Source organism: Candidatus Zixiibacteriota bacterium (genome assembly GCA_036480375.1).
Taxonomy (GTDB): domain Bacteria; phylum Zixibacteria; class MSB-5A5; order GN15; family JAAZOE01; genus JAZGGI01.
The window spans coordinates 115,344-165,162 of the sequence record JAZGGI010000026.1 but is presented as its reverse complement, the minus strand read 5'-3'; the positions used below and the strand labels follow the sequence as shown (position 1 = coordinate 165,162).

47 protein-coding genes and 1 riboswitch (1 of these 48 running past the window's edge) are annotated in these 49,819 nt (G+C 43.6%); of the genes, 21 read left to right on the top strand and 26 right to left on the bottom strand.

The features are described from left to right. The 7 genes from tcmP to V3V99_08005 form a co-directional block, all read left to right on the top strand. On the top strand, positions 1-941 hold a 941-nt coding region (tcmP, locus tag V3V99_08035; GenBank protein MEE9442603.1), incomplete at its 5' end, for a three-Cys-motif partner protein TcmP. Between the two features lie 10 nt (positions 942-951). After that, the gene (locus V3V99_08030) at positions 952-1,680 is read left to right on the top strand and encodes a phage Gp37/Gp68 family protein (GenBank protein ID MEE9442602.1); all 729 of its coding nucleotides are present in this window, start codon (positions 952-954) and stop codon (positions 1,678-1,680) included. 60 nt (positions 1,681-1,740) lie between these two features. Then, complete coding sequence (hflX, locus tag V3V99_08025; protein ID MEE9442601.1) at positions 1,741-2,823, top strand: GTPase HflX; 1,083 nt, start codon at positions 1,741-1,743, stop codon at positions 2,821-2,823. 70 nt (positions 2,824-2,893) lie between these two features. Next, positions 2,894-3,253: a response regulator gene (locus V3V99_08020; protein ID MEE9442600.1), complete on the top strand. Its 360-nt coding sequence runs from the start codon at positions 2,894-2,896 to the stop codon at positions 3,251-3,253. 60 nt (positions 3,254-3,313) lie between these two features. After that, positions 3,314-3,994 (top strand): Crp/Fnr family transcriptional regulator, encoded by a 681-nt coding sequence (locus tag V3V99_08015; protein MEE9442599.1) that lies wholly within the window; start codon positions 3,314-3,316, stop codon positions 3,992-3,994. An 84-nt stretch (positions 3,995-4,078) separates the two neighbouring features. After that, positions 4,079-4,921, top strand: coding sequence for a 4Fe-4S binding protein (locus V3V99_08010; GenBank protein ID MEE9442598.1), 843 nt, complete (start codon positions 4,079-4,081; stop codon positions 4,919-4,921). Positions 4,922-5,166: 245 nt separating this feature from the next. Next, positions 5,167-8,622, top strand: coding sequence for a PAS domain S-box protein (locus V3V99_08005; protein MEE9442597.1), 3,456 nt, complete (start codon positions 5,167-5,169; stop codon positions 8,620-8,622). 11 nt (positions 8,623-8,633) lie between these two features. Here V3V99_08005 and V3V99_08000 read toward each other — a convergent pair whose 3' ends face one another. From V3V99_08000 to V3V99_07985, 4 genes are all read right to left on the bottom strand, one after another. Further along, positions 8,634-9,407, bottom strand: coding sequence for a response regulator (locus tag V3V99_08000; GenBank protein ID MEE9442596.1), 774 nt, complete (start codon positions 9,405-9,407; stop codon positions 8,634-8,636). A gap of 38 nt (positions 9,408-9,445) precedes the next feature. Continuing rightward, positions 9,446-11,266: a PAS domain-containing protein gene (locus V3V99_07995; protein ID MEE9442595.1), complete on the bottom strand. Its 1,821-nt coding sequence runs from the start codon at positions 11,264-11,266 to the stop codon at positions 9,446-9,448. Between the two features lie 17 nt (positions 11,267-11,283). Beyond that, complete coding sequence (locus V3V99_07990) at positions 11,284-12,204, bottom strand: hypothetical protein (protein MEE9442594.1); 921 nt, start codon at positions 12,202-12,204, stop codon at positions 11,284-11,286. Positions 12,205-12,352: 148 nt separating this feature from the next. Then, positions 12,353-13,534 carry a diaminopropionate ammonia-lyase gene (locus V3V99_07985; protein ID MEE9442593.1) on the bottom strand — a complete coding sequence of 394 codons (1,182 nt, stop codon included), beginning with the start codon at positions 13,532-13,534 and terminating at the stop codon, positions 12,353-12,355. Between the two features lie 160 nt (positions 13,535-13,694). Between V3V99_07985 and V3V99_07980 the strand changes: the two genes are divergently transcribed. Next, a complete protein-coding gene (locus tag V3V99_07980; protein MEE9442592.1) occupies positions 13,695-14,282 on the top strand; it encodes a YceI family protein in 588 nt (195 codons plus the stop codon). A 55-nt stretch (positions 14,283-14,337) separates the two neighbouring features. Here the strand turns inward: V3V99_07980 and V3V99_07975 are convergent, their stop codons facing one another. Then, complete coding sequence (locus V3V99_07975) at positions 14,338-15,999, bottom strand: hypothetical protein (GenBank protein ID MEE9442591.1); 1,662 nt, start codon at positions 15,997-15,999, stop codon at positions 14,338-14,340. 499 nt (positions 16,000-16,498) lie between these two features. Here V3V99_07975 and V3V99_07970 point away from each other — a divergent pair, with 499 nt between their 5' ends. Beyond that, entirely contained in the window at positions 16,499-16,978 is a 480-nt protein-coding gene (locus V3V99_07970; GenBank protein ID MEE9442590.1) for a DUF2914 domain-containing protein, read from the top strand. Positions 16,979-17,005: 27 nt separating this feature from the next. On the opposite strand, the gene V3V99_07965 is transcribed toward V3V99_07970, so the two are convergent. Beyond that, positions 17,006-17,536, bottom strand: coding sequence for a hypothetical protein (locus V3V99_07965; GenBank protein ID MEE9442589.1), 531 nt, complete (start codon positions 17,534-17,536; stop codon positions 17,006-17,008). Positions 17,537-17,671: 135 nt separating this feature from the next. On the opposite strand from V3V99_07965, the gene V3V99_07960 reads away from it, so the two are divergent. Further along, complete coding sequence (locus tag V3V99_07960; protein ID MEE9442588.1) at positions 17,672-18,457, top strand: SDR family oxidoreductase; 786 nt, start codon at positions 17,672-17,674, stop codon at positions 18,455-18,457. On the opposite strand, the gene V3V99_07955 is transcribed toward V3V99_07960, so the two are convergent. The 4 genes from V3V99_07955 to V3V99_07940 all read right to left on the bottom strand — a co-directional run bounded on the left by V3V99_07955 (position 18,458) and on the right by V3V99_07940 (position 23,677). Further along, a complete protein-coding gene (locus tag V3V99_07955) occupies positions 18,458-19,315 on the bottom strand; it encodes a hypothetical protein (protein MEE9442587.1) in 858 nt (285 codons plus the stop codon). A 492-nt stretch (positions 19,316-19,807) separates the two neighbouring features. Continuing rightward, positions 19,808-21,808 carry a hypothetical protein gene (locus V3V99_07950; protein ID MEE9442586.1) on the bottom strand — a complete coding sequence of 667 codons (2,001 nt, stop codon included), beginning with the start codon at positions 21,806-21,808 and terminating at the stop codon, positions 19,808-19,810. A gap of 125 nt (positions 21,809-21,933) precedes the next feature. After that, positions 21,934-22,695: a nitroreductase family protein gene (locus V3V99_07945; GenBank protein ID MEE9442585.1), complete on the bottom strand. Its 762-nt coding sequence runs from the start codon at positions 22,693-22,695 to the stop codon at positions 21,934-21,936. 25 nt (positions 22,696-22,720) lie between these two features. Next, the gene (locus V3V99_07940) at positions 22,721-23,677 is read right to left on the bottom strand and encodes an NAD(P)-dependent oxidoreductase (GenBank protein ID MEE9442584.1); all 957 of its coding nucleotides are present in this window, start codon (positions 23,675-23,677) and stop codon (positions 22,721-22,723) included. An 85-nt stretch (positions 23,678-23,762) separates the two neighbouring features. Here V3V99_07940 and V3V99_07935 point away from each other — a divergent pair, with 85 nt between their 5' ends. The 5 genes from V3V99_07935 to V3V99_07915 all read left to right on the top strand — a co-directional run bounded on the left by V3V99_07935 (position 23,763) and on the right by V3V99_07915 (position 26,900). Beyond that, positions 23,763-24,866, top strand: coding sequence for a DNA replication/repair protein RecF (locus tag V3V99_07935; GenBank protein MEE9442583.1), 1,104 nt, complete (start codon positions 23,763-23,765; stop codon positions 24,864-24,866). Position 24,867: 1 nt separating this feature from the next. Further along, positions 24,868-25,893: an ABC transporter ATP-binding protein gene (locus V3V99_07930; GenBank protein MEE9442582.1), complete on the top strand. Its 1,026-nt coding sequence runs from the start codon at positions 24,868-24,870 to the stop codon at positions 25,891-25,893. A 71-nt stretch (positions 25,894-25,964) separates the two neighbouring features. Further along, positions 25,965-26,096: a hypothetical protein gene (locus tag V3V99_07925; protein ID MEE9442581.1), complete on the top strand. Its 132-nt coding sequence runs from the start codon at positions 25,965-25,967 to the stop codon at positions 26,094-26,096. Further along, complete coding sequence (locus tag V3V99_07920) at positions 26,097-26,246, top strand: hypothetical protein (GenBank protein ID MEE9442580.1); 150 nt, start codon at positions 26,097-26,099, stop codon at positions 26,244-26,246. A gap of 39 nt (positions 26,247-26,285) precedes the next feature. Then, positions 26,286-26,900 (top strand): LysE family translocator, encoded by a 615-nt coding sequence (locus tag V3V99_07915; protein ID MEE9442579.1) that lies wholly within the window; start codon positions 26,286-26,288, stop codon positions 26,898-26,900. A 160-nt stretch (positions 26,901-27,060) separates the two neighbouring features. Here the strand turns inward: V3V99_07915 and V3V99_07910 are convergent, their stop codons facing one another. The 8 genes from V3V99_07910 to V3V99_07875 form a co-directional block, all read right to left on the bottom strand. Further along, positions 27,061-28,170, bottom strand: a complete 1,110-nt coding sequence (locus V3V99_07910; GenBank protein MEE9442578.1) for a hypothetical protein — start codon at positions 28,168-28,170, stop codon at positions 27,061-27,063. A 2-nt stretch (positions 28,171-28,172) separates the two neighbouring features. Beyond that, positions 28,173-29,342 carry a Fic family protein gene (locus V3V99_07905; protein MEE9442577.1) on the bottom strand — a complete coding sequence of 390 codons (1,170 nt, stop codon included), beginning with the start codon at positions 29,340-29,342 and terminating at the stop codon, positions 28,173-28,175. A gap of 545 nt (positions 29,343-29,887) precedes the next feature. Continuing rightward, positions 29,888-31,264 carry a sodium:solute symporter family protein gene (locus V3V99_07900; protein ID MEE9442576.1) on the bottom strand — a complete coding sequence of 459 codons (1,377 nt, stop codon included), beginning with the start codon at positions 31,262-31,264 and terminating at the stop codon, positions 29,888-29,890. A gap of 6 nt (positions 31,265-31,270) precedes the next feature. Beyond that, the gene (locus V3V99_07895; GenBank protein MEE9442575.1) at positions 31,271-33,715 is read right to left on the bottom strand and encodes a TonB-dependent receptor; all 2,445 of its coding nucleotides are present in this window, start codon (positions 33,713-33,715) and stop codon (positions 31,271-31,273) included. 188 nt (positions 33,716-33,903) lie between these two features. After that, a riboswitch (TPP riboswitch) is annotated at positions 33,904-33,995 on the bottom strand. Positions 33,996-34,073: 78 nt separating this feature from the next. Next, positions 34,074-34,940: an HDOD domain-containing protein gene (locus tag V3V99_07890; protein MEE9442574.1), complete on the bottom strand. Its 867-nt coding sequence runs from the start codon at positions 34,938-34,940 to the stop codon at positions 34,074-34,076. A 124-nt stretch (positions 34,941-35,064) separates the two neighbouring features. Further along, positions 35,065-36,051: a hypothetical protein gene (locus V3V99_07885; GenBank protein MEE9442573.1), complete on the bottom strand. Its 987-nt coding sequence runs from the start codon at positions 36,049-36,051 to the stop codon at positions 35,065-35,067. 96 nt (positions 36,052-36,147) lie between these two features. Beyond that, entirely contained in the window at positions 36,148-36,966 is an 819-nt protein-coding gene (locus tag V3V99_07880) for a zf-HC2 domain-containing protein (GenBank protein MEE9442572.1), read from the bottom strand. Next, entirely contained in the window at positions 36,963-37,544 is a 582-nt protein-coding gene (locus V3V99_07875; protein ID MEE9442571.1) for a sigma-70 family RNA polymerase sigma factor, read from the bottom strand. The genes V3V99_07880 and V3V99_07875 overlap by 4 nt, the downstream gene beginning before the upstream one ends. 377 nt (positions 37,545-37,921) lie before the next feature. Here V3V99_07875 and selD point away from each other — a divergent pair, with 377 nt between their 5' ends. Beyond that, positions 37,922-38,977, top strand: coding sequence for a selenide, water dikinase SelD (selD, locus tag V3V99_07870; GenBank protein MEE9442570.1), 1,056 nt, complete (start codon positions 37,922-37,924; stop codon positions 38,975-38,977). A gap of 16 nt (positions 38,978-38,993) precedes the next feature. Here the strand turns inward: selD and V3V99_07865 are convergent, their stop codons facing one another. Beyond that, complete coding sequence (locus V3V99_07865) at positions 38,994-39,872, bottom strand: hypothetical protein (protein MEE9442569.1); 879 nt, start codon at positions 39,870-39,872, stop codon at positions 38,994-38,996. A 128-nt stretch (positions 39,873-40,000) separates the two neighbouring features. Between V3V99_07865 and V3V99_07860 the strand changes: the two genes are divergently transcribed. Next, positions 40,001-41,536, top strand: a complete 1,536-nt coding sequence (locus V3V99_07860; protein ID MEE9442568.1) for an SLC13 family permease — start codon at positions 40,001-40,003, stop codon at positions 41,534-41,536. A gap of 100 nt (positions 41,537-41,636) precedes the next feature. Here the strand turns inward: V3V99_07860 and V3V99_07855 are convergent, their stop codons facing one another. Genes V3V99_07855 through pth form a run of 6 tightly spaced genes read right to left on the bottom strand, consistent with a single transcriptional unit; the run spans position 41,637 to position 44,915 of the window. Beyond that, entirely contained in the window at positions 41,637-42,140 is a 504-nt protein-coding gene (locus V3V99_07855; protein MEE9442567.1) for a bifunctional nuclease family protein, read from the bottom strand. A gap of 3 nt (positions 42,141-42,143) precedes the next feature. Further along, a complete protein-coding gene (rplI, locus tag V3V99_07850; GenBank protein ID MEE9442566.1) occupies positions 42,144-42,590 on the bottom strand; it encodes a 50S ribosomal protein L9 in 447 nt (148 codons plus the stop codon). 29 nt (positions 42,591-42,619) lie between these two features. Beyond that, positions 42,620-43,555: a DUF2232 domain-containing protein gene (locus V3V99_07845; GenBank protein ID MEE9442565.1), complete on the bottom strand. Its 936-nt coding sequence runs from the start codon at positions 43,553-43,555 to the stop codon at positions 42,620-42,622. A gap of 17 nt (positions 43,556-43,572) precedes the next feature. Beyond that, positions 43,573-43,827: a 30S ribosomal protein S18 gene (gene rpsR / locus V3V99_07840; protein ID MEE9442564.1), complete on the bottom strand. Its 255-nt coding sequence runs from the start codon at positions 43,825-43,827 to the stop codon at positions 43,573-43,575. Between the two features lie 26 nt (positions 43,828-43,853). Further along, the gene (rpsF, locus tag V3V99_07835) at positions 43,854-44,282 is read right to left on the bottom strand and encodes a 30S ribosomal protein S6 (GenBank protein MEE9442563.1); all 429 of its coding nucleotides are present in this window, start codon (positions 44,280-44,282) and stop codon (positions 43,854-43,856) included. 36 nt (positions 44,283-44,318) lie between these two features. Beyond that, positions 44,319-44,915 (bottom strand): aminoacyl-tRNA hydrolase, encoded by a 597-nt coding sequence (gene pth / locus V3V99_07830; protein ID MEE9442562.1) that lies wholly within the window; start codon positions 44,913-44,915, stop codon positions 44,319-44,321. Positions 44,916-45,257: 342 nt separating this feature from the next. Here pth and V3V99_07825 point away from each other — a divergent pair, with 342 nt between their 5' ends. From V3V99_07825 to V3V99_07810, 4 genes are all read left to right on the top strand, one after another. Continuing rightward, positions 45,258-45,662 carry an Rrf2 family transcriptional regulator gene (locus V3V99_07825; protein ID MEE9442561.1) on the top strand — a complete coding sequence of 135 codons (405 nt, stop codon included), beginning with the start codon at positions 45,258-45,260 and terminating at the stop codon, positions 45,660-45,662. 622 nt (positions 45,663-46,284) lie between these two features. Next, on the top strand, positions 46,285-47,667 hold the full coding sequence (dnaA, locus tag V3V99_07820; GenBank protein MEE9442560.1) for a chromosomal replication initiator protein DnaA: 1,383 nt from the start codon (positions 46,285-46,287) through the stop codon (positions 47,665-47,667). Positions 47,668-47,952: 285 nt separating this feature from the next. Next, positions 47,953-49,065, top strand: coding sequence for a DNA polymerase III subunit beta (gene dnaN, locus V3V99_07815; GenBank protein ID MEE9442559.1), 1,113 nt, complete (start codon positions 47,953-47,955; stop codon positions 49,063-49,065). 119 nt (positions 49,066-49,184) lie between these two features. Continuing rightward, positions 49,185-49,532 carry a cupin domain-containing protein gene (locus V3V99_07810; GenBank protein ID MEE9442558.1) on the top strand — a complete coding sequence of 116 codons (348 nt, stop codon included), beginning with the start codon at positions 49,185-49,187 and terminating at the stop codon, positions 49,530-49,532. Between the two features lie 61 nt (positions 49,533-49,593). Here the strand turns inward: V3V99_07810 and V3V99_07805 are convergent, their stop codons facing one another. After that, positions 49,594-49,819, bottom strand: the end of a protein-coding gene (locus V3V99_07805) for a serpin family protein (GenBank protein MEE9442557.1). 1,082 nt of this gene lie beyond the right edge of the window; the window shows 226 of its 1,308 coding nt (coding positions 1,083-1,308); the start codon falls outside the window, past its right edge — the gene reads right to left on this strand; the stop codon is at positions 49,594-49,596.

The following is a 49,819-nucleotide window of genomic DNA, read 5'->3' as shown; positions in this document are numbered from 1 at the left end:
ACCGCATTCCTTTTTTGATGACAAAACACCGATGGAGGTATATCTTGACAACATGGCGGCATAATCAACCAAACCGAATACACCTTAAATCAGCCGTCAAACTGTCCAACAAACCAGGACCACCTCTGTGGTCGGAAGACAAATTAAATATTTTAAAAGAATATACAGAGCCATATTCAAAAATCATGAGTAATCAGCCAAGGCTATCATTCTGTTATATTGATGCATTTTCTGACAAGGGAAAACATATTTCGAGGGAAACAAACAAAATAATCCCCGGAAGTCCGCTTCAAGCACTAAGCACTTCTCCCCTCTTTCCCAAATATTATTTTATAGATATTGACCCGAAAAAGATCAAAACTCTAAAGAAAATTATAGCCTCTGAGTTACAATTTCCAAAAGACAAAAAGCCTGAAATTATTTTTAAGGAAGGTGATTGTAACGAAATTCTCCTAAACGATATTTTCCCCGATTTGACCTATGGTTCTTATAATCGAGCTTTATGCTTTTTAGATCCTTATGGAATGCACCTTAGCTGGCAGGTGTTGGAGATGGCAGGAAAATTGGAAACCATTGACATATTTTTAAATTTCTCCATTTATGACATGAATTTAAACGCACTTCATCATAATGTGGGAACCGTTAAATCTCGGGAAATTAAGAGAATAAATCGTATGTGGGGTGACGATTCCTGGAAGGATGTTGGATATATATCCCAACCTACGTTGTTTGGAGATGAAGATAAGATTAAGCGAGCAAATAAGGAAATCGTTATTGCTTTTCAAAAGCGATTACGGCACATAGCAGGATTTAAGTACGTCCCTGAACCAATCGCTATGAAAAATTCAAAGAACACGGTCGTATATTATTTGTTTTTTGCTTCCGCGAAAAAGGTTGCGGCAAAAATTGCAACCGATATATTTATGAAGTACCGCAGATAGGCAGTAAATTATGGCCATAAAAACAACCATAGAGTGGACGGAATCGACGTGGAATCCGGTGACGGGTTGTACCAAAATCAGCGCCGGGTGTCGGTATTGTTATGCCGAGCGAATGGCTAAGCGCCTTCGGGCTATGGGCTCCCCTAATTATAAAGACGGATTCAAAGTTTCTTTGCATCCGCGAGTATTGAATCTGCCTCTCGGGTGGAAAAAGCCACAGATGATATTCGTCAATTCTATGAGTGATTTGTTTCATAAAGACGTCCCGCTTGATTATATTCTCAAAGTATTTGCCGTAATGAAAAAATGCCCGCAACATCAATTTCAAATCCTGACGAAACGGTCCGGGAGAATGCTGCAACTTGATAAAAATCTGCCATGGCGGGAAAATACATGGATGGGGGTAACGGTCGAAAATCAAAAATGTATTCCTCGCATTGACCAATTGCGACAAATCGGAGCCAAAACCAAATTCCTGTCTTTAGAGCCATTACTTGGGCCATTGCCAAATCTTATTCTGAAAGGTATCGACTGGGTAATCGTCGGCGGTGAATCCGGACCGGGAGCGCGTCCGATGAAACCAGAATGGGTACTTGATATTCGCGATCAATGTCTTGAGGCACAAGTCCCGTTTTTCTTCAAACAATGGGGTGGGGTTAATAAAAAGAAAGCCGGACGGCTTCTTGATAATCGAACCTGGGATCAGATGCCCGATAGTCTTGTAAAGCTATCCGCTTAAATTTACTATTCACCAAATTTTTTCATCTTATAATTTCCAATTGCGTATTATATTCTTTGTATGTACGAGACGGATAAAAATAATCAGGCGGAGAGGGCTGTATTGGTCGGGGTCGCGGCGGGGCGAACGCCCAAACGGGAAATCGAGTATTCAATCGATGAACTGTCACGTCTCATATCAACTGCTGGCGGAATTGAGGTCGCCCGGTATATCCAAAAACGGGGTAAGCCGGACGGAACTTATTATATCGGCAAAGGCATCGTGCAGGAAATAATCGATTTTATCGATGAGAGCGACGCGGACCTGGTTGTTTTTGACGAGCCGCTTTCCCCTAATCAATTGCGCAATCTTTCAAAAAAGCTCGACATCAAAGTCATCGACCGGCCGATGCTGATATTGGATATTTTCGCTCTGCATGCCCGCACCTCAGAATCGCGCCTTCAGGTTGAACTGGCTCAAATGGAATATCTCCTGCCTCGTCTGGCCGGACTATGGGTTCACTTTTCCCGCCAGCGCGGTGGGATCGGGGCAAAAGGCCCCGGAGAAACTCAGCTTGAAGTTGATCGCCGCCGGGTCGGCAAAAAAATATCAGTCCTCAAACAAAAATTAAAAAAGATCGACCAACAGCGGGCAACGCAGAGGAAAGGCCGGGATAAATTCTTCAAGATCGCTTTAGTGGGCTATACCAATGCCGGGAAATCGACATTGTTTACCTGCCTGACCCGCGCTGATGTTTTGCGGGAAGATAAATTGTTTTCGACTCTGGATTCAACCACCCGTGTCATATCGGTGGAATATCCGCAGGATATTGTCATCACCGATACGGTCGGGTTTATTGAAAAACTCCCGCATCAACTGGTCGCTTCTTTCAAATCGACCCTCGAAGAGGTAAATCTTGCCGATTTAATTCTTCTTGTGGTTGACTCCTCCGACGCATACAAAGACAGAAAAATCAGCGTTGTTCGGAAAGTACTGAAAGAAATCGGCGTCAATAATGTGCCGATTATTGAAATTTATAATAAGATCGACCTTCTCGAAGAAAGCGAAATTCCTCCCTGGGGAAACGGATATATACCGATTTCTGCGCTGAAAAAGTCGGGATTAAACAGACTGAGAACTGAAATCATGGTTCGATTTGGGTGATATTTTGCTCTGAATATTTAATATTCCAGCGGTTTCTGCCGATATTTAACCGGTAAGGATAAATATTATAATGGGCAAAAGAATACTCATAGTCGATGATAATCCCAATATGTCCTCGCTTTTAAGCGAGATGCTTGAAATATTCGATTATGATTCCATCCGTGCCGCCGACGGAGTGGAAGCCATCGAAAAAGTTGAAAACGAGGATTTCAGCCTCGTTATTACCGACATGAGAATGCCTAAAATGTCTGGGCTCGACCTCCTGCAAAAAATCAAAAGAGAAAGACCAAACCTCCCGGTTGTTGTTATCTCCGGTTATGCCATTGACGATGAAGGTAGTAATCTTTTAACCAGTCTCGCCGACGGATTTCTGAATAAACCTTTCAAAATGTCGGATATAGAACAGCTCCTCGCGCAAGTCCTGAAATAATCCACGATACTACTCACTAATTTAATTTCCCTCAACGAGTGATTATTATATATTTCGCTCATGCAGAAAGCGCTCAAAGATTCTATCCTGTTTTCCGGAATTGACGCCGAAGAGCTAAAACTGGTCGAGGAAACCGGAGTAAAAATAAAAGCTGCCAAAGGGACATTTTTATTTTTTCAGGGAGATCCCGGGAAGAAATTTTATCTGGTTCTTTCCGGAAAAATCAAAGTCCACAAAAATTCACCCGACGGCAAAGAACAGATTCTGTTGATGGCTTCTCCCGGCGACACATTTGGGGAAGCGGCCCTGTTTGCCCGAAAGAATTATCCGGCCAACGCCGAAGCTATTGAAGATTCAACCCTGATGTCATTTTCCCGGGATAAATTTCTGAAGCTTATAAACGAACATCCTGCTCTGGCGATAAACATGATTGCCCGGCTGTCGTCTCTTTTGCACCATCTCTCCCGGCTGGTTCAGCAATTGTCGCTGGAAGATATCTCAACCCGCCTGGCCGGTTATCTGCTCGAATTTATGCCTGATTATAAACCCGGAGAAAAACCCAAAATTACGCTGGCCGAAAAGAAAATGACATTGGCATCGATTTTGGGGACAATTCCGGAAACATTGTCGCGGGCTTTTGCCAAGCTCACCAAAATTAAAGTTATCGAAGTAAGCGGGCAGGAAATAACCGTCAATGATCCGGCCCAACTGGAAGAAATAGCGGCCGGAAAAAAATTTTAATACGCTTGACCTAAATCAAACCCTAATGCCCACTATTTCCCGATAATACCCCCGTAAAGAGAATTAAAAATAATTGGAGTTGTTATGACAAGCGGTAAACGCGAGATAGTGCAAATTGATGAATCACTTTGTGACGGTTGCGGTGAGTGTATTTTGAGCTGCGCCGAAGGGGCAATTCAGATTATAGACGGCACGGCTAAGCTGGTTTCGGATAATTTATGTGACGGATTCGGAGCCTGTCTCGGTTCATGTCCCCAGGATGCCATTACCATAATTACAAGAGAGGCTGAAGAGTTTGATGAAGAAGTAGTCAAAGTACACTTGGAAAAACAGGAAATATCCAGAAAACCGGTAGAACAATCGGAAGTGATCCCTCAACCACAGGTGGTTGCCGCCTGTCCCGGATCGGCCATCCAATCGTTTTCCCAGCCGGCTCAACAAATCAATAAACCGGCAATGTCGGGTTGCCCCGGTTCGGCTATGCGGTCATTTGTGCCCGAAGAAAATCGCCGGGATCAAGCTTCAGACTCAGCCCCGGCGCCTCAATCCAGACTAACTCAATGGCCCATCCAGTTGATGCTGGTCCCGCCGACAGCGCCATTCTTAAACGGTCGGGAACTGCTCCTGGCAGCCGATTGTTGCCCGTTTGCTTTTGCTGATTTTCACAATTCATATCTCAAAGACAAATCTCTACTGATAGCCTGCCCTAAGCTCGATAATCTTCAATTTTACCGGGAGAAGATGGAAGAAATATTCCGTCATTCCGGGTGCACGGCGGTGTCGGTGATGATTATGGAAGTCCCCTGCTGCGGTGGATTGAGCATGATAACTTGTGAAGCCCTAAAGGCTTCCAGACGTGATATTCCGCTAAAGGAAATTGTCGTCGGTATTCGCGGCGATATTTTGAGCGAAAAGCTGGTTGCTTAAGACATCCAACAATTAGTTTGACTTAAAATAACTAATAATCTTCCCCGTTGACCTCTGAGACAGAATATTGGCTCGGAGGTCATCTTATTATAAACCAATATCTTACTTGATCAGATCCAACATAAAAAGTCAAGTAATTACCTTTGTCGTCGATATTTATAGTATGTGTTAATACAAAATTTGAATGACCGAAAATTCACGATCGGAGTTGCTTAACAAAATCAGATATTCTGAGCCAAGTCAATATGCCAAAGCAAACTTCTAAAATAATCAGCATAACCGTAACGATTACCCTTAGTATCGCAATTTTGGTCTCATTAATGGTTGCCTTGATGTCGGGCGCGGAAGAATTTGTGACCAAAATTATGGGAACCGACACCATTCATCCGGCAATAATAATATTCGCTGCCGGCCTGGTTCTTACATCAATAATCATACTTATTATCGTGTTTTACTCAGCCCGCAGCCAAACGGCTTCGCAGGACGGCCCGACTGTAACAAACATAGCGACAGCGATAAAGGAGCAAATGGATGACTCGTCGTCAAATCCGATACCTCCGGAAATGCAATTCGCCCTTAACGCGGCCTTTGAAAAATTAAAGAAAAACCGAGATGAGCTGGAGGAGTTGGTTGCCAAACGGACCAAGGAATTGCGGGAATCAATGGAAACCTCGGAGGATATCGTTGCATCGATTCCAAGCGCATTAATGATATATGAATATTTATCACCTCAGCGAATAATCCTGAAGACGGTTAATTCGGAGGCAATAAAATTATCCGATTCCAAAGATATAATCGGCGAGGATTTCAATATCGCGATGCCTTTTGATCTGGGCGATCAAATGCGTGATAACTGCATTGAAGTTATGAATACGGGCGCCGCTTTTTTTACCCAGAAGATTAATTACGGTGAAAGCGATATTTCCCAGGCATTTAAAATCCGGGCGTTCAAAATTTCAGATGAGAGACTGGGTATTTCCTTTGACGATATTACGGATCTAATATCCTCCGAGGAAAAATTAAATAAGGAATTTGAGCGGACCCTGTTATATCTGGATAAAATTGGAACGGTGGTCATAGCGTTGGAGCCTTCCGGCAAGGTTTCCATGATTAATGATTATGGGTGCCGAATCCTGGGCTATGAGCGAGACGAAATTATTGGGAAAAAATGGGATATTTTTCTGGCGCCAAATGACGGTCAAAGCAAAAACAAATTCTCGAAAATTATTTCAGGCAAATCGCATTCGAAGGCAAACTGCGAAATGTTGGTTGTCACTCAATCCGGGCAGGAAAAGGTTCTTGACTGGAATCATACGCTATTGACTGACGCCCTGGGGCATATTACCGGAATCGTATGCTCCGGCAATGATATAACTGAGAGGGTCAGGAACGAAACCGAATTGAGAAAATCCGAAAGTCAATATCGCCGACTGGTCATGAACGCCACGGAAGGTATTTGTATCGTTCAAAAAGGCGTGGTTGTGTTCGCTAATCCGGAAATGGAAGTTCTAACGGGATATTCAAGTGACGAATTAAAAAATATGCCGATTTACGATATCGTTCATCCCGACGATCTTGAATGGATAAAGGAAAACAATAAAAAACACCATGCCGGAGAAGATGTTTCTGCCGTTTATACCATGAGGTTTGTTGATAAAGAAAATAAGGCGCACTGGGTGGAAGTTCGTGGCGGATTAATCACCTGGAAAGGCCAGACGGCCGGCCTGAATTTCATAATTGACATCTCCGAGCGCAAAAAGGCCGAAAACGCTCTGCGGGAAAGCGAAGAGCATTATCGCGTTATCACCGAAAACCTCAAGGACATGGTTGTTAGAATATCGTTGGATGGAACATTGTTATATATCAGCCCGGCCATTAAATACTTCGGCGATTATAACCCCGAGGAAGAAATCGGCCAAAACATTGGAAAGTATTTTGAAAATAAAAATGAACTTAAAAGAGCTCTACGGCTTATTCGCTTGATCGTCAAGTATCCGAAAGCCGCTAATTTTGAGTTCCTGTACAAGCCAAAAACCGGCGATCCGTTTTATGTTGAAGTCACGACAACGCCGATCGTCGAAGGTGGTCAGGTTACTTCCGTACAATGTGTCCTTCGAGATATTACCGAGCGCAAACAGGCGGAAGAAATCCTCAAGGAAAGTGAGGAGAGGTTCCGGTCAATACTCGAGAGCGCTCCCAACATTGCCGTGCAGGGATACAATCGCGACCGCAAGATTATATTCTGGAATACGGCCAGCGAAATATTGTACGGTTATACGCGAGAAGAAGTCATGAGCAAGCAGCTTAAAGACCTGATGACCTATGATTCATATATGGCTGAGATTGATGATAATCAAATAGCGATTCAATACGGACCGGGTGAACATGGGATGCGCCATAAGGATGGCTCAATAATTCCAGTCTATAGCAGTCATGTTATGTTGCGCAACAGCCGCGGCGAAGACGAAATGTATTGCCTTGATGTCGATTTAACTGATTTGCGTTGGGCTCAAATTCAGCAACAGGTTTTGCAGGACAAGCTGGAGCGTGCCGAGCGCATGGAATCGTTGGGCGTCTTAGCCGGCGGCGTGGCTCATGATTTGAATAATATGCTGGGCCCGATGGTCGGCTATAGCGATCTGATTCTGGCGAAGCTGGAAGAAGACAGTCCATACAGAAAACAAATCGAGCGTATCGGAAAATCGGCTCAAGACGCCGCTGATGTCATTCAGGATTTGCTGACGCTAGCTCGCCGCGGACGATATGAAATCAAACCCATTAAACTTAATGATGTCGTTAACGAATATCTCGATTCACCGTCTTATCAGCATTTATCGACAACCCGGCCGGAAATAAATGTCGAGACAAACTTAGACTCAAATCAGCCGCGCATGCATGGTTCGCCTCCGCACCTTATCAAGGTAATTATGAATTTGGTGGTCAATGCCTATGACGCAATGAATAATAACAGGACTTTATATATCGGTACTGAAGTTTTGCATCTGGATTCTCTATTGGGGGGTTACGATAATATTGAGTCCAGAGATTATATCATTTTGAGAATTCGCGATACCGGTTCCGGTATTCCTCTTGAAGATCAATCTAAAATCTTCGAGCCGTATTATTCCAAGAAAAAAATGGGCACATCCGGCAGCGGACTGGGATTAGCGGTTGTTTACGGCATTGTCAAAGATCATAAAGGATATTATGACATCTTTTCTACCGTGGGCGAGGGAAGTGAATTTGTGCTTTATTTCCCGGTATGTAAATCAACCGATACCGAAAACCGAACCGAAGCGAAAGATTACTCCGGCACAGAAAGCGTTTTTGTTGTCGATGACAGTGAAGAGCAGCGACAGATCGCTTATGATTTACTAACCAACCTGGGATACGATGTTAGCATGGCCAAACACGGCCATGAAGCGGTTGAATTCTTGAAAGACAATTCCGTCGATATCGTCCTTATGGATATGATAATGGAAAAAGATTATGATGGCCTCGATACGTACCGAGATATCCTGAAAATCCACCCCGCCCAAAAGGCAATAATCATAAGCGGCTTTTCGGCCACCGATCGGGTTAATGAAATGCAAAGGCTGGGCGCCGGTGAATACGTACGTAAGCCATTTTCTATGGATAGCCTGGGAAGCGCTGTCAGAAACGAATTGGATCGTAACAAAGTCACAATATCGGCGTTATAATCCGGCTACAATCACAATTCACCAATTTCAAATTCAAATTTCGAAGGTTTTAGTCGAATCAGCCAGCCTTTGCCAAAAGGATCTTCGATTAATATTTTCGGTTGCTCCTGCAATTGATCATTTACTTCAATGACCATTCCCGACAACGGAGACAGAACTGTGTGGGAGCGTAAATCGGAGGAAAATATCTGCAGATACTTGCTGCCCTGGCGGAGCTCATCTCCGACTGAGGGTAAAAATATGTTTTGTATTTTGCCAATGGCGTGCAAAAAAGACCGATCAATACCCATCCGAATATAGCCGTCATCTTCAACCATTATCCAGACATGGTCGCCAACGTTCTTGAGAACGCCTGAAGTTTCTTTCTTTTCGGATTCTTTGGGGGCGCCGTTGTTTTCTACTTTGGCGCTGTTCAACACCAGTTCCGCGGCTCGTTGGACGACCGAAATCAATTCCGACTTTGTAAACGGCTTGGCGACATAATCAAAAGCCCCTAACTGGGTAGCCTGAAGAGCAGTATTTATGGTGGCATAACCGGTAATCATAATGATCGGTATATGAGGGTACTTATCTTTTACGATTCTCATCAATTCCAGACCGTCGATTTCCGGCATCATCAAATCGGTGAGAATAATATCGAGAGTTGATTTATCTAATAAATCCAGGCCTTCCTTGGCGGATAAGACTGTAATTAGATTATAATCTTCCATGCGCAAATGTTTCTTAACACTATCAAGAACGACCTGCTCATCATCGACGACTAAAATATCCAGTGAGCGAGACATATACTAATCCTCCTCGCCTTTTTTAATCTTCGGTAACCTCATTCTTTACCATTCTCAAAAATCGGGATCACCATTCTAAATACGGCGCCTCCCGATTCATTAGTATCGATTTCAATATTTCCTTTGTGCCTTTCGATAATACCCCAACTAACAGCCAACCCCAGCCCGTTAGTACCCTTGGTCGAGAAAAACGGCTCGAAGACCTTGGTTTTCAGGTTTTCCGGGATTCCCGGTCCGTTGTCGGCCACGGAGATTATACAGCGATGATGTTGAGAATCATAAGCGGTTGAGATTTCTATCTTACCCAATTCCTTGATAGCATCGGCCGCATTCATCATCAGGTTAAGTATCACCTGCTGCACCTGGTGGCGGTCGCAGTTTATATCGGGGATATCGTCGGCCAACATACATTTAAGGGTGATATTACGAAACTGCGGCAGTTTTTTGACCAGTTCAATGGTGTTGTTGACAATGTCATTAGCGCTCGCTTTTTCCAGCTTAGGCGTTTCCTGTCGAGCGAAATCAAGAAGATTCTTAACGATATCTCGACACCGCATCGCCTCCCGAATAATGACTTTAATATCACCATGATGAGGATTATCGATCGGCAATTCATCCAAAATATCTTCGGCGTAAGCCAGAACACCGGTCAGTGGATTATTAATTTCATGAGCAACACCCGCGGCGAGTTTGCCTACCGCCGCCAATTTTACGGCCTGCGCCAGCTGGTCACTTAATTCCCGCTCCTGGGTGATATCTCGGGCAATCGTACAGATTCCGATTGTTTGGCCCCGATAATCATTGAGAGGAAACCTGACGGTGCTGTAATGTCGTTCAAATCCGTCAATATTGAATATTTCCTCATAAGTCTCAGCCCGATTGGCGGCCATCACATCATGATCATGCTTCAAAATCATTTCCGCCAGTTCTCGATCTAATAACTCATCCGGACGGCGACCGATAAAATCTTCCGGTTTGAGATTGAAAGCCCGGGCGCAAACCGGATTGACGACGATATATCGTCCATCCCTATCTTTAATCGAGATCCAATCCTGAGCCGAATCGATAAATGCTCCAAAGCGAACCTCGGCGCTTTCAATTTCACGATGCAGCCGCACCCGTTCAGTGATTCGATGCCATGACCCAACGATGGCTTCTATTTCAAGATTCTGATCCAGAATCGGGCTGAGCGTAATCTCCCAAAAAACTTCTTCCGGCTCGGTCGAATTCCAGATTAAAACCCTGGGCCGTCCCGTTTCCAAAATCTCTTTCAATACTGATAGAGTTTCCTGAATGCTCCCGGACAATTCGGCAGAGGAAAAGAAGTCTTCCAGCTTTTTTCCGATGGCTTTTGATGGGGACGTATGGGCGAATTGAACCGCTTTTTCATTAATCTTTAATATTTTCGTTTGGGTATTCATGACGATAATAAGCTCCGGGATGGTATCGAAGGAACTTTGTAAAAAATGTCGCTCGCGCTCGATTTTTTTCTCCAGCTCAATTTTTTCTTTGAGCTGTTTATTTTGGTCTTCACGAGCCTTAACCAGATCCCAGAAAATATGCGCAAAAGTATGGTCCACGAGACAGATGCCCTTCGGAAGGATGTGATGTAATTCTTCCAGGACTTCATTTTCGCCGGTCAATTCAATGACGAGTTCAATATCAGGCAGAGCCAGCGCTTCCAGCATATTATCGAACGTTTTAATGCCTTTTTTTCGAGCCAACACCATCCCGGGGGCTTTGTCGTCGGGATCAATGACACATTGAATATCGAGCGTCAGTTCAGTCAAAAAGGCGCCTGATGCCAACTCAATGATCGCCTTGCTGCCCTTTCCTCCGCCAATAATTACGGTTTTCATAGTCCGCGTTTACCCCGCTATTGCTTATACATCGCCGGAAATTCCGAATCAAGCATATCATAATAATCATCCAGAAGCTCCTCCATCGCAGCGTAATGACCAATCGGGTTCAGCGTGAAATGAAGGAGAATGTTGTTGAATTTTTCGGGAATATAGGAATACAGCTTTTTTAGATTCATGATGCGATATTCATAAAAAGCCGATCCGTCATCAGCCACCAGGCTCTTTTTTACCTTCCCGGAAAACTCCCGACTCTTTAACACCAGCTTAAATGAATTGATTCCTTTACCGGCGACATAACATAATATATTACCCATACTCCAGACATCAAAATCGGAAACATGCTGTTGCAAATCAAAATCAATCCAGCGATAATGCCCGGTTCCGGTTTCAATAATTATATGATCGTTGCGTATGTCACCGTGACAAAAATCATTGTCATGCAGGAATTTTATGGCTTCCATTGATTCGGCCAGGTTATGGAGAATTCCGGGCAGATCTTCCTGGAAATATTGTCGATGGGGCTTGTTGATTGAATAGACATAATTAAAAATCGTCATGCCGGGTATATAATCAAGGATTCGAATGCAATTGCATTTTTCATCTTCAATTGTATACCCCTGCATAAATCGACTATCTCCCTTGACTCGTTCCAACACTTGGGCTTCCTTTTCCGGACTGCGATAGCATCGAATCTTGAAGACCCCGATATGAACGTTAAAATCCTCGTGAAAAACGGTTTTTATTATTTTCTTTTCACCGCTGTCCAGATCAATCGCGCCAAAGACCCAGTATTTGGGTTGATCGGCGATACCGAAACGGGTTTCATAACGGTTACCCTTGATGACAAAATCACGACCGTCAGCTCGCAATACGTTTCCCCGAATAATTCGCATCGAATCGGACGTATCGGTCACTAATTTGGGTGGCCGCTCCATTGGCCATCCGGTTAATTCTCTTATTCGCTCCTGTAGACGCTCTATATCTGTCATATAGCTTCAAAATAAATACGATGATGTAACGGGTTGCGAGCCTGACTTAGTATAATCTATTTATAACTTAGTGAAAAGCTAAATTGCGTTTTGCTCAGGTTTTGGCCTGGACGATTTTGTTGAAATTTTTCGGATCGGTATCGCCCTCGGTATTAAAGATCAATACGCGTAAATTATTATCAAGGCCGAGCATTTGTTTGAGTTCTCTAAGACACGGTGATTTCAAGATAGCCAATAATCCGCCCAGGCCCGAAGCGCCCGATTCACCCGATATTATCCGGGTATCGCCCTCTAATGGATAATAGTATCTCCGCATCGCTTCCCGGGCATATTCGTCGGAAATAGCGATGAAGATATCAATTGTCTGTTTCAGAATTGGCCAGGCCGTAATCGACGGCGTTCCGCAATTCAATCCGGCCATGATTGTATTAAATGATCCTTCAAAAACAGTTAAACCTCCGTTCGGTGATTTTGCCGATCCCATAAGACAGGCCGCTTCGGTAGGCTCGACGATAATTAATTTGGGCTTTTTTTGCGGGCAGCGATTACAAAAATACCATGCGGCGGAAGCGGCAAAACTGCCTACTCCTCCCTGCAAAATAACCAAATCAATCCCGGGATCATGACTGTCGTGAAGTTCCAATTGAGACTCAATTTCTTTAAACAATGTCTGATATCCGGCCAATATATTGGAAGGTATCGAGGTATAATTTTCATAGGCCGTATCTGAAATTACAATCCAGCCGTTTTCTTCGGCGGTGAGGGCCGAGGCTTTCACGGCGGCGTCATACTCCCCGTCAACGATTATAACCCGGGCGTTTTCGGACTCGATATTTTTTATTCTGGCGGGAACGGTAGATTTCGGCATGAAGATGACCGCGTTCTGGGACATAATTTTTGCCGTCCAAGCCACGGCCCGGCCATGATTACCATCGGTAGCAGTGCAGAATGTATATTTTCCGGGAGGGATTTTATTAATATCGAATAAATCATTTTCACCCAAAATTTCTTCGCGTATCAAAAACCTATAGATGGCGTAAGACGCGCCAAGAGATTTGAAAGCTTTCAATCCAAATCGATGCGCTTCGTCTTTGACATACAATTTTCGAATCCCAAGATAACGGCTCAAACCCGGCAATGATATCAAGGGTGTCGGATTATAGTCAGGCAGGCATTTGTGAAATTCAATGCTCTTACTGTTTATCATAGGCTGAACAACATTGTTGTCAAAATCCGGGGAATCTGAAAAAAATTTATTTTGATGCCATAAACACATTTTCAACTCCAATCATATCTCGACCGTTACCAAATAAATATCAGTAAGCCATATTTTGCAATATATAGGTGAATAATTTGTTGGGAACAATTCCCTCCGATAAAATGTTAGTAAGAAGGCGAATCTCTAAAAAGAAATTTTTAACTTAAGGAATAATGTTATGCGTAAGATTATTATCTGTTTTTCAATTCTGTGTCTGGCCGTCGGAACTATTGCAAACGCTCAAACATGGAGTTTCGATAACGCCCATTCCACAATAGGATTTTCAGTCAAGCACCTTGTAATCAGCAAAACCACGGGGCAATTTCATGATTATTCCGGGAAAGTTGAATTTGACGGAAGCAATATCGAAAACGGTTCAGTCGAAGTAACGACCCGGATAGCTTCTATTGATACCGAAAACGAAGATCGCGACAAACATCTCAAGTCACCCGATTTTTTCGACGTCGATAAATTCCCGGTCATGAGCTTCAAATCCAAAAAGATTTCTCCCGTCAACGACGGCCGTTTTACCATGACCGGTGATTTGACTATTAAAAACGTGACCAAAGAAGTGACGTTTGACTGTGAATTCAATGGCACAATCGATGATCCCTGGGGAAACAAGCGCGCCGGATTCACCGCCGAAACAACTATCAATCGACAGGATTTCAATGTCAAGTTTGACAATAAATTGCAGGACGGCTCACTCGTGGTCGGCAATGACGTCAAAATCTCGATGGAAATTGAGTTGATTAAAGATAAGTAAAATTATTACTGAGGGGAGAATCTCGAAATTCTCCCCGATTTTTTTGGCTTAATCATTAATACAAAAAATGATTCAGCGACAATCCCAACGAATAATTACTGCCATGATTGTCATCATTATAATTGCGCGAACGTTCATTATCGGAAACTTTATAGCCTATGGTTGCCTTCAATGTCGTGGGGATTGAAATTCTGTATTCCATCGTTCCGGTCAACCTAAGTGATTGCATTTCACTGCCCGAAACTTCCCGCTCATCGCGAATCAATTCACCATCATCGATATAAATATTTTTAGCTTCGTGGTTATAATGACGATAAGAATAATCTAATTGAGCGACCGCGCTGGTTCGGGAATCCAGAATATAAGTCGCTTCGGCAAGGGCGGAAATTGAGTAATCGGCATATCGCTTTAGTTTGTTTTCAGAATAAGTCTGTCGCCCCTCATCAATATAGGAATTGTACCATCGACGGACTTCCGTATTATCCAGATTGTACTTCAGATCAATCGCATTTGTAAACTGCCAGCGTAAATTCACCGGTTTGGCATATTTACAGGTAACTGATAAATAAGGCGTCCGGTCTTCGTGATTATACCGGTGGTGACGGTCAAAAAATTCTCTTGAGTTAGATATGGTATCAAAGATACTGCTGTCGGGGAAGTCGCGTGTATAAAACATCTCTTTATAACCATAATCAGAATTATCTCGGCTTTGATAGTAATAATTAATCCCCGCCAAAGCTTTTATCTGAAATCCAAAATCCCGGTTATGACGTGGAAAATAATCCCAGACATCCTGAATTAGCAAATAGCCATACTTATCCGAATAGTCAATGGCACTGATTGAATTGAGATAGTCGATGATTTCGGATAATGCCTCAATTTTATGAAGCCGAAAATCAATCGGACGAGTATTTCTATAACTATAGACAATGTCAGTCAGATGGATCATTTCATCATGTGATGGAGTTCGTTTTAGAAGGCCGTTTTTCTTCATCTCATCTACGATATATAAGGCCGTGGCGGCATATATGCCTGAATAAATCCGCCCCCACCCGCTGCCGGCGCTGATATCGACGCGATATTGCCGTGAGTTCATGCGGTGCTCGGACTCGTCGGACGATTCGCGATAGGTCACTATTGATATCGGCAGGCTATCGCGGCGAAATGATTGCTCATATCTGATTGTCCGGTATTCGGGATTTATATCGTACGATGTCGTCAAAGAAAAATTACCGAGCGTGAAAAAATCAGAAATGAGATATTTGCCCGATTCGATAGATGTTCGGGCTGATAATCGATAAGAAGTATTTCCCCCTTCATTGTGTTGATTGTTGGTATTACCGCGATTATCGGTATAATAGGTATTGGATGAGGAGTTGCCGTTATTTGCCCCCATTAAAATATCTCCGCGAACAATATAAAATCTTTGAGGTGTTTCATTTCGATAAAACAAATCGGTATTGAATGAAAGTGACTGCTTATCGCCCGACGAGTTGTTGTGCCGCAACCTGTAAGGACCATCAAAATAATTCCTATCACCCGAAGTATTGTGTCCACTGAGATTAAACCCGCCATTGAGTTTCCATTCGAAATCAACAAATTTTTCAGGAATATAACTATCGACTCCAAAATTTTTATTTTCGGCCAACCCTGTTTGAAATAAAAAGGCCAGGCATAAAATTAAAAGCAATTGGAATTTGTCCGCATTATGATACATAGAACGCCCCTATCTGTGCAAAATTAAATACTGAAGTGAAATATCTTTTGCCGAGTTCATGCTTTATACAACTCCCCTAGCGATGCGATTCAATTTTTATTTGTATCCATTAATAATATAAAACGCCTTGATTATGCGTGCAAGCCGGATGAGTATAAATTATCATTGCCTCAAAAATTATCCGAGGCGGAGGTTTATGCCCTCGATACCTCCGCCGCGAATTATGCATGCTAAACCAAGAACAATAACTTTCCTGCAATGTTTATGCCGAGGCGAATAATTTATATGCTAATCCACAGGGAAACAGCTGGTTAGAAACACCAGGATGAGTTGTGCGCAATATATGAATTTATTGTAAACGCACATTAATTGTGCGTGATTTTTATATTCTGCACACTTTTAATTACTATTTTGGAATCGAGATAAGTATAATATAGTGCATGATTTTGAAGGTTATTCACTCATCATAGTATTAATCATCTTTTTTCAGGAGGGAAACATGCCAAAGTTATTTTGTGTCCTGTTTTCTATTTTCATCCTATGCGTCGGTCAAGCGGCGGCGGTGACGGTTGAAACGGTGTTATGTTCCGGTGTCGAAGCGCTGATGCCGGTCGATACCGTTGAATCATTCGCTGCCGGAATCGAGCGAGTGTATCTCTGGAACCGGTTGCTCGGCGTCGAGGGTGAATCATTCGTTCGTCATGTCTGGCTGTATGAAGGCCGGGAGATGGCTGACGTCGAATTGCCGGTTCGCTCCGCATCATGGAGAACATACAGCTACAAAACTATCCTTCCCGAATGGACCGGAACGTGGGAAGTAAAAATCGTCGGAGCCGACGGCAATGTCGTCAAATCGATTCCGTTTACTATCGGCGATAAAGGCATAACAACCGAAGCCGAACCGGAAAAGACGCAAACCGATACGGTAAAGACTGACACGACGGTAACAACTCCACCGGATAGCACGAAAAACGAATAATAACGGCCGTAATTTTTATTTATTAAATTATTTTTTGCGCGTCCAGTTGTTTTTCAGGCATTCCTTTAATTCTTTGCCGGAAAAGGCCAGCTCGAAGATTTCAGTAAATTCATCGTCGCCGGTGATCATCAGGATATACCGCGCTTTTGTTCCCGGGGGGCCGTTTTCAACATACTCGGTCGTCATGACAATCGTTTTGCCGTCGAATGAAACGCTGTCGATGACAAATTGATTGGTAAATCCCTCGATATTGAACTGTCGCATGACATGTTTTTTTCGCCCGGCATCGAAACTGAAAAACATCCAGTCTTCGTGAACTTCGCCTTTGGGATTTTTATCCTGGGGTTTAAATACGGCTTTGTTCACGCAATGCAGATAATTATCTCCGAGGATAAACTTATATTCCCGCTCGCCGGTGCCGTTACCCGGCATACCGGAAACTTGGCCATGCCATTGACCGACAAAAAACCGCAGGGGTTCCCATTTGTCAGGCTTGTCTTTATCCTGCGCCATTACAAATGATGAACAGAGCAACAAAAGCAACAATACTCGACGCATAAATCATCCTCCTTGCCTAATAGAATTTAATAGAGTCAAGATACGAGTTCATGCCGGGAAGGCAATCATATATTCTATTTGCGGATCACATTTATATTTCGTAATCTATCATATTAAGAATCGAGGGATAGTCATATGGAGTCACAAACCGCTCTTATCACCGGCGCCTCGGCAGGAATCGGAAAGGTTTTTGCCGAGAAATTGGCCGCGCGGGGATATAATCTCATTCTAACTTCACGGCGCAAGCATCTTCTGGATTTGCATGCCGAAGCGTACACTCATTCGCATCGGGTTTCGGTTGAGACAATCGCCGCCGACCTCTCGATTGAATCAGGCATCGATACCGTTATCGAACAAATCCAGAGCTGTGATGATTTGACGCTTCTGGTCAACAATGCCGGGTTCGGAACGCCAGGGCGTTTTCATGAGTACGATATCAACCGTCAAAAGGAAATGCTCAACGTCCACCTCTGGGCGGCGGTCAAATTGACTCATGCCTGCCTGCCGGGGATGATCGAACGGCGGAAAGGCAATATTATCAATGTCTCCTCGGTGGCGTCGTTTACTCCTTCGCCGACAGGCGGGACGTACTGTGCCAGTAAAGCGTATTTGACGATGCTGTCGGAGTCGTTGACGATGGAATATCACGATTATGGAATTGTCGTCCAGTCTTTATGCCCCGGATTTACTCATACCGAGTTTCACGACGCTGCCGGATACACCGACGAGGATCTCGCGAAAATTCCCAAATGGGCGTGGCTGTCGGCCGAAAAAGTGGTCAATGAATCTTTGGCCGGTCTGAGAAAAAATAAATCGATTGTCATTCCGGGAAAAATATACAAACTAATGGTCTGGCTCTTCAGAGCGCCAATTTTCGGATGGTTGATGCGTAAGCACGTGCTCAGCCACAGACATGATTAATTAATCGTAATCTCCGCGATTATAACTGAACATATGGCCCCTTTTGAGCGGGCTTTTGACTTCACAGCCAAAATTGTATTCCGGTAAACAATCGACCAGCGTTCTGCGCTTATGTTCTTCCCCGCCAAAGTGTCCAGGGAATATCAAGTCAGGTTTAAAAAGACGGATTGGCTCGGTAATCTGACCGACGCACCCGTCATTGGCCATCATAAAGTCCAGTTTATCAACGAAAGTTGCCAGGAACGCGAAATCTGATTCAATATCTCCGTTATAATCTCCTCCATGATAAATAAAAAGATCGTCGGTTTTGACAAGGTACGCTACTTCCGGAATTTTATTTTGATTGGAGTTGATAGTATAAACTTCGATTTTACATTCCTTGAATATTTCGCGCGGCCCAACCATATTGTGATATTTGGAACCTTCAGCTTCATCCCAGCCGAAAAAGTAGGTGATATTATTTAGCGTATCCTGCCAACCCAGAATTGTGGAATCGTAGTGATCCTTATGGCTGTGTGATACGAATACATAGACATCAAGATTTTTGATTTCTTCAGGATTAATCCATCCATTTGATAATGAACGATGCTCCGGTTCATCCTGCCTGACCCAATGCCGCCGGACATAATCAAATATCAAAAGCTTGGTTTTAGTCTTAACGGCATACCCGCAGTGAAACAGGTACCAAATATAAGCCTGGTCCGCTCCAGATTCAGATTTTAGGATTGATGAAATATCGGCGTCGGATGAGATTTCTTCTTGAGTCTGTTGCGCTTGTATAGTTTTAGTTGAGTCGCATATCGCAATGGTTGAGAAAAATGCTAAAATAGCGATTAGAATTGATGTTGATTTATACATAGATCCTCCCATAACTCCCTGGGATAATTAACATATGCGTTTTGTCTTACATACGTGATACCGAAATGTTCCGAATCTTTTTGTGGCAATGAAATTGAGTCCACCAGAAGAGTTATCCACAATTTATTTCGCAAAAAATTCCCGTAATTCATTCCTTCTCTGTAAGTTACGACAAATTGGGTTCGTTTTGTCAGAAATCCGTCGGGTTTTTCGGGCTGTCGCCCTCAGAACGCGACCTACAAAAATCGAAAATGGGTTTGTTTCCTCAGATTAACGTTTTTGGTCATATCAAATCGGTGGTGATTACTAACACACCTCGTCTCCCGTTTCACGGGAGCCACCCCTCTCAAGAGGGGAAAAAGCCCGGTGGGGGAACAGGCGATGCGCGTCCCGACAAGTCCCAATTGGTGATTTTGACTGCTCAAAATATACTTCATCTTACTATATAGGATGATTTCGGAAAAAGCGTCTGATTTGTGGCAGAAATGCTACTTAGAATCGTCTAAAATGGCGTTTGAGGCCCATTGCTGTAAAGATAATAAGCAGTGCGAGAACAACGGAATTTGAAATAGATAATATATAATCCCACACACCCATTGTCTGCATGGCGAATTCCAATTTGGGTATGGGTAAATAATTTAGGGGAATGATTTTTACAAGAGTGAATCCGATGCAAGTTATATAATCTTTAAATAGCTGAATAAGATTCGGAAAAGACCGCATAAAATCATAATTTATAATTGTTTTATTTTGTGGAATTATGCCGTTGAATAAGTGAATCATGGGAAATACAAAAAAGGAAAAAAAGCAAAGCCAATTTAAACTCCAATGCGGCTTCTCACCATATCCTGCGATCACTTTATAAATATAATATAAAAAAAGATTAATCCATTTATAGCTATACCTCTTGACCCATTTTTCATTTTTCAATCTTTCTCTTAATTTGTACTTTTTAACCTCAAATTCACTAAAATAGAACATACTGCCTTGCTGATAGTCCTTGGCGTTATCCGCAGCGGTTTTCATAAGTCTGTATAGAGTTGCTAATTTACTATAACCATTTAATAGTCTGGATTTATAAAACTCTACGTGTTTATTCCTTTCTACATTATTTAACGTATTCTCTTTTTGCTTTCTTAGTATTTCATCCTCTATAATTATGCTTCTATTAAACGCGAAAATCCGAAATATTTTTTCCCTTTGACTATACCATTTTACAGAAACAAAATGTGCCTGTTCAAAGAAAGGACTTGTGAAAAATGATATCATACTCATATCGCAGTTTGAAAAATGGACATCTTTCAATTGGCAATAACGGAACAAAAATATTGGTCGTTGCTCTAACGGAAGTTTATTGCCAGGCACGTCAATCTTTATTCCATCAAAAAAAGTTAGAAGGGGATTGAAATGTACACGATCAAATAAAATCCTGGGTGGTTTTGATTGTGTGGTTAGGAATTGGGGATTACGAAAATAGAATTTCGTTTGTTGGGATAACTTTAAATCTACAAAATCTAAACCATCTGAGATTGTATTCTCTACAAAATTAATCCTATGAGCAAACTCACACCTCTCAAATACAATATTTCCGCCAATAAATTTTGCGAAGGTAAATAATGCGTCCCCACCAGTGAATTTGCTTCCAGTAAATTCAATTGCATTAGCCTCAAAGTACGTATCGTAAAATAGTGCATGTCCACCAGAGAAATCACAATCTTGAAACATAATATGGTCACCCACCAACTTACTATTGCTAAAATTTGCACCACCACCAATGAATTTACATTCTGCAAAATCGATCGTTTCGGCGTAAATAGACTTAAAATTAAGTTGTGCTGATCCTTTTTGAACTTCAGTACCCCGAAATATCGTTTTGAATGCTGCTATTTCAACATCAGAAAATAAAATATCACCATTATTGGCACGCATTCTTTCAAACGTTACGGTATTTGCAAAACAGCAAAATTTGGCATTTTTAAAATCCACGTTTCCAAAACTTGAATTAGAGAAATCAACATTGCCATTGAAAAACTTTGCGTCTTTAAATATTACGTTTGACTCCTGAAGTCTAAGATGGGAAAAATCAATATTTTCTGCTCTGAATTCAGCTTCAGTGAAATCAATCGAATACTCTGCAGTTAATCCTTTAAACCTGACAACTTTTGAATACTTAGTGTTCGAGAAATCAACTGTTGAGAAAAACTTGGCCTTCAGAAAACTTACTCCGTGCAAAAACTTTGTTTTAGAAAAACTAATCTTCCCATGAAATTCCGCATTCTCAAAATTAACGAAACTATTAAATGTTTTATCGTGGAAATTAATTGAGTGCGGAAATTTGTATCCAGCGAAATTACAATTTTCTTCATCTATCTGTTTTTGAAGCAACTCAGCAAAGCGTTCAGGTGGAATTGAGTGATTAACTCGGTACGAATGAAACTCACAATAACCATTATGTTTATCCCCGTTAAGGCAGCCTTCATATTTGCATCCCATAAAAATTCCCCAAGATTTTGAATTTATTATAATATATTACATTATGGCTATTTGGTCAAACACAATATATTTTCATCCGACAGGTCACACCCGCCGTCCAAGACCTGCCGGAATAATTTGAAAAATCACCCCCCAACATCAAATCCGCAGGCTTTGAGGTTTTCGAGGAGGTTTTTTGGGGAGGGCCACCATTGGCCCCATTTGCGGCCCATGTGTTCGGTCCAAGAGTAATTTTCCAATGTGTATGTCTCCTCGCGGCCGCCTTCAAGCAGAATCTTGGCGTTGAGGTAGTTGTAATAATCCTGAGATAGAAAACCTTCGTCCATTACTTTCATTGCATTCTCAATCGTCTCGTCGGAAAATTCCGGGTATTTGTCTTCGAATAAAAAGTAGTCAAGAGGGTAGCGCGGGCGGGTCGGTTTTTCTTCGGCGGCATAACCGACGGTGAGCTGGACAATGGGATAAACTCCTTCGGGTAGATTGTATTTCTGCTTTATGGTTTTGGCCGAGAAGGGTGGATGGCCCAGAAAACAACTGCCCATGCCGAGGCTCTCGGCGGCGATAACGATATTTTCGGCCATGAGAACGGCATCCTGCAAGCCAAAAAGAAGCATTAATAAATCGCATGATTTCATATCCCAGTTTCGTTTTTTCATGATAAGCGCGAGTTTGTGGCGGTCAACGCAGATAGTAAAAAGCAGGGGGGCTTTGAAGGGGATATGTTTATCTCCCCGTTTTAAGAGAAGCGAACAGGCTTGCGCCGCGAACGGAGCCTGCTGTCCGGCGCGGACGATGGTTTCGATGACTTCGTCGGAGGGCATTTCATCGGTGTATTTGCGAAGTGATTTACGATTCATCATGGCATCGATTACGGGATTGGATATCATGGCTTTATCTCCCTAAAATTATTTTTTAGTAGCCGCGGTTAATATCGACTTGGGTTTGGGGTTTATTCCCCGATGCGATATTATTTATAAGTTCGGCCAGTTCGGCTATGCGTTCTTTTTCAACCATATCCGAATGCCCGGCCAGATGCGGAGTCATAATAACATTTTCGAGCGAGGCGAAATCGAATTTTGAGGGCGGGAAAATCGTCCAGATTTTTTCCTTTTTGGGGTATTGATACCAAACGTCGAGCCCGGCCTTGAGGCGGCCTGATTTTAATTCGTTGTAGAGGGCTTCTTCATTTATTATTGCCCCTCTCCCAATATTTATGATAATAGCATTATCTGGGAGAAGCGATAATTCATTTTTGCCAATCATCCCCAGCGTGTTGGGCGTCATAGGCAGGCAAACAAAAAACACATTAGTTTTGGGCAGAAATACCGGCAATTCAGAAACGGGATAGGCGCCTTCGCTGGCATCATGATTTTTCTTTATTCCCACGATTTTCATCCCCAGCGTCCGGCAGATCTTTCCAATTTCATGGCCAATGGCGCCATAGCCCAAAATCAATGCTCTTTTTCCTTTGAGCTGCATTATTGAAGTTTTGTCGTAGCGGGGCGTCCAGTCATTGGCGCGGAAGGTTTTATCGGTCGGGATCAAATTCCGGGCCAGCGCCATCATCAGAGCTACGGCATGTTCGGCGACGACCCCGGCGTTATGATGGATGTTATATATCTCTATATGGGGATAATCTTTCAATAGCACCCGGGTCGCTTTGGGGAGTCCGGCCCAGGGAATGACGAGGGTGGTTAGAGCTTTTGATGCCTCCAGATGTTTTGCTTCGGGGACTCCGGCGATGAGAATATTGGTACTTGATGATACATCGGGACCGATGGAAAGCGTGATTGACGAATCGAGGCGGGCGGTAAATTCTCTTATCCAGTCGTCATCAAAATCCTGATGTAAATGGACGTGGCAAGGCATGAGACAATATAAACATGAAAAGATTCTGCGCAAGCCCGGCTTGAAATTGCTTTCGTTTTAGAGCCGGTTTCGTTAGTTTGACCGCATGAGACTGGAATCATTGGGTTTGACGAATTTCCGTAATTTTTCGAAGGCTGAGATTTTTCTTTCCGGGAATGTCAATATCTTTTACGGCAAGAATGCTGCGGGGAAAACGAATCTGCTGGAGGCGATATTTACACTCTGTTTGGGACGCAGTCAGCGCGGGGCGCGCGACGCGATGATGGTTCGGGAATGCGACGAGGATTTTTTTCGACTGGAGGGGGTCGGATATCTGGGTGAGGAAAATTCGGCGACCGAGATCGCCTGCGCATATCAAATAGGCGGACGCAAGAAAATCATGGTCGATGAAAATCCGGTGCGGATGTCGAAGCTGTATCAATTGTTTCATTTGATTTCGATGGCTCCCGAGGATGTGACTTTATTTTCAGGGTCGCCTTCGGTGCGGCGGCGGTTTTTGGATTTGTACCTGTCGCAGGCGTCGCCGAGCTATTTGATCGATTTGAGTGATTATAATAAGGCGTTGGCGCAGAAAAATTCATTTTTGAAAAACGGATCGGGCGACGAATGTCCATTTGATCCGCTGATGGTTCAACTGGGGGCGAAGATAATTGTCGCACGGCATCGGTTAATCCATTTTTTACAGGCTCTGGCTCCCGGATATTATGCCCAGATTGCCGGGCAGGAAACTTCGGACGGGTTACCATCGTTTACTCTGAGATATAAGCCGAATGTCGAGTATGATGATTTTGATGAGATTGAAAAGCGCTTTGAGCAAAAAATAAATGCCAATCGTCAGAAAGAATCGATTTTGCAGACTGCTATTGTGGGGCCGCATCGGGATGATATCGAGTTCCGGATCGGGGGGTTTCCGGCCAAAGGATATGGTTCAATGGGGGAACAACGCAGCGCGGCGATCGCGGTGATGATGGCGACGGCGAATTTTTTGGAAAGCCGCACGCATGAAAAGCCGATTTTACTTCTCGATGAGATTTTCGCCGAACTGGACGGATTGCGGAGAGAAAACCTGGCCGGGTTATTTGACAGATTCGATCAGATATTCTTGACGGCGGCGGTGAAACCCCCAGAGCCGCTTATGAAAAAAGCGAAAATATTCTATATTTCCGAAGGCGTCGTGGAAGAAAAATAATATGTCGGGACTTGAAATGAAAAAACTGACCAAGTCGTTCGATGGCAATGTCGTCCTGAGAGATATCAATCTGGAAGTCAAATCGGGCGAGCTTTTGGTCGTACTGGGGCCTTCCGGATGCGGCAAATCGACGATATTGAGGCTTGTCGCCGGTCTGGAATTTCCAGATACCGGACAAATTATTCTCGATGGGAAAGATATTACGGGCGTCGAACCGCAGAAGCGCAAAACGGCGATGGTCTTTCAAAATTACGCCCTCTATCCGCACATGACGGTATTTGATAATATCGCTTTTCCTCTCAAAGTTTCCAGGGTATCAAAAGAGAACATCAAAAAAGCGGTGGCGGAGACAGCGACGCTTTTGGAGCTCGATGAATTTCTAAATCGACGTCCGGCGCAGTTGTCGGGGGGGCAGCGACAGCGGGTCGCTCTGGGACGGGGTCTTATTCGCAAACCCTCGATATTTTTGCTCGATGAGCCGCTTTCGAATCTGGACGCGTCTTTGAGACTCAAGATGCGCCGGGAGATTGTCGCGTTGCAGAAGAAAATCGGTGTGACGATGATTTATGTGACGCATGATCAAACCGAGGCGTTGACGATGGCTGATAAGATGGTCGTTATCAAAGACGGGATTATTCATCAGCGGGGAACGCCGACTGAGATTTATGAACGCCCGACCGATAAGTTCGTGGCATCGTTTATCGGGACGCCGCCAATTAATCTTTATGAGGATGAGCTGTCGGGCGGGATGGGCAGGAAATTGCCGATTATTTTTGGCCGGGATGTCAAAGACGGGCGTTATACAATCGGGATACGTCCGGAACATATTTCGCTCGGAGGCGATAGCGGGATTGAGGGAACGATTGAATCGATTGAATATATCGGGGCGGTTAGTTATCTGCGTGTGAAAACCAGAGAAATGACTTTTACGGTAACGGTTGACAATCACACTCGGCAATTCCACCCCGGCCGCAAAGTGACGCTGACGATTAATCCGGGGAAGGTCTATTTGTTTGGGGAATCATGACATAATAGGGATTTTCATCAAAAATAATTTTGAGATAACTGGTGGAGAACAATAAAGACGGGAGAAGAAAGATGTTACCGGACAAACAACTTAAGGCGTATAACGCCTTTTATGATTCGGCCAGATTTAACGATATTCTTGAGCCGAAAACGACGCTGATGATTCATCTGGCCTCGGCCATCGCTATGGGATGTTATCCATGAATGGAAGATTACTTTGGCGTTGCCAAAGAAGAGGGTATTACCAGTGAAGAATTGGGAGCGGTACAATCGATTGTGATGGCGGTTGCGGCCGGGCGGGCGAGGGAACAATTCAAATCGGCTCGGATTCGGAGTAAGAGGAAAAAGGATTGAAAAAAAGCCCGTTGGGCGGGCGCTGATTGGGAACGTATTATGAGCACCAACGAGTTGATAGCGTTTACGGGAGTTTTATTTTTGATGGTCATTACACCGGGTCCGGGTGTTCTTGCGTGTGTATCACGATCTCTTACTTCCGGCCCAAAGATGAGTGCATTTGTTATCCTTGGAATTATTATAGGAGATTTGATCTTTCTTTTTATGGCTATTTATGGCTTGGTCGCTGTCGCTGAGCTTTTGGGTAGCTTTTTCATGATCGTAAAATACTGCGGCGCAATCTATTTGATTTGGCTTGGCTATCGAACCTGGACATCGAAGATAGAGACGCAAACTTCTAAATTCAAACAAACCGCCTCGCCGGGATCAAGTTTCCTTAGCGGGATATCGATAACGCTCGGGAATCCCAAGGCCATAGTATTCTATCTTAGTTTTCTTCCCGTGTTCATTGATCTTGAGGTTTTGAATTACGCAGATGTTTTGGCCACCGCAATAATTGTCATTCTAACACTGGCAACCGTTCTGCTGACTTATTCACTTGCCGCAAATAAGGCCCGAATTCTAATTCAAAGCAAGAGGGGTCGAAGAAATCTCAATAGATGTTCCGGTGTGGCGATGATATCCGCCGGAGTGGCGTTGGCAGTCAAAGACTGATTGGGGATATGGCCGGTAAAGAAGAAGCATGAAGGCCCCTAAGTGACACTGACGATCAATTCTGAGAAGGTTTATTTGTTTGGGGGGTGGGTGAGGCTGCTATTTAAGCCGTCCGCAAATGATATGGAGAATCAAATGCCTACATTCCATTAATGGCAAACTACTTGTTGCAATAATTTTCAAAATTGCTTTTTTCGAAATTAACTGAAATTTGACAATTGTATTTTTGAATTCTGAAATTAGTGCTTTTCTGATTAATTTTTGCCTCATGTCCTAAAAATGTTAGATAATTTCTAATTAGTTGTTTATTCGCTTTAGGATCAATTACGGTAATGTTGAGGTCTTTTTCACGACATCTAAAAATCGAATCGAAAAATAAATAAAGATGATCATCAGTTTCGTTCATCGAAAATCCAATAAATGTCAATTGCTCGCATGCAAGAATTGCCTTTCTCGAAAAATTCCATTGATTGACAAGGGCACATTTCCCAAATAATTCGTTTTTCTTATCAGAAGAGAAACCAATCATCAATGGTTCGCTATTATAATGATATAATTCATGAATGGGATTGTCGTTAACATTTTTTTCTCTCCTTTCTTCCGAACCACAAAGCGGGCACTTAATTTTTGACATATAGATATCGGAAAACAATAGCTCTAAATTCGGCATGAAAATCTCATTACAATTAAGACAATAAAAGGTATCGAATGATCCGTGCAGTTTCAAATATTGTATTTTAGAATCATCTATCATGCCAATTTGAGGCCAATCAATATTTAAATATTTTTTTAAGCATTTATCAAGCATGTTGTCCCAATTAAATGTTATAATAGTCCCCTCAAATCTTTCAACCAATTTCATGTAAGGGGTCGTCAAATCACTCTTATTGGATATTTTGTCAAATGAATGTACTATACAATATTTTGCTGGATTACAGAAATATTGTTTTCCCAACTCTTCTGAATCTTGAGCCGTTATTATTGAAGAAATAGCGCTTTTATATTCGGGGCGTGAAGGATTACTCATCAATTTAATCATCTGCTCGATATTTTTATCAGGACATTTTTCCCACAAATTCTGCACGCTATAATAATAATCATAGATGCGATTTTCGGGAGTGCAACCATCGTCTTTATATTTCTGAATTACGTTTTCTGAAAATATGCTATCTCTAAATTCAGAAATTAACGGAAAACCCGCATGCGCGGATGCGCCAGCTCCTAAAATAAGTACTTGTTTTTGGCAGTTGTTATTAATACTCATTTTCATCTTTACCCAATCGGTTCTGTTCCTTCGCTGAGGATTTTCAGATATTCATCATAGACAAAACGGCGATTGCGGCGGCGATCGGTGATTTCTCTCACAATTCCCATCTTAATCAAAGACTGCAATACCCTATTCACTGTAGGGATAGACAGTCCCGACTCTTTTGCAATCTTCTTAATTGTCGAGACAGGATAATTTTGCAAACAGTTAAACGCCCGCAGCGCTGAACCCGCGCGACGGCCGCCTTTTTTTATTTTTTCTCCGTCGGATTCAAATAATTTAATTAAACGCCGCGCAGTATCAACAGCCTGATTTGATGTTTCCAAAACTCCAGTCATAAAAAATTCAACCCATTCTTTCCACTCGCCGTCGGTCCGAACACGCTGAAGCAATTTATAATATTCTTCCCTGTGCGTTTTGAAGAAGAGACTTAAATAAAGCATTGGTTGCCTCAATTTTCTCTCCGAGCACAAAAGAAGCGTAATTAAAAGCCTTCCCAGACGACCGTTTCCGTCAAGAAATGGATGGATAGTCTCAAACTGAACATGGCTAATGGCTGCCTTTAAAAGAGTCGGCGTTGAGACCGGATCATTGTGTATATATTTTTCGAGATTGCTCATGCCCTCGGCAATAAATTCCGGGGGCGGAGGCACGAATCTGGCATTTCCGGGCCTCGTCCCACCAATCCAATTCTGTGACCGGCGAAATTCACCTGGATTCTTATCGCTACCTCTCCCGCGGGATAGGAGGACTTCATGTATCTCGCGGATCAATCGTGAAGAAATTGGAAAATTCTGGCGAACCCGATCCAGCCCGTGGTTCATCGCCGCAATATAGTTGGACGTAATCTGGACATCGTCATCCCCGGGCACTCCGGGCAATTCTTCCGATTCATGCAGTAGAAGGTCGGATAGCGATGATTGGGTGCCCTCAATCTGAGATGAGAGTACTGCCTCCTTGTGGACGTACATATAAAGAAACAATGATGATTCGGGCAATATTTTAGTGAGTCCGTCCAGCTGCCCAAGGGCCCAAAGGGCATTATCTGACAGATCATGCAACTCAGCATTTATTTTTATTTCGGGGTCAGGGGGGAGTGGATTTGGAATAAATGCACTGCAATTTTCGCCCGCCGTTGAGATTGTAATGTATTTACCCGTTTGTCCTCGATTCATAATTCCCTCACTTATTTGTTCTAATTATAATAACTCCTTATTAAAAATTCAAGCGTTTTCTTTAATAAGACTATTTCTTATGCACAAAATTTTAATAAGGCGTCAAAAATCAAGCTCTTATTTAAATTATCGGCTTAAATTTTAATAAGGAAATCTTTATTTAAGTTTTTTTAATAAGAAAATCGTTATTTAAATTTGGGGCCTAAATTTTAATAAGAAATTGGCAATTGGCTTAAAATTCTCATAACTTATTGTTATAATAGTTCTTAGTCTGATTTATGGATTTGGGTTGCATAGTTTTCGGGCAGGACTTATAAAAACTTACCCCAAAATAAACAGGCAGGAGCCTTCCCTCAACTCCTGTCTCCATTAACTCGGCGCAACATTTAACCACTCTGATCTTCGGCTATCAATTATTTTATTTACGACCGGATACATTAATTGAATTACCGGTTATGCCCAAAATATCATGATTACATACTGGGCGCAACAATTTATATATAATTCAATCATTATTGAATTGGCCGGACGGTTTTTTTATGGTATCAATATTTTTTTGTTCGGGTAATGAAAAACATAATTAGCGATACGGCCAGGCCGATGAAGATCGGTTCGATGCCGAAGAGATATTCGTTTTGACCGGAGAGGCGGGGATAGAATAAGCCCAAAGCCGTCAAAGTCGAGGAAAGGATGATGGATAACAGCGCGCCGCGATTGGAGAATTTGTATCTGCCCCAGTATGATGTAAGAAGAGGCAGAAGTAACGCCGCTGTACCGACCGATCCGAAATCATGCCAGATATCCACGACCGAGTCGGAGACAATCGCGATGCCGATTGTGCCGATTGATGATATCAGAAGACCGAGGGCGGTGTAACGCCCGATTCCGGATTCGTCGAATTTCTTGAATCTCCAGAACAGGTCATGGCTGATAGTCGTCGCGGCCAAAAACATATAGGAATCGACGGTTGACATAATTGTCGCCAGAAGTGACAACAGAAAAAGGCCCAGAAGCCCGGCGGGCAGGATCGTCATTGCCAGAGACGGATAGGCGGCCACAGGATTATCGAGATGGGGCAGGATCGCTCGGGCATAGAGTCCGCATGTAGTCGTCATGAGGTCAAAAAACATCCAGAACAGGATCGAAACAAAGATACCTTTTCGCGCGATGGCTTCCGATTTGGCCGCGAAACAGCGTTGATAAAAAGCCGGTTCAACCAAAGTCGCCAGGGCGATTATATACCAGAGAGCGATGTACCCGACACTGTTGCCTCCCGAAGCGGTAAAGTGGGTCTCGGGTAGATTGAATTTTAAATATTCAAAACCGCCGAAGGAGGTGAAGCAGAAAACCAGGAGAATTATAAAGCCGACAAACATCAGGATGAATTGAAAGACGTCGGTCCATATAACAGCGCGGAAACCACCGGTCATGACATAGATTACCGAAAAAAACGTCCCACCGATAATGCCGACCCAGATTGGGATGGAGAAAATAATATTTAACAGAACGCCAACCATGAGAACATAGGCGACCGGCAAAGTGACGATGATGAGAATCGATGACCCGGCGACGGAGGCAGCCGGTCCGTAGAATTTGTATAATCTCTCCGGGATAGTAATTTCAGCCGACGACCGGGCGCGTTTGGCCAGAAATATCGCGAATATGGCCGCCGCGAGGTAATACGGGATGCCGAAGACGAGCCAGTTGGAAATACCGTAAAGAAACGAGAATTCTCCAACTCCGAGAATGCCTCCATACCACGTGGAAACGAGAGTCGCGACAAAGGCCGGGAGCGTGAGGCGTCTCCCGGCCAGAATCAGGTTTTCGCGAGTGCCGTTTTTTCTTTTCAGCCCAATCAGGGCGAAGATAAGTAACGAAGCCAAATAGAGATAAATCAGGCCGCTGTCAAACCAGCTCAGCATGAGATATTATATAGTCATTTTCAAATTGACAAACCAGTTTCTTTCGGCGGCCGGCCAGTAGGCGAAATAATCTCCCCAACGATAACCGAAAGTCTCATACTTTTCGTTAAAGAGATTATTGACTCGACCTTCTATTTGAAAGTTGGTCGCGTTTAGCAAGGTTCCCAGGTTCATAATTGCCTTCAATGATGAAATGGTAGAAGGCGCGATGGATATATCAACCGATTCGCCTTCAACATCGGTATAGCGGCCATCGAGAGAAATAAACTGACGCCCCACGGCGCGGATGCGATAAACGAATTCGAAGGCGCCGATTGAATAATCAAAAGCCAGATTGGTGATATATTTGGGGAAATTGGGCGTGGCTACATCTTGATGTTGGGTTATCGTGCCGTCCCAATTATGCTGATCGTATTCTTTGATCCAGAAATCATTGAGAGCGATATTGCCTTCGACTTGCAGGTTATCTCGGATTTTATACGCCCCGGCCAATTCTATCCCGCGATGCAATGACCGTTCGGCGTTACCATACGTGGGGAAGCCATCATCGGTCAATCCGCCGTCAGGGACGAGGGCGTTGCGGTATTCCATCCAGAACAGGTTGCCGTCCAAAGTCAATTCTGAGATACGGTAATTGACGCCGAGCTCGAAATCATAAATCCGTTCCGATCCGACGGTGGCGTTACCGTACACGACGGGAATTATACTATCGTCGATGATGTCCAGCCGCGGCGCATCAAAGGGATCGTCGGCGTCATCGATCATGTCATCGTTCGGTTCATGTGAGGCAACTGAGAAACTGAAATAGGACGACAACTTGTCATTGTGGGAATAATTAATTCCCACCCGCGGAGATAGAAACAGCCAGTCGAGGGCATACATGGTCGGGTCGAATATTCCCTGGGGCGTGATATGGATATTTTTGTACAAATAACGCAACTGAATATTGCCGGATAGATTGACACGATCATTGAGAGCGTAATTCAAAGAAGTGTAGGCTGACATATTGTGGTATTTGCCAAAATATTCATAGTATTTGAAGGGAGCTTTTTCATTGACAATCGACGGGGTTAACTCTTCGGCCCAGATAACTTCGCCCCAGTGCTCCGATTCAAAGAAGTAGTAGGACCCTCCGAGGACAATCTGTTTTTTGCCGTCATTATAATCAACGTGACTATTTATGCCCGTCTGATATTTCTCGACCCATTTACGGCGGACTAAATCGCTGGTTAAAACTCCGCTGGTTTCGGATAAATTATATTCGTATAAATCTTCACCGCCTTTTAATTGCTCATAGAAACCTTCGCCGCGAATATGATAGATGGTGTTATTGAGCGTCATTTTTTCGGAGACGTTATAGATATTGTGCAGCTCAAAATGGGGTTGGTTGAAATTGTCGGTTTCATTGCTATAAGTGTACCAATTGGCGCGGCGATTCGTCGACAAGGTAAGTCGGTCGATGCCGTCCCAGGCGGCGTGAGTCTTGATCGGGCCGCCGTAAATATTGACGGTTGTAATCATCCTGGGATCTACGCGACCGAGAGAAAGATAATAGGCAGTTCCGTCATACCAGGAGTTTTCACGATAACCGTCGGAAAACTGTTTGACCCATCGTCCCGATAACGACCAGCCGTTGTCCAAAAGTCCGCTGGAATAAAAAACCGATTGCTTGCGCATCAATCCGATATTATTTCCATCCTGCCAGAAACCGCCGTAGCCGGTTTCGAGGACTGCTTGTCTATCGTGAGTCAGGACGCTCGTCAGGAGATTAACGGAGCCTCCGAACGAAGGATCGCCATAAAGTGAGTTGCCGACGCCGCGCTGGACCTGGACGTTGTCCAGATGCGAAGCGAAATCGGGAAGATCGATAAAATAAAGAGCATGGTCTTCGGGGTCGTTGAGGGGTACGCCGTTGATATAAACCGGCGCCCGCCGGGCGTTGAATCCCCGGATACTGAGATAGCTGTATCCGAGTCCACCTCCGGCATCGGAATAACTATACAGGTTGGGGGTTAGTTCCAGAAGTTCGGGCACTTCACCGATATCCATATCTCGGTCGATTGTCTCACGGCTGATATTTTGAAAGGAAACCGGAGACTGCCCCGGGACGGCTCGGCCAACGGTAACGGTAATTCCCTGCATTGGATGAACCTGGGTGGTCATTGCAATAGTGATATTGTCATCGCCGGGATGGATATCAACCGATGCGGGGACGTAACCGGCATGCGAAAAGTTTAAACGCGATGAGCCGGAAGAAATGAGAACAACCGAAAAGCGACCGTTTTCATCCGTTTGAACGTTTTGTGCGATATTTTCCGACTTCACGTTAACATGGGCAATCGGCAATTTGTTTTCATCTATTACCTGTCCGTTTATCCGAATTTCTTCGGCATATCCGTGGCAACTAAACCAAGCCATCAATAAAATCGTGAAGAAAAAACGCCGCTTCATACTTTTTCCCTCCCTCTTCGAGAAATAAGGTTATCTAAGGCCGCCTGCCGCTTAGACTGTTTGATGCCCGCGATACCGTGCTCTACACCACTATGCAGGCACCGCAAACAAAAATTACACGGCAGGCGACGTTAGTTTTATCGTAAGGCTCAGTTAAAAGAAATTCAGGCGGGTGAGACCGCACAATGTAAATAGCCATACCGTTTTCCTCCGCCGGCATTACCCGGATCAGGTTCGGGGGTATGATCTCAGGCCGTTATCGCCACCCCCAACGGAATTTATCCGATATTTGTCTCAAGTATACAACGGAAGGAAAATTAAAACAAGGGAATTTTACAATTAAAGGAATTACATAAAATTAATTTTTGCCGGCCAGGATACTGCGTTCATAATTGAATTGCTCGACTATCAGGCTTTCCATTGCTTCGAGATGTTCCAAGTCCAGACCGATATGAGTAAACGAGGGTACCTGGGATAAATCTTCCGGGCGGTAATCGTTAAAACCGATCGGTAATTTTTTGGCGAAAATATTACCCAGGTTGACGATGAAAGATAAGGGCATAGTCTCCTGTTCCAAATCAATCGGATCGTGATGCTCAAAGACGGCATTGATTAGCGCGGTGGGAAACGACCATTTATGGAGGATGAGCAGTCCTGCATCGGTATGATTGAAACCGAATATTTCATCCTCGATTTCCATGAATTTTCCATTGGATTTTTCGACAATCTCAATTACTACATTGTATTCTTTCTGTTTTTTCTGGAGCAATACAAGTTTGCCGATATCGTGCAGTAATCCCGCTATGAAGACTTCTTCTATATGCGGGTGATTGACGGCTTTGGCTATTAAACGAGAAGCGATAGCAGTCGCCAGGGTATGTTCCCAGAGTTTATTGTGATTTTCTCCACCGGTTCTGGTGTAAAATCCATGGGTTGAAGCGGCTACGACAAGAGAGCGCAGGGTTTTGAAACCGAGCAGGATAACGGCTTCTTTCAGTGACTGAATTTCCTTGGAACGGCCATAAAACGAGGAATTGGATAATTTCAATACTCGAGCAGTCAATGACTGATCCGACATCAGAGCCTGGGTAATTTTCTCAATATTGACGTTGACGTCCGCGGTCAGTCCCATCAGAGACGAGAGAATTATCGGAATCGCCGGCAATTCACCAATGGAAGAGATTATTTTATCCAGCGCTCGGCTTGACTCAACATAATTTTCCATAAACAGGAAATTAGCCCTTTCTAAACACAGTACCCATCCATATTACCCTGTCGCTATTTTATAATTTCGGTCAATTGTCACGGAAATTTACAATGAATTGAACAAGTATTTGATTCTGGTTTAATTATTTACAGGCATTCATGATTTTATTGATCTTTTTCTTCTGTCGCTTTTGAGTCTCTTCGGGAATCGGCAGACTTTGTATCTCTTCGGCAAGGTGACAAATATTTATCCGGGCATTTTTCAGATCAATTCGTTGAAATTTGTAGCACTGAAATAAATAAAAAGAGGCTTCAATAATATTGAAATAATTGCCCGGGTCTACCGATAATTTGTCATTAATTTCTTTGTAAATCCTTATCGCCTGACGAAAATCGCCCAGCTCGAAATAGGCCTGGCCCAGCGGCCACAGGAATGTCAGACCGTGGGGATATTTATCCTGCATTTCAATAGCCAAACTCAACGCCTGTCCGTACTGTTTTTCATTGATATATACCCATATCAATGCCGCCCGGGAAGCGTCTTGAGAAATTTCCGAGGAGTCGGCCGCCAACCGCAGGAGTTCAATCCCTCTTCTTTTTTCGCTTTTGAACAGGGGCGTCCAATTAAGGGTTTTGGTTTTGACCGTTTTCCAGTATTTATAAGAGCCCAATCCGAGAGCAATATCATGAAAAGTCGAATCGGCTTTGTATCCCCTGTCGTACGCCTTTCGGGCGCCCAGTGCTTTCTTGATAGCCGACCAGGTATGTCCGGCCCGGCCCTGATACAGAGAACGAAAAGCGTGGCTGTGGCCGGAAAAATAATAAGCCAGGGCTGAATCCTGACCGGATTCAAGCTTTATTCGACTATAAGCTTCCACGCTATCGAGGCATTCAAAAAATTGATCTTCAAGATAATTCGATTCCGCGGCCATCATCTGTGATTGATAAAGAATCGAACGAAACAGAAAATCAAACGGGCGAGCGTTTCCGTCATTACTCAGGGAATCTATCAGAGCCTCGGCTTGTTGAAATTGATCGTTGTAAATGTTAGCGGTGATTGTATTAAGGCAGGCTTTTATATTATCGGGAATATGCCGGGCCAAAGCGTGATGGGGGCCGAATAAATACAAGACAAGACTGCAAATTAATACCTTTCGCGGCAGAATCATATTGATTTATAAGTTATATCGATGAACGGCGCAATTAGAAATATAACGGATACCTGATTAAAAGAACCTGGTCATATCAGCCAGTTCTTTGGGCTGACAGGCCGATCCCGAGACAACCATAAAGATTAAATCTTTCTTTTCGGTGCCGACCAGGGTGCATTTTTCACAGCGATGTACTACATATTCATGACCGTCTATGATTCCGCGCGGATGCTCAGGGAGGGTGTAATCATCGACAGCAGCGATAAAAACCGTTACCAGATCATTATCCTGATTCAGCATTTCCAGGCAACCGAAGGGAATATTCATGATCGTATCGACCGATACGGACAGAATATTATCCTGTGAAAACTCAGGAATCGGATCAAGTCTTATGCCGGTAAGATCATAAAGATAATCGAGCGGCGAGGCATGGCTGACCGGCTTGGATTCATGCGACTTGTGATTTGAAAATGCCCCGATAAAGTAGCCGATATCGCTGTTGCGGCTGTCCGCCAGGATGGCTTCGTTGGCGTTTTCATTTGAGGTAAGATTATTTTGGAAATCGGTTAGTGAGTAAGCCGCGATAATACATATAATCAGAGCGGCGGCGGCAGCCAAACTAACTGCCTGCCATCTAAAAGGGGATTTTTGGCCGACCTCCCCGGCGGCATCGATAGCGTCGAGTTGATTTCGGATTGATTTCTTTATAGAACTGGTGTCCTCGACATTGCGGCCTTTTTCGATCACGAAAGCTCTAAAAGTTCGCTCAAATTCATAGTGAGCCATGCAATGACGGCACAGCTTAAGATGTTCTTCTACTTTGCGGGAATCAATTTCACCGGCCTCTTTATCGATTATCTCATACAATTGTCTTAAAACTTCTTTACAATTCAATTGTAAGGCTCCTTGATGTAACCGTTCTTGATGGCATAATCTAAAAGAGATTTTTGCAATAATTTCCGGCCGCGATGTAATCTCGACTTCACGGTGCCGATCTGCAGTCCGGTAATATCAGCAATCTCCTGATAAGCAAAGCCCTCCAGAAATGACAATACGACTACAATCCGAAAATCCTCCGGTAATTCATTGATGGCTTCTTTAACGTCATCATCGAATATCTTGGAGAAAAATTCTTTCTCGGGATCGTCGCCGCCTTTGAATTTGGCCAGTTGTCCGAACAGGAAACTGTCATCGACTTCGTCAAAGGCCATCGACTTGGGAGCCTTGGCGCGTGAACGGTAGTTGTTGATAAATATGTTGGTCATTATCTTAAAGAGCCAGGCTTTACAGTTGGTTCCGGGTTCAAACTTATCAAAAAAGCGATAAGCCTTTAACATGGATTCCTGAACCAAGTCCTGAGCGTCGTTTTCATTGTTGGTCATTCGGCGAGCTGTACGCATTAACGCATCGGTATGAACCATCGCCTCCTGTTCAAATCGGTTTCTCAGTTCTTGTTGCTTTTGGTCAGCCATATCGTACCCACAAAAGGTTTACTTCAGCCGACCGTCTGATATAAAAAACATCAGGCGACCGCCAAAGGTTCCCTTAATCCTTTGAATAATCCGATTAATACACTCAATTATAATAGTCTCGGGTTATTGCCTCCTATTAGTTTTTATTTTATCCCCATATTATATACTCTCATTTATCACCCAAGAATTGCAGTTTTGTTGAAAAATCCATAAATTTTTCACTGTCCGCCAACCAGTTAGGCAGTATTAATTTAATCCATTAATTCCTATTTGTCAATTACAAGTTTCCGCTTTTCATTGTATTAAGCGATTGATAAGAAGAATAATCTTGAAATCAGCCGGTTTTCAACGTAGATTCTATTTTGAAAGTTGATACTATGGATGATTTGAGACGAGACAGAGAAATAAAACTGACCTCCCAGGTTTCGGGCGCCGGTTGAGCTTCCAAAATCGGCCCGGCGGCGCTGGGTGAGATATTAAAGAGGTTCACGCCTCCGCAATCGGAAAATCTGTTGGTCGGTATTGACGGCGTCGATGATGCCGGAATCTATAAGCTCAATGATGAAATGGCCCTGGTTCTGACGACTGATTTTTTTCCTCCGATTGTTGACGATCCATATCTTTTTGGGCAAGTGGCGGCGGCTAACGCTCTTTCGGATGTTTACGCCATGGGCGGGAAGCCTCTGGCGGCGTTGAATATCCTGACCGTCCCGGCCGATATGCCGGCTGATGTTACCGGGGATATCCTGCGGGGCGGGGCCGATAAAATCGGCGAGGCGGGAGCGGTCATCGCCGGAGGGCATTCGATAAAGGACAAAGAACTCAAGTATGGTCTGGCGGTGACGGGAATCATTCACCCCAATAAGATTTTCACTAATAAGGACGCTCGCCCAGGTGATATTTTGATTTTGACCAAGCCATTGGGAACCGGAATTGTATCGACCGCCATTAAACAGAACAAGGCCCAAAAAGAGCATGTTGATTATTTGTGCCAATTGATGATTGCGTTAAATAAGATCGCATCCGAGGCAATGATTGAATTTGGGGCTCATGCCGCAACTGATATTACGGGGTTCGGCTTAGCCGGACATTCTTATGAGATGGCGAGCGGTTCGGGTGTCTCGTTTGAAATTGAATATGGCAAACTGAAATTATTGCCGGGGACAATTGACTATGCCAAAGCGGGAGCATTGACCGGCGGAGCCTCAGCCAATAAGAGCCATCTCGAAGGTAAAATATCCATCGACTCGTTTTTGGAAAGCTATGCTTCCGATATAGTTTTTGATCCACAGACTTCGGGTGGACTCCTAATAAGCATCGATGAGAAAAACGCGAATGATTGTCTCGATTATTTAATAAAGAGAAATGTCAACGCGGCTATAATCGGTCGAGTGTTGCCGCAAGAGAAATTTTCGGTTATAATCAAGCCTTAAGCAATTTCGATATAATCTACTTCAAATCAAGTTTTTTTAATTCGAATCTCTGAACAATATCGACTGTTCCAAGCGGTTGGCCGCTATAATCTGTGATGATTATACCTTTGATCCTTAATTCCCTGACAATAAGTCCTTTTTCTGAAACATAATCATATCCAACAAGGTTATCATCCCAAATGCCATCACCATTGAAATCCCATAGCCATTGTATTTTAAAACAATTGAAATCACCGGCATTGGTTTTGACTTTGGTCCAGTCTGTAATTCGTTTAACAATCCGATGGAGAGGATTCGCTTCGCTAAGAGTAACCACGGTCCACTGTTTTCCGATCCCTAGAGGATAAGCAAGCCCTCGAAAAATCTGTCCATTATTGTTTTGGTATGATGCGGGGAATGATAATAATGATTGGCCAATATTGTATATTCTTGCCATCAATTCATCGGTTGAGGCGTACGATATTCCATTAAAATGAATTTCTGTTTCTTGAGGTTTGGGTTTTGCCGGAGCAATTAGGCTGGCACCATCACTTGCATATTGATAAAGGCCATCCGGGGCATTATTTATATGGGCGGTTGCGGAATTGAGATTATTAATATTGCTGGTATCGTCTTCTGCGTAGAACACATACGTCTCCAGAGTATCCTCCAGAGTATCCATCCCAATAATTTCTGCCGTAGCGGTGGTATATGTATTTGGCCCCAAAGATGAAGGCTCGCCCGTTTCCGAATCAAAATGCTCAGAAGAAAAATCATATTCCCAGTAATTTCCGACTTTTAGAGGATAAACAAAATCCTGACTGGGTCCGCTGACTTTACCGAGACATCCGGTTATTATTACGGATATAACGCATGCTATGCTAATAACTGCGATTGCTACTTTAAAAATTCTCATCGTGTGTCCCTCAAGTTTGAATATGCCCAAATCCAAGATAATGATTTCGTTCTGTTTTTCCAAGAACAAGAAGGCCGATTTTGAATGCTTGACAAGGGTATGTTTCACGTTCTATCATTATTGATTCTATGTCGAGTCCGTTCAAATATTCATGGATGTTTAGCAAACGCCGCATTGGATTGTTTTTGGGGCCGTTAGCGGCGATATTTATTTTTTATTTCACCGATCTTGAGCCAGGCAATCCCAACGTTACCCGGTGCGCCGCGGCGGCGGCCTGGGTGGCGATCTGGTGGATATTCGAAGCGATACCGATTCCGGCCACGGCTCTCTTGCCGGTAGCGCTGTATCCCTTTTTGGGAATCATGTCGGGTAAAGCGACGGCAGCTCAGTATTTCAACCACATAATTTTTCTGTTTATTGGCGGACTTATAATCGCACTGGCGATGGAACGTTGGGATCTGCATCGGCGTATAGCTTTGAAAATAATATTGTTAATCGGGACCAGTCCCCGCAAGATAATACTGGGGTTTATGGTAGCGACTTTCTTTTTGTCAATGTGGATTGCCAACACGGCCTCGACGATGATGATGGTGCCGATGGCGATGGCAATCATTATTAAGATGACCGACAGCTTCGGCGAGGAAAAAGTCGGTAAATTTCCGGTTGGCCTGTTAATCGCAATTGCCTACGCAGCTTCAATCGGCGGCACGGCGACATTGATCGGCACTCCACCCAACCTGGCTTTTTCTCGCATCCTGACCATCATCTTCCCCAACGCGCCGGATATCAGCTTCGCTCAATGGATGATGTTCGCTTTTCCCTTCGCGGTTTTATTTTTACTGGTGGCATGGCTGGTTATCGTGAAAGTGTACGCGCCATCCCGGTCAAAACTTGAAACCGACGCTTCGGTATTCCGGGATGAGTACCGAAAATTGGGGCCGATGAAATATGAAGAAAAAATCGTTCTGATAGTTTTTTGTGTTACGGTCTTTCTCTGGCTGTTCAGAAAAAGCATCACCATTGGTGATTTTGTTCTCCCCGGGTGGTCAACTCTATTTGCTATGCCCAAATTCATCGATGACGGAACGGTGGCGATTGTCATGAGCTTGTTGTTGTTTGTTATTCCGGCCCGCCAGAAAAATAAGGGGCAAAAACGTCTGATGAACTGGGAGACGGCTAAAAATCTCAATTGGGGTATCGTGCTGTTATTTGGCGGCGGGTTTGCGTTGGCATCCGGATTAGTCGAATCCGGCCTGGCTAATTATCTGGGGAGTCAATTGACCGGATTGAAACAGCTATCGCCGATTTTTATCGTGATTGCCATTTGTGCCATGCTGACGTTTTTGACCGAATTGACTTCGAATACCGCCACGACCGAGATATTTTTGCCGATATTGGGGGTTCTGGCGGTCGTCATTGGGGTCAATCCTCTTCTTTTGATGATCCCGGCGACGTTGTCAGCCTCCTGCGCCTTTATGCTGCCGGTAGCGACTCCGCCCAACGCCATTGTATTTGGAACCGGGCGATTGAAAATCGCCGATATGATGCGGGTCGGGATTTATATGAACCTTATTGGGATTATCTTTATCACGGCCTGTGTTTACTTGCTGGGAATGTACGTATTTAATATTGATTTATCTGTCATGCCCGACTGGGCGAAGTAATTTTCGTTGGATTTCCATAATTAATCATGCAACAAAAAAATGACAGCCGTTGCAGGTTGTCTTTTTGCCAAATTTCTCACAATAGAACTATCGCAGAAGTTTATAGCGAATATTTGCCAAAATCCTCGGGGTCGATGCGTTTGAGGCGGTCGGCCAATGATTCCGGAGGGCCTGATGGCGGCATCTGTTTTTCCGGGGGTTCGTCCTCTTTCGGTTGAATGGAAAATAAATCCTCGTTGACAAATATCGGGCATTTGGTTTTCAGCGCCAGCGCGATTGAATCGGAGGGGCGGGCATCGAGATCGATATGTTTGTCACCGATAGTAATATGCAGTCGGGCATAAAACGTTTGATCTTTGAGATCGGTTATCTCGACTTTTTCGAGCGTGGCGTCCATGGCCAGAATTGCGTTCTTGAAAAGATCGTGAGTCATCGGCCGCTTGGAGCCCATCCCGGAGATTTCCATGGCGATAGCCCAGGCTTCGCTATGCCCGATCCAGATCGGTAAAACTTTATTCAATTCTTTTGACGCCAGTACGACGACCGGCGAATTGGATACCAAATCCATCGCCAGGCCGTCTATTTGAATTTCCACCATTGCCATTCGTCAGGCCTTTTTCTCGACTAATAGTTTTACGCTCGCCTCAACATTTTTTTCGATTTTTATTTTTATGGTGTACATACCCAGGGCTTTAATCGGCTCTTCGAGCCGTATCCAGCGCCTCTCGATAGCGCAACCCTCTTTTGAAATCAAATCGGCGATAGTATGGCTGGTGACCGAACCGTACACCTGGTCTTCATTACCCACAACAAGCTCGGTTGTCAGGGAGAGTTTTTCGATATCGTCGCGAATCTTTTCGGCCGAACGGCGACGTTTTTTGTCACGCAGTCCTTTTTCTTTTTTAACATGATCCACGGCCCGCAGGTTTCCCTTGGTGGCCGGAATAGCCAGGTTGCGGGGGATCAGGAAATTTCGAGCGTAGCCGGTTTTTACCTCGATAGTATCGCCGGCCTGCCCCAAATTGGTGACATCATCGGTTAAAATAATTTTCATCGTTTATCTATCCTTTCAATTCCAATTTACTAACCTAAAGAATGAGCTCGGACTTTTCTAAAATCAAAGTAACTGTCAAACAGTCCGGCGGCGGCGGCCGCAATCAAACCGGGAAGCTGCATAAAAAACAGGCCAAGATAAAATATAATTCGGATCAATTTTGGCAATCTCAGCTTGCGGAGCCCATACTCAAGTAATGATAAGCCGGTAACGGAATAAAAGCTGACAAATATCAGAAGGGCGTTATCGGCAACCATTTGCGCGGTACCATCCCATATTAGCCGAATCAAGATGGCTGCAACCCAAAAATATAATAGTTTTTCGGGCATTTTCCAATATATGAAACGCCCGAATCCGGGGAAATAACTATCCCGACGCGTGAAATACCATTCCACTAAAACCATCGACACGAATATTTGACCGATTCCGGTCAGAATCATCAAGCCGGGCAGTAAATGGAAAAGTATATTTTTGCCTTGGGCTAAAGAGTCAGATGTCGAATCAATAATTTCGGTACTGTATCCCGCTGTTGCCAAAGTTGATTTAATCCAGGCTAAAGATCGCAGGTGGACATTTTCGATGAGCTCGACTATAAACTCCAACATTTGCAAATAAATGACGGTCATAATCAGCGTCATGCACCCGACCGCAACCCAGAAAACGGCAGTAGCCTTGATACCCCGATTCAGCAAAAATCCTATTACCATCGCCGGTAAGACTAATTTAACCAGGCTGGGCATTAGAAACATCATGGGTATAACGGCAATTCCCGGTATCGCGCCCAAAATTAAGGCGGCTGCGGAGGCGCCGATAATCGTCCAATGATGTCTCTCAATCGTGGCGACAACAACACCCCAAACTAGATAAATCTCCAACAGAAAACCTATCCCCGGGATTAACGACCAGTAGGCCGTCAGGGCCGTCAAAAAAGCGGTAGTTGATATTATCACCGTGCGGGATTGCACAGTTTGCCTACCCTGTCTTATTTAAACGACTCGGCCACAAACGGCAGAATTGCCAGATGCCGAGCCCGTTTTATAGCTGTTGTTAAAACGCGCTGATGGAAAGCGCAGGTACCTGAAATTCTTCTCGGGATTATTTTCGCACGCTCGGTTATAAATCTTTTGAGGAGGCGTTCATCGCGATAATCAACCACATCAATTTTATACTCGCAGAAACGGCAATGGCGTTTCTTTCTCTTATCCGCGAAGCGGGCTTTTCTTTTTTTGAATGCCATAATTTATACTCTTTCTCTTAATCCGGTTAACTTTCATCGACGTTATTAGGCGCCACTTTTTCTTCTTTATCCGCATCGGCTTTAGGTTTTAAGCGATCCCCAAAATCTCGCTTCCGAGCGATATTCTCATTGCCTTGAGGTGGACGCGAGCCGAATGTCTTTTCGGAGACTTCCTTGTAAAGGCAGGTTAGAAATCGCAGACAATTTTCATCGAGCCGAAAACGGCGCTCCAGTTCTTTGACGGTATTTCCGTTTCCCTCAAAGACCAGATTAACGTAATACCCTTGTGTCAGTTTTTGGATTTCATAAGCCAGCCGACGCATTCCGATCCGGTTTTCTCTGGTAACTTTTCCGCCGTGTGAATTAACGAGTTCAACCGCCTGTTTCACACGTTCGTCAAGTCCGGATTCCTCGAGCTGGGGATTGAGTATAAAGGTGGTGTCGTAAAGAGTCATTTATTCTCCCTTCGGACTTAAATGACCCCGGAATATCTATTCCGGAGTAGGGTTATTGGTATTATATCTACTTATCGCCAGATTAACGTCGTTCTTCATAACTTCCAAAACGGCCGCGACTGAGCGATCAAGTAGCGTGTTGACAATTTCCATCTCGTCCGGTGCGAAACAGCTTAAGACAAAATCAGAGATTTTATCCGGATGTCCGGAATATCCTTCGGGCAAAGGACCAACACCGGCTCGCAATCGAGGAAAACGATCATCCTCGATAGTTTCAATAATTGAAGCCAGCCCATTGTGGCCTCCGGACGACCCCGATTTTCTAATCCTGACGCTACCCAGACACAGATTAAAATCGTCAGCGATGACAAAGAGCTCGGGCGGTAAGGCTGAATAAAGTCCCAGAGCTTCAGCCACCGCCACTCCCGACCTGTTTATGAAGGTCGAGGGGGTAATCAAAATTATATCTTTCGAATCACCCTTTGTATAATCATATTCAAACCAATCGGCGCGACCGCTTTTGATAATTTTCAGTCGGTCCTTGAGGCGATCCATGACGGCAAAACCAAAATTATGCCGCGTATTTATGTACTTTTTGCCCGGATTTCCCAGGGCGCATATAATCTTAATCACGCCCAACCTCTCTTTATCCGGACGCCGCACCCACGCAATTTATGATTTTAAGAGATTTTGTCAAGCTGATTATGAACATTTACCAAACGTCAACTCCTCAAATTACATAGAATTACTCAGACTTCGTCTATAATTTATCGATATAAATATAAGAATTTCAAAAAAAATTCTTTACTAAAAGGTATTAATGCCGTATTATGTCATCCTGAAATAAAATATTTCAGTTAAACGGTTATTAATACATTATCGATTTCAATGTCGTTTTCGGCGTTGTTTCTTATAGAAAGAAGATTGTTTGATGCTAACGATAAAGCAAACCCCAAAAAAGTAAAGAGGAGTTAAATGATTAACAATCGTACAGAGTATGCAATTCGCGCGCTGTGGCAACTGGCGGAGGCCAAGGATCATTTTTCAACATCTGAAAAAATCGCCCAGTCTCAGGAAATTCCGTCAAAATTTTTGCCGCAGATTCTTTCTGATTTGTCGCGCGCGGGTTTGGTGCGTTCAGTGAGGGGCTATGGCGGCGGCGTTCGGTTAACCCGAACACCTGACAAAATTACTATGCTGGATATCCTTGAGGCGGTACAGGGCACGATCTTCCTTTATGATTGCCTGAAAGGACCGATTGATTGCCACAAAGAACCGGATTGCAAGCTGGTCAAGGTATACAAAAAGGCACAGGATGCAATGAAGGTTGAATTTAAGAAAGTAACCCTCGGCGATCTGCGCGGCAAAAAGAAAAAATAAAAGTATTTATAAATCGCATCGGATTAAACATCCGATGCGATTTTTCCGCCTTAATTCTCTCTCTGATACCATAGCCCGATCGTAAAATGGACGTCGTGGTTTGGATATTATGTTGGACAACTATTATTAAGGGCTATTCGATATTAACTGGATTGAATCGCTGTTTATTCATTTCCCGCGATGTTTTGTGCCATTTAAGGGATAGGGCTATTACTGACTGTGCGAATTAATGTTACAAAATTTTTGTTTTTGATTATTTAAAAGATCCCATAATTATCAACACTCACGGCAAAAAACTTTTAACCGGAACCCATTTAATCTTAATAAGTTGGATTGAATTGGATTTTAATTGTTAATCAGCCCCTTGACAGGGTGCGGTAATTACTCTATAATATTGATGGAACTCAATGAACGATAATGTGTTAAAAAGATGTGGATAACTTTTAAGGGTTCCATACTTGTATGGCGTTCAACGTGATTATTTCAGGGAGAAATCTCAATGTTGTGGAAAACTCAGCCTTACCGCCTTCACACCACCGATAACACGTTGATTAGGGGTAATTTGCGAAAAATTAGTTATCAACGTTATTTGTGGAAAACATCGCTTGGGGGGTAGTACCTTATGACGATCTCAGGGGATCACCAAAAAATATGGGATGATTGTTTGCAGTATCTTTCACGACGCATAAAAAAGCAATCGTTTGCTACCTGGCTGAAACAAACCAAGGGCGCTTCGGACGGCAACGGGGAGTTGCAAATCATTGTTCCCAACCAATTTGTGGCGGAGTGGATTCGGGAGCATTACTCTGGGCTGATTGATGAAGCAATTATTCAATCGCATGGAGAGAGTGTTCCTTATTGTTTTTCAGTTAAAAACGAGGATTCGGGACAGACAGAGTTTAATTTTCGCCAAATGTCGGTTTCGTCCGAACATTCTTCACATTCCAATATTCCCGCTATAAGTAGAAGTAACCATAACGCCGCCGGTATGCTCAACGACAGATATACTTTTGAAAATCTGGTCGTTGGAAATTTCAATCAATTCCCATACGCCGCCTCTTTGGCGGTAGCCGAAGCGCCCGGCAAAACAAAATATAATCCGCTATATATCTATGGCGGAGTGGGATTGGGGAAAACTCATTTGCTTCAGGGTATTGGACATTATATTCTCAAAAACGATTTAACTAAGAGAATTCTTTACGCGACTTCGGAAAAATTTACTTCAGATTTTATTTACTCGATTTCACGTAATACCACCAGCGATTTTGTCAACCGATACCGTAACGTCGATGTGCTGTTAATTGACGATACTCAGTTTTTCGCCGGTAAAGAATCGACTCAGGAGCAATTTTTCCATACTTTTAATGCTCTGTATAATGTCGGAAAGCAAATTATCCTTACATCCGATCGCGCCCCCAGGGATATTAAGGGTATGGAAGAGCGTCTCTTGTCTCGCTTTTCAAGTGGACTGGTAACCGATATTCAGCCTCCGGATCTGGAAACCCGAATGGCAATTTTGAATCGCAAGGTTGAGGCGGAATACATTATCGTCGGGGAGGACGTTATCTCGTACATCGCCGATTCGGTCACGACCAATATTCGGGAGCTGGAAGGTTCTCTTATCCGTATCTTGGCTTACGCTTCTTTGCGAGGCGAGGAGCTGAATCTTGAAATGGCCGAGAGGGTTCTTTCCGACACTTTTCGAACACGTAAGAAGATAATTTCCATCAAGGCCATTAAAAGGAAAGTCTCCGACAGTTTTGACGTTGAAATTGATATGCTTTCAGCTCGTAAAAAGACACAGAATATTGTTCTGGCTCGCCAAGTAGCTATGTATCTTTCCCGAAATCTCACCGGTAATTCACTGAAATCGATAGGCGATGCGTTCGGCGGGCGGGATCATAGTACCGTTATTCACGCCTGTAATCTGATCGAAAAAATGAATCTATCCGATAGCGGCTTTCGGAGAAGGCTGGAATCGATACAAAACAGTCTGTCAAACTAATGTGAGTATGTGGTTGAAATATTTGTGAAAATTTGTATACGGCAGACAATAAGAAATATAGTGTTGAAAAGACAACGTGAAAAAACTGTTGTTGACAACATTTCCAACGGTGTTATATCTTACGAAGACACGAAAAAATCAATCTTTACAGGAGTTTATACTGATTGACACGATAATTTCCACATATCCACAAGACTAATTATTATTATCTTTTAGATATATAAGAGAATAATATAAAAAGATAATGTGGATAGTTTCGCCGGGAGATTTATTAAGGAGCATTCTATGAAATTTTCACTACCCAAATCGAGATTGACAAAACACCTTCAATCGGTTTTGACGGTAGTTCCCTCAAAATCAACTTTACCTATTTTATCGAATATTCTATTGGAATGTTTGGATAAAAAGATAAAAATATCCGCTACTGATTTGGACGTTACAATTACTACCACCTTTGAAGCGAATGTTGAGAAAAAAGGTTCGGCGGTTATCCCCGGAAGAATGTTATTTGATATCGTTAAGGATCTTCCCGAATCCGATATTTCCCTTGAGGGAACTTCCAATCGAGTCGAGCTTAAAGTCCCCAATGGGAACTATAAGTTGGGAGCAATCTCTCCGGATGAATTTCCTGAATTACCGGTGGTTAATTTAAAAAAACAGGTTAACGTTGAATCTGATTCTTTAGTTGAGATGATTACCCGCACAACTTTTGCCTGCAGTAATGATGAAACCCGCCCGGCTCTGAATGGCGTCCTATGGCAAACCAAGGGAGACCGCATGACGATGGTGGCGACTGACGGTCATCGCCTTGCTCGCGTCACTCTGGAGAACAAAAAACTAAAAGGTCTAAATGAGGATGTCATTATCCCCCCTAAAGTCCTCGACCTGATACCAAAATTTATCGGCGATGATGAAGAAAGTGTGGGGATTATTTTTGAGGAAAACCGAATAATTTTTAATCTGGGGGATACAATTGTAAGCTCCCGGCTAATTGAGGGGCCGTATCCGAATTTCGAAGCCGTAATTCCGGAAAAATTAGATAAAAAAATGATTATCTCGCGCAGTGATTTATCTTCCTCAGTCAGGCGCGTATCGATTCTTTCGAATTCACTTACCCATCAGGTGAAGTTCGGGGTTAAGAATAATAAGCTCAATTTATCTACGACAAATACCGATGTTGGTGGCGAGGCAAAAGAGAACCTGCCATGTGAATACAAAGGCGAATCAATAGAGATCGGTTATAACGCCGGGTATGTCGCTGATATATTAAATAAGATTGACAGCGATGAAGTGGTTTTTGAATTATCCAGTCCGGTTTCAGCCGGTATCATTTATTCAACTGAAACCCCGAAAGATGATTATCTTTGTCTTTTAATGCCGCTTCGGTTGACGGAATAAAAGGACAGCAAAATTAAAAACCCCGTCTTTTTTCAGGCGGGATTTTTTTATCCAAACGATTATAATTTATGAGTCGTTTGAAATCATAGAAATATTACCCGCTTACGAGGAGGAATAAATTGTACATCAAGCATATAGATGAAATTACCAAAGATGAAATTACCGGAGAGGGGATCGCCAATGTTTGCAGGCAGGTTCCCGTCGGGCCGGAACAGGGCTGGAGCGAGAATACGCTGCGCGTATTTACGTTAAAAAAAGACGGCCACACTCCCAAACACAGCCATGATTGGGAACATGTTAATTATGTTATTTCCGGGAAAGGTACGCTTGAAATTGACCGCGTTAAACATGATTTGGTCCGGGGGGCGTTTGCTTACGTCCCGCCCAACACCGAGCATCAATATTCAAATCCAAACAACGATGATTTTATTATGATATGCATTGTCCCCAATCGCGGGAATTATTAGTGAAAAGACAATGGTGGCCGCATATAATAAAATGGGCCGCCCGATAATCTATTCATAATAATTACTCCCACACCGGATCGGCGACTTTACCCATAAATATAATCGTACCGGATACTCGTTCTCGAATCGCGAACAAGAACGGGCGATTAATGGTTATATATGGAGTCGGATCAATCGAAGTAGTACTAATAATCACGACGGTAACAGCTGCCGCCTCGGTTCCTTCTTCGTCGAGTTGTACAAATGTCTTATGGAAAACATCACTGATATGCAAATCATTAACATCC

Coding starts and splice junctions, on each gene's coding strand:
- V3V99_08030 (MEE9442602.1), top strand. CDS start 952: ATGGCCATAAAAACAACCATAGAGTGGACGGAATCGACGTGGAATCCG.
- hflX (MEE9442601.1), top strand. CDS start 1,741: ATGTACGAGACGGATAAAAATAATCAGGCGGAGAGGGCTGTATTGGTC.
- V3V99_08020 (MEE9442600.1), top strand. CDS start 2,894: ATGGGCAAAAGAATACTCATAGTCGATGATAATCCCAATATGTCCTCG.
- V3V99_08015 (MEE9442599.1), top strand. CDS start 3,314: ATGCAGAAAGCGCTCAAAGATTCTATCCTGTTTTCCGGAATTGACGCC.
- V3V99_08010 (MEE9442598.1), top strand. CDS start 4,079: ATGACAAGCGGTAAACGCGAGATAGTGCAAATTGATGAATCACTTTGT.
- V3V99_08005 (MEE9442597.1), top strand. CDS start 5,167: ATGCCAAAGCAAACTTCTAAAATAATCAGCATAACCGTAACGATTACC.
- V3V99_08000 (MEE9442596.1), bottom strand. CDS start 9,407: ATGTCTCGCTCACTGGATATTTTAGTCGTCGATGATGAGCAGGTCGTT.
- V3V99_07995 (MEE9442595.1), bottom strand. CDS start 11,266: ATGAAAACCGTAATTATTGGCGGAGGAAAGGGCAGCAAGGCGATCATT.
- V3V99_07990 (MEE9442594.1), bottom strand. CDS start 12,204: ATGGAGCGGCCACCCAAATTAGTGACCGATACGTCCGATTCGATGCGA.
- V3V99_07985 (MEE9442593.1), bottom strand. CDS start 13,534: ATGTGTTTATGGCATCAAAATAAATTTTTTTCAGATTCCCCGGATTTT.
- V3V99_07980 (MEE9442592.1), top strand. CDS start 13,695: ATGCGTAAGATTATTATCTGTTTTTCAATTCTGTGTCTGGCCGTCGGA.
- V3V99_07975 (MEE9442591.1), bottom strand. CDS start 15,999: ATGTATCATAATGCGGACAAATTCCAATTGCTTTTAATTTTATGCCTG.
- V3V99_07970 (MEE9442590.1), top strand. CDS start 16,499: ATGCCAAAGTTATTTTGTGTCCTGTTTTCTATTTTCATCCTATGCGTC.
- V3V99_07965 (MEE9442589.1), bottom strand. CDS start 17,536: ATGCGTCGAGTATTGTTGCTTTTGTTGCTCTGTTCATCATTTGTAATG.
- V3V99_07960 (MEE9442588.1), top strand. CDS start 17,672: ATGGAGTCACAAACCGCTCTTATCACCGGCGCCTCGGCAGGAATCGGA.
- V3V99_07955 (MEE9442587.1), bottom strand. CDS start 19,315: ATGTATAAATCAACATCAATTCTAATCGCTATTTTAGCATTTTTCTCA.
- V3V99_07950 (MEE9442586.1), bottom strand. CDS start 21,808: ATGGGATGCAAATATGAAGGCTGCCTTAACGGGGATAAACATAATGGT.
- V3V99_07945 (MEE9442585.1), bottom strand. CDS start 22,695: ATGATATCCAATCCCGTAATCGATGCCATGATGAATCGTAAATCACTT.
- V3V99_07940 (MEE9442584.1), bottom strand. CDS start 23,677: ATGCCTTGCCACGTCCATTTACATCAGGATTTTGATGACGACTGGATA.
- V3V99_07935 (MEE9442583.1), top strand. CDS start 23,763: ATGAGACTGGAATCATTGGGTTTGACGAATTTCCGTAATTTTTCGAAG.
- V3V99_07930 (MEE9442582.1), top strand. CDS start 24,868: ATGTCGGGACTTGAAATGAAAAAACTGACCAAGTCGTTCGATGGCAAT.
- V3V99_07925 (MEE9442581.1), top strand. CDS start 25,965: ATGTTACCGGACAAACAACTTAAGGCGTATAACGCCTTTTATGATTCG.
- V3V99_07920 (MEE9442580.1), top strand. CDS start 26,097: ATGGAAGATTACTTTGGCGTTGCCAAAGAAGAGGGTATTACCAGTGAA.
- V3V99_07915 (MEE9442579.1), top strand. CDS start 26,286: ATGAGCACCAACGAGTTGATAGCGTTTACGGGAGTTTTATTTTTGATG.
- V3V99_07910 (MEE9442578.1), bottom strand. CDS start 28,170: ATGAAAATGAGTATTAATAACAACTGCCAAAAACAAGTACTTATTTTA.
- V3V99_07905 (MEE9442577.1), bottom strand. CDS start 29,342: ATGAATCGAGGACAAACGGGTAAATACATTACAATCTCAACGGCGGGC.
- V3V99_07900 (MEE9442576.1), bottom strand. CDS start 31,264: ATGCTGAGCTGGTTTGACAGCGGCCTGATTTATCTCTATTTGGCTTCG.
- V3V99_07895 (MEE9442575.1), bottom strand. CDS start 33,715: ATGAAGCGGCGTTTTTTCTTCACGATTTTATTGATGGCTTGGTTTAGT.
- V3V99_07890 (MEE9442574.1), bottom strand. CDS start 34,940: ATGGAAAATTATGTTGAGTCAAGCCGAGCGCTGGATAAAATAATCTCT.
- V3V99_07875 (MEE9442571.1), bottom strand. CDS start 37,544: ATGGCTGACCAAAAGCAACAAGAACTGAGAAACCGATTTGAACAGGAG.
- V3V99_07865 (MEE9442569.1), bottom strand. CDS start 39,872: ATGAGAATTTTTAAAGTAGCAATCGCAGTTATTAGCATAGCATGCGTT.
- V3V99_07860 (MEE9442568.1), top strand. CDS start 40,001: ATGTCGAGTCCGTTCAAATATTCATGGATGTTTAGCAAACGCCGCATT.
- V3V99_07855 (MEE9442567.1), bottom strand. CDS start 42,140: ATGGCAATGGTGGAAATTCAAATAGACGGCCTGGCGATGGATTTGGTA.
- rplI (MEE9442566.1), bottom strand. CDS start 42,590: ATGAAAATTATTTTAACCGATGATGTCACCAATTTGGGGCAGGCCGGC.
- rpsR (MEE9442564.1), bottom strand. CDS start 43,827: ATGGCATTCAAAAAAAGAAAAGCCCGCTTCGCGGATAAGAGAAAGAAA.
- rpsF (MEE9442563.1), bottom strand. CDS start 44,282: ATGACTCTTTACGACACCACCTTTATACTCAATCCCCAGCTCGAGGAA.
- V3V99_07825 (MEE9442561.1), top strand. CDS start 45,258: ATGATTAACAATCGTACAGAGTATGCAATTCGCGCGCTGTGGCAACTG.
- dnaA (MEE9442560.1), top strand. CDS start 46,285: ATGACGATCTCAGGGGATCACCAAAAAATATGGGATGATTGTTTGCAG.
- dnaN (MEE9442559.1), top strand. CDS start 47,953: ATGAAATTTTCACTACCCAAATCGAGATTGACAAAACACCTTCAATCG.